The sequence below is a fragment of the Eubacterium sp. AF19-12LB genome (assembly GCF_003479125.1).
GTDB lineage: Bacteria > Bacillota > Clostridia > Lachnospirales > Lachnospiraceae > Eubacterium_U > Eubacterium_U album.
In genome coordinates this window covers 56,696-114,366 of sequence record NZ_QUGP01000004.1, presented here as the reverse complement: position 1 = coordinate 114,366, position 57,671 = coordinate 56,696, and the positions used below count along the sequence as shown (strand labels likewise).

Genomic DNA, 57,671 nt, shown 5'->3' with positions numbered 1-57,671 from the left:
AAATCAGGCAGAAAAACTTTTGAAATTATAAAAATTAATTGAAATTTTTTGAACAAAAAAATAAAAGTAAGTGTGTATCAAATAAAAAACATGAATTATAACTCAAAGTTAGGAGGAAACATGGGAAAGACGGCATTTATTTTTCCGGGACAAGGTGCTCAGTATTTTGGAATGGGAAAAGATTTTTTTGATAAATATGAAGACAGTAAAAAATATTTTGAAGAAGCATCGAAGATTCTTGGATTTGATATGGAAAAGATGTGCTTTGAAGAAAATGAAGATTTAAACAATACACAGTATACACAGGCAGCAATGTTTACAGTATGCGCAGCAATTTTACAACAGATTGAAAAAATAGGAGTAAAGCCTGACGTGTGTGCAGGATTAAGTCTTGGAGAATATGCAGCCCTTTATTCATGCGGAACAATTACATTTGAGGATGCGGTTTATCTCCTAAGAAAAAGAGGAATGTTTATGGATGAAGAAGTTCCGGATGGTAAAGGAACAATGGCAGCAGTGCTTGGAATGGATGCAGATAAAATTGATGATATTTGCAAAAATACAGAAGGAGAAGTGGCAGTTGCAAATTATAATTGTCCGGGTCAGATTGTTATAACAGGTGAAACTGACGCAGTAGAGAAAGCTTCAAAAACTTTAGCAGAAAATGGAGCAAAGAGAGTTTTGCCACTTAAGGTAAGCGGACCATTTCACTCTGCCATGCTAAAAGGGGCAGGAGATAAGCTGGAAAAAGAATTGAAAAATGTTGAGTTTAAAGAACTTAAAATGCCGTATGTGGCAAATTGTAATGCAAGTTACATATATGATAATTCACAAATAAAAGAACTTCTAAAAAAACAGATTTCATCACCTGTAAAATTTATGCAGAGTGTTGAAAAAATGATAGATGATGGAGTTGATACATTTGTTGAAATAGGACCGGGGAAAACACTTTCTAAATTTGTTAAAAAAATCAATAAAGATGTAACGGTAATAAATATTGAAAAAGTGGATGATTTAGAAAAACTGAAAGGATTAGAAATATGTTAAGTAATAAAGTAGCAATTGTTACAGGAGCTTCCAGAGGAATAGGCGCTAAGGTGGCAAAGACATTTGCTGAAAATAACGCAGTTGTAATAGTAAATTATGCAGGCTCTAAGGAAAAGGCAGAAAATGTTGTTGACGAAATTATTAAATCAGGGGGAAAAGCAGAAGCTTATAAATGCAATGTAGCCTCATTTGATGAAGTAAAAGAAATGATGGAATATGTTGTAAAAACTTATGGAAGAATAGACATTCTTGTAAACAATGCAGGGATTACAAAAGATAATCTTTTGCTCAGAATGTCAGAACAGGAATTTGACGATGTAATAGATGTTAATTTAAAAGGAACATTTAATTGTATGAAAAATGTAACAAGACAAATGATGCGACAAAAAAACGGAAGGATAATTAACATGTCTTCAGTAGTTGGAGTTCATGGAAATGCAGGACAATTAAATTACAGTGCTTCAAAAGCAGGAATAATAGGAATGACTAAATCGCTGGCAAAAGAAATGGCTTCCAGAAATATAACTGTAAATGCAATTGCACCCGGATTTATTGAAACTGATATGACGGGTCAGCTGGATGAAAATGTGAAGAAACAGATTTTATCAGGAATTCCGGCTAATTGTCTTGGAAATGTAAATGATATTGCACAGACGGCGCTGTTTTTGGCATCTGATGGAGCAAGATATATTACAGGACAGGTTATCGGAGTAGATGGAGGTATGGGAATTTGAAACGAAGAGTAGTAGTAACCGGATTAGGAATAATATCACCAATTGGTAATGACATAGATACATTTTGGGAAAATGTGAAAAAAGGAACAGTAGGAATCGGAGAGATAACAAAATTTGATACTACGGATTTTAAGGTAAAACTTGCAGCAGAAGTTAAAGATTTTGATGCTACAAAATATATGGATAAGCGCGAAGCAAGAAGAATGGAATTGTTTTCTCAGTATGCAGTAGCAGCGGCGAAACAGGCAGTTGAAGATTCAGGGCTTGATTTGGAAAAAACAGATAAAAACAGAATGGGTGTTTCTATAGGCTCAGGAGTTGGAAGCTTGCAGGCGATGGAAAGAGAACATAAAAAGTTACTTGAAAAAGGACCGGGAAGAATTAGCCCGATGTTAGTTCCGATGATGATTACAAATATGGCAGCAGGAAATGTGGCAATTCAGTTTGGCTGTAAAGGCAAGTGTTTAAACATCGTAACTGCATGTGCAACAGGAACACATTCGATAGGAGAAGCATTCAGATACATTCAGTATGGCGATGCAGATATTATGCTTGCAGGTGGAACGGAAGCATCAGTTTGCCCAATTGGAGTTGGCGGATTTGCAGCACTTACAGCACTTTCAACACAGGAAAATCCTTTAAGAGCTTCAATCCCATTTGACAAAGAAAGAAGTGGATTTGTTATGGGAGAGGGTGCAGGAGTTGTTGTATTAGAAGAATACGAGCATGCAATAAAGCGCGGAGCAAAGATATATGGTGAAGTTGCAGGATATGGAGCAACATGTGATGCATTTCACATTACATCACCTGCCGAAGATGGTGAAGGTGCAGCAAGGGCTATGATGCTTGCGATGGAAGATGGAAATGTAAAACCTGAGCAGGTTGAGTATATAAATGCACATGGAACAAGTACACATCATAATGATTTATTTGAAACAATGGCAATTAAAAAAGCATTTGGTGATAAAGCATATGATTTAAATGTAAATTCAACAAAGTCGATGGTAGGTCATATGTTAGGTGCAGCAGGGGCTGTGGAATTTATCGTATGTATCAAATCGGTTATGGAAGATTACATCCATAAAACAGCAGGCTTTAAAGTAAAAGATGAAGAATTGGATTTGAATTACACACCTGAGGCTGTTAATAGAAAAGTAAATTATGCCATAAGTAATTCATTAGGTTTTGGTGGACATAACGGCAGCATAATGGTTAAAAAATTTGAAGCATAATAGCTGAAAAAATAAATGATTATGATTATGAAAAGGAAATTAAAATGGATTATGAACAAATAGAAAAGCTGATAGATAAGGTTAATAAATCAAAAATAACAGAATTATCAGTTGAAGAAGGAAATTTTAAATTAAATATAAAGGCAGAACAGAGTGTGGCAATGGCAGCTTTAACAGTTCCAGGCAATTTGCCTGATGCAAATGTAGAAACTATTAGAACTGTGGGCGTGAATGAAAATGAAGGACAAAGTGATGATTTAGAAGAAATAAAAAGTCCTTTGGTTGGAACGTTTTATGCGGCAAGAGCTGAGGGGGAAGAACCGTTTATTAAGGTGGGAGACAAAATAAAAAAAGGTCAAACAATAGGAATCATTGAAGCCATGAAACTAATGAATGAAATTAGTGCAACATGTGATGGCGTAGTTGAAGAGATTCTGGTTGAAAATGAAGATTTAGTAGAGTATGGACAGGTAATCGTAAAAGTTAGCAAATAAGAAACTGTATTAATTAGAAGATTAGAAAAGTGAAGAATCGCTTTATAGAAATAATGAATCTTAAATGCTAAAAAGGTTGCACATTTGCAACAGAATGGAGATTAATATGTTAAACACAAAGGAAATAATGGATATAATTCCTCACAGACAGCCGTTTTTACTTGTAGACAGAATAGAAGAAATGGAAGTAGGAAAGAGAGCAGTAGGAATTAAATGTGTAAGCTATAATGAACCGTTTTTTGCAGGACATTTTCCGGATCAGCCTGTAATGCCGGGAGTGCTTATTATTGAAGCAATGGCACAGGTAGGAGCTGTCAGTTTATTATCAGACGATAAATATAAAGGAAAAACTCCTTTGTTTGGTGGAATTAAAAACGCTAAATTTAGAAGAAAAGTTGTTCCGGGAGATGTGCTTAGAATGGAAGTGGAAATGACTAGAGTGCGTGGACCACTTGGTATAGGTGAAGGAAAAGCGTATGTGGATGGAGAACTTTGCGCACAGGCAGAACTTGTATTTGCAATACAGTGAAAATGTTGTTAGTCGAAAAGGAGAAAGTAGATGTTTGAAAAAATTCTAGTAGCAAATCGAGGCGAAATCGCTGTTCGAATAATAAGAGCTTGTAGAGAAATGGGAATTCAAACAGTGGCAGTTTGCTCAGAAGTAGATAAAGATGCACTTCATGCACAACTTGCGGATGAATGTGTGTGTATTGGTTCTTATAAATCAAAAGATAGTTATTTAAATATAGAAAAAATATTAAGTGCAGCAATTGCTACAAAGGCAGATGCGATACATCCTGGATTTGGTTTTTTATCAGAAAACAGCAAATTTGCAAAAATATGTAATGAATGCAATATAGAATTTATCGGGCCTTCAGTAGAAAGTATGATAAATATGGGAAATAAATCTATAGCAAGACAAACTATGATTAAAGCAGGAGTACCTGTAGTTCCGGGAACAAATGAGCCTCTTACAGATGCTTATCAGGGAAAGAAAATAGCTGACGAAATAGGTTATCCGGTAATAGTAAAGGCAGTTTCCGGCGGTGGCGGAAAAGGTATGAGGGAAGTAAGAAAAAGCGAAGATTTTGTAAAATTATTTGAAACTGCAAAAAAAGAAACAGAAATTGCCTTTGGTGATGACCAGATGTATATAGAAAAATTTGTGGAAAATGCAAGACATATCGAATTTCAGATTATAGGGGACAAATTTGGAAATGTATTACAACTAGGAGAGCGAGATTGCAGTATTCAAAGAAGACATCAGAAGTTAGTTGAAGAAACTCCTTCGGTTGTTTTAAAAGAAGAAGTAAGAAAGAAAATGGGAGAAGCGGCAATTAAAGCCGCAAAGGCTGCAAAATATTACAGTGCAGGAACAATAGAATTTTTGCTTGATAAAGATGGTGAACATTTTTATTTCATGGAAATGAATACAAGAATTCAGGTAGAACATCCTGTGACAGAAATGGTGACAGGAGTTGATTTGATAAAAGAAATGATAATGGTAGCAGCAGGTGAAAAACTTACAATGACACAGAACGATGTAAAACATTCGGGATGTGCAATAGAGTGTCGAATAAATGCAGAAGACCCTGACAATCATTTTATCCCATGCCCGGGTACCGTAAATGAACTTCATTTCCCGGGAGGAAATGGAATAAGGGTAGATTCCGCATTGTTTCACGGGTACAAAATTCCTTCGTGTTACGACTCGATGGTGGCAAAAATAATAGTTCACGGCCACGACAGAAAAGAGGCTATTGAGAAAATGAGAAGTGCGCTAGGGGAAGTTGTAATTGATGGGATAAAAACGAATTTAGATTTACAGTATGAAATTATTAATTCAAATGAATTTGCCAAAGGAAATGCGCTGGAAATCAACAGACGTTTGGATGATAGAGGTTAAAAATCATTGCAATGAATAGTCATGTGCTAAAGACAATAAAAATTATGATGCCCGGGGATAGAGATAAAAATGGGTTGTAAAAATATGGACGCTTTGAAATCAGAGGTTAAAAAATGTTAAAAGAAATGTTGAAAAAAACTCCGAAAAGAATAGTAAAGAATGAAAGCAGCAAATCAAATGTTCCTGATGGAATGTTTATGCGCTGCCCTAAATGTAAAGAAATAATCTATTCTGAGGATTTAGTGGCAAATAAATATGTATGCCCTAAATGCGAACATTATTTCAGAATTAATGCAAAGCAAAGAATAGAAATGGTGTTAGACAGGGGTAGCTTTGTAGAATGGGATAAGGAAATTGTAACGGACAATCCATTACAGTTTCCAAATTATATTGAAAAAATAGAAAAAGCACAAAAGTTAACAGGGCTTGATGAAGCTGTAATTACAGGAAAAGGAACAATTAAAGGAAAAGAAGTTGCGATTGGAGTAATGTCTGCGGATTTCATAATGGGAAGTATGGGAAGCGTAGTAGGAGAAAGAATTACAAGATTATTTGAGAAAGCAACTGAAGAAAAATTACCGGTTGTTATGTTTTGCTGTTCAGGTGGTGCCCGTATGCAGGAAGGCACAGTGTCTCTTATGCAAATGGCAAAAACGAGCCAGGCAGTTAAAAGACATGATGAAGCAGGACTTTTATATGTTTCAGTATTAACTGACCCAACAACAGGAGGGGTTACGGCGAGTTTTGCAATGCTTGGAGATGTAATAATTGCTGAACCGGGAGCATTGATTGGTTTTGCCGGACAAAGAGTAATTGAGCAGACAATTCATCAGAAACTCCCTGAAGGATTTCAACGGGCAGAATTTTTATTGAAACACGGATTTATAGATAAAATTGTGACTAGAACAAGATTGAAGAAAACATTGGAATTTCTTATTTTATCTAATTAAGCAAAGCGAAAGGGCATAGAAATGGAACAAATACTTACGCCATGGGAGCGCGTTAAAATAGCCAGAGATAAAGACAGACCATATAGTTTTGATTATATAAATGAAATATTTGACAGATTTTTAGAATTACATGGTGACAGATTTTATGGAGATGACGGAGCAATTGTAGGTGGAATTGGTGAAATCAATGGCAGCTATTTTACGATAATAGCTCAGCAAAAAGGAAGAAATGTAAAACAGAATATTACCAGAAATTTTGGTATGCCATCGCCTGAAGGATACAGAAAAGGAATCAGACTTATGAAGCAGGCAGAAAAATTTAACCGCCCAATTATTTGCTTTGTAGACACGCCGGGAGCATATCCGGGAATTGAGGCAGAGGAAAGAGGACAGGGAGAAGCGATTGCAAAAAGTATATTTGAAATGTCGGGACTAAAAGTTCCGGTTCTTACAATAGTTATAGGCGAAGGAGGAAGCGGAGGAGCTTTGGCAAATGCAGTGGCAAATAAAGTTTTAATGCTTGAGAATGCAATGTATTCAATACTTTCTCCTGAAGGATTTGCAACAATTCTTTGGAAAGACGGTTCAAGAGCGGATGAAGCTGCAAGCGTGATGAAATGCACATCTCATAAATTGCTTGAACTAGGTATAATTGATGGGATTATTGAAGAAGAACAGCAGGCATCACTTGAAAATGTAGATATAATAGCTGAAGAAATAAAAAAAGAAATTTTAAAGTTTGCTGATGAGTACAAAGACAAAAATCCTGAATATATCAGAAATCAAAGATATGAAAGATTCAGGCAAATGTAATATATGAATTCAAAAACATAAATAGCAGAGTTGGAAAATAAAAAATCGAAAACATAAATAGTTGAGTTGAAAAAAACGGAAAAATGAAAACACTACACAAATTTAGGCAAACTAAATATGGAGATATAAATGAAATCATTAAAAATTGGAGAATTAGAGGCAAAAATTCCACTCATTCAAGGTGGAATGGGCGTTGGAATAAGTCTTTCAGGACTTGCCGGGGCAGTGGCGCTTGAGGGAGGAATAGGTGTAATAAGCACGGCACAAATAGGTTATAAAGAGCCTGACTGGGATAGAAATCCGATAGAAGCAAATTTGAGGGCAATAAAAAAAGAAGTAAAGAAAGCAAAAGAAATCAGTCATGGTGGAATAATTGCGACGAATATAATGGTTGCGACAAAATTTTATGATAAATATGTTAAAGCTGCAATCGATGCAGGCGTTGATATGATAATATCCGGAGCCGGACTTCCACTCAATTTGCCTGAACTTGCAAGGAAAAGTAAAGTGAAATTAGCACCGATAGTTTCATCTAAAAAAGCTGCGCAAATTATATTTAGAAGATGGGAGAGAAATTATAACACGACTCCTGATTGCGTAATAGTTGAAGGACCAAATGCCGGTGGGCATTTAGGATTTAAACCGGATGAAATTGAACAATATAATGTATGCCGAAATGACGAACCAGAAAATACAGACAAGTATAATAAAACAGAAACGAATAATATAAATAATATAAATGTATGCCAGAAAGCAAATTCTGTTAATTTAGAATTTGATAATAGGGCAAAAACAAAATTATACTCAGATGAAATAAAAGATATTATAGATTTTGTACACACATATGAAGAAAAATGTGAAAAAGATATTCCGGTTGTTGTTGCAGGAGGGATATATGATAAATCAGATGCAGATTGTATATTCGAATTAGGTGCATCAGGAATTCAGGTGGCAACTCCATTTGTCGCCACAAAAGAATGTGATGCCCATGAAAATTACAAGATGGCATATGTGAATTGTAAAAAAGATGATATTGAAATAATAAAAAGTCCGGTTGGAATGCCGGCAAGAGCAATAAACAACAAATTTCTTAAAAGGGTTAAGAAAGAGGGGAGAATTGCACCTATAAAATGTCATCAATGTGTATCTACATGCAACATGTTAGAGACACCTTATTGTATCACGGATGCTTTGATAAATGCCGTAAGTGGAAATGTTGATGAAGGCTTAATATTTTGTGGAGCATATGCATATAAAATTAACGATATATCAACAGTAAAAGATATTATAAAAAATTACTTTTAAATATGGTATAAGCAGTAAAAGATGTTAAAAAAAATGGCTTTATAGGCAGTTAAATAGGCAATTTTAACAAAATTATTTTTCAACAGAACATACGGTTGTATTTTCTCACTGTTAAGATATAATTATGATAAGATAGGTCTGTATAGTAAGAAAAGTATACAAACTTATATCATTTTTTTACTTGAATTCTAATATACTTATGAAAAGAATGTGGTGAGTGCGAATGGAGAACAACAAAAAAGACAGATACGAGAGTGTAAGTGGAAAAGGATACAAATCAAAGAAACCTGTAAAGAAGAGAAAAAGAAATAAGCCTGTTTTTTCTAATTTGAAAAATTACATAGGAATTGCTATAGGAATAGTATGCATAGCTTTGGTGGCAATATATGTAAATGGAACGGTTTATTATACAACTCATTTTTACAAGGGAACACATATTAACGGAATAGATGTATCTAAATTGACAGCAGATGAAGTTGAAAATGCTATAAAGGATTATGAACTTACAATTACTGAAAGAGGTAAAGAAAAGTCAGCTACATATATTGAAACTCTTGCAGGAAAAGATATTGATATGAAAGTAGTTTCAAGAGAGTCATTGGACAATCTTGTAAAAGAGCAGAATCAATTTGTTTGGTTTACTGCAACCGGTACAAATCATGAAGAGAAGCAGATGATAGAATATGATAGCGACAAACTTGCTGAATTTGTAAACAACTTAAAAGGTTTAGATTCTAAATATGCTGATAAGCCGACTAATGCATCTATATCTGATTATAATAACGGATATACAATAGTTGAAGCTAAGCAAGGGAACTTTCTTAATAAAAAGAAAACAATTGAGTGCCTTGAAAATACTATCTCTTCTTTAAAAGAAAAAGTTGATTTGGATAAAGAAGGATGTTATCGCGTGCCTAATATTGCATCTGACAGTGAACAGCTTACAACAGTTTTAAATCAGTTAAATAAATACACGGGAACAACAATTACATATAATTTTGGTGATACTCAGGAAGTCGTTGACGGAAGTGTTATTTCAGGTTGGCTTGTTGTTGATGGAAATAATGTTTCATTAAGTAAGGAAAAAGTTGATGAATTTGTTGACTCAATACGAAAGAAGTACGACACAATTTTTTCAAACAGAGAATTTAAAACAACATATGGAAAGACTGTAGAAGTTAAAGGCGGTGATTACGGTTGGTGGCTTAATACAGCTAAGGAATCTGAGGGCTTAATGCAGCAGATTGAAAATGGTGAAAGCGGTGAAAGAAAGCCTGTTTATTACCAGGAGGCTGCAAGTCATGACAAAAAGGATTATGGAGATTCATATGTAGAAATTAATCTGACTTCACAACATTTGTTTGTATACAAAGATGGTCAGAAAGTTTTAGATACTGATTTTGTTTCAGGAAATGTTTCTACAAAGCATGGAACACATACAGGTACTTATGGAATTACATACAAGGAAAGATATTCAGTGCTTGTAGGTGAAACATATGAGTCAACAGTATCATATTGGATGCCATTTGATGAAGATATAGGAATGCACGACGCAATATGGAAAAGTCAGTTTGGAAGCAATTTCTACAAAACAGATGGTTCTCATGGTTGTATAAATCTTCCATATCTTACTGCAAAAAAGATTTATGGATATGTTGAAAAAGGAACACCTGTAATTGTATATGAACTTCCGGGAACAGAATCCGGCTCAGTTACATACCAGAATTCTTCTGAAATTGCTCAGGCTGCAATTGAAGCAATTGATGCCATCGGCACTGTAACTAAGAATAGTGGCGATACAATAAAAGATGCAAGATATATGTACAACAAAATCAACTCAGATGCTAAAAAATATGTAACTAATTATGACAAGTTACAGGCAGCTGAGAAGAAATTTAAAGAATATAGTAATTAGAGTAGTATTATGGTAGTTGCTATTTTAATATAGGAGTTAAAGCAACATAATGGAAATTACTATTTGAATATAGGAATTTGAATGTAATTATAGAGAGCACTCCATTCTAAGAAACAAGTTATTATACATTGACTTGAATATCTTAGAATGGAGTGTTTTATTATGTTTCAAGTGATTGAAGTGTAACATATAAGTTGGAACACTTTCGCCATGAAACAATCCACAATATTCCAAAAAAACCAAAAGCTTTTAATTATTCAAATTAACATGAACTCTTCCTTATAAATGATATTTGTGGTAAAATACAAAAGATGTAAATATAAAAATACAATTGAGAAGAAATTACGGATGTGTTTAGATAAATAGAATAAATACGTAACAAACAAAAAGTCTATAAAATAAACACGTCAAAACAATACTTCACAAGTAATAACAATAGGAGATAAAAAGATGGCTGAGAGATACGAAGATATATTAACACTTGAAAATAATCAGTGGACTTACGGATGTCCTGTCCTAATAGAGGGAGGCGTATTGCAGTATGACACTGTAAGCGAAAGAAATCTTTTAACAATTAATTTTATGAATATCTGTGATGCTGTTTTGTCAGAAGTAGATTTGACAATTTATGCATCAGATGAAGCAGAAGAAAATATATTAGAAATTGAGCATCAGTATTTGAAACTCCATTTAGAGCCGGGAGCAAAATTTGGAAACAATGTACATTTGCCAATAGAAGATAAAGAGGCAAAGAAATTTAAATTAAAAATAACCAAAGTTGTATGCGAAGATGACGGAAGTGAATGGATAAAGGATGATATATTTGAAGCACATCCTGAGATAACTAATCCTGAAGAATTTGGACAAAAGATGGATCAGGAATACGAAGACAAATACAATCAATGCGAAGAGTTGATTGTATTAGAGGATTCCGAAAATCTTAAAAAAGTTGTAGAGATTCTTGAAACATTAAGATGGTACAAGAACTGTGAAGAAATGTACGATTACGCTAAGAGAAAATATGATATAACTCTTAGAACAGAGAAAAGAAAAAAACGTGAAGGCGAAAGAAAAGATGCACGCAAGAAGAAACAGAAAATGGCAGCAGCAATTGCAGCTTGTATTGCCAGCGTAGCAGTCATAATATTTGCAATAGTTTACCTTACAGTAATCGGGCCAAATCATCAGGTTAAAGTTGCTAAAGAATACAACAATCAGGGTGAATTCCAGAAAGCAATTGAAATTTGTGAAAACCTTCATGGATTTGGAAACAGTAAAGAAGTATTAAAGGAAGCAAATTATCAGATTGGATTTCTTGCATTTAACCAGCAGGATTTTGAAACTGCATTAAAGTATTTTGAAAAAACAACAGGCTACAAAGGAACAAATAATTTACTTTCACAGTCTTACTACAATTTAGGACAGCAGTCAGCACAGGGTGAACAGTATGAAGCAGCATTGGATTATTATACAAAAGGATATAATACAGCAACAGAAGATAAAGTAAAACTAAATTGTCAGACAGGAATAGCATTAGCACAGTATAAATTAGCTTATGTAACAGAAGCATGGTCAACAATCAATGCCGTTTATGAAGCAGATAAAAATGTAAAAGCAGCATACGATGAATACGGATACGCTTATGCAATGAAAGTTTTATCAGAAGGAAATGTAGACGAAGCAACTGCAGTATTTAAGTTAATAAAAGGATACGCAGATAGTGCAGCACAGTATGGCAAGATTATTTATGAAAAGGCTGTTCCGGTTGCAGAAGCAGGAGATTTGGCTTCAGCATTAAGCACATTAAAAGAAGTTAAAGATGATTATGAACCGGCTGGAAAACTTTATAAAGAAATGGATGAGTTTATAACAGCAAGTTCTAACTGGGTTGGAAACTGGAAAATGAAAGGTGACCAGGGTGATTACACAATGACAATAAGCACGTTATTGTATAAAGGAGAGTTGTGTCTTCATGTAACTGACACATATTTAGATTATGATAAAATCATAAGCACGAAAGAAAAGGTTAGAAAAATTTATGTTGCATCTGAAAGAGTTGAGTACAAATTAAAAGATGTTCATAATTATAAAATCATTCTTACAAGAGAAACTTCTAAGAAAATCAAGAGAGTTTTATCTTATGATGGAGCATCATATATAAGAAAATATAAGAAAACAAAATAATAAACATAATGAATGGGGCTGTTGTGCTAATTAAAGTTAGTGTAACAGCCCTATAATAAAATAAATAATTTGAGGGAAGAAATGAAGAAAAGAATATATTCAATAATTATAGCTGTGGTGCTTATGCTTTCGTCTATAGCAGCACCTACCAAAGTATCAGCGTTAGAAATTCCATACAGAGTAGATGTAACAAAATATACATCAGACGAAGCAAATGCCTCAGCGCAAATTAGAGAACAGGTAAAGGCACACGCAAATACAGTAACAGTATATGTAAGAACAAAAGACAAAGATTTGTATGCAGTATTTAATCGAATATGGAATAATGCATTTGCAGAAACTACAAATCCGGACGAAGGAGATTATTTATATTGGCAAATGTCAAGCATGGCAGCAAGCTACAACGCCCTTATGCGTAAAGAGAAGGGAAGCAATACATATTATACAAAATACACAATTAATGTAGATTACTTTATTTCTTTAGAACAGGAACAGATGTTGACACAAGAATTAAATATAATAAATGAGAGTTTTGGCTTCACGGAAACAACAACAGATTATGAAAAAGTAAAAACTATCTATGATTATATTTGCCACAATGTAACATATGATTACAGCGATAACAATATGAAATTTACGGCTTATGCAGCAGTGACTACAGGTAAATCAGTATGTCAGGGATATGCAACTTTGTTTTACAGATTGGCAAAAATGCAGGGGATTTCATCCAGAGTGATAGCAGGCCATGGAACAAATACAGATGTATATCACGGATGGAATATAGTTAAACTGGGAAATCTGTATTACAATGTGGATGCAACATGGGATGCGGCAAATTATAATCATGGGCATGCTTATGAATATTTTCTAAAGGGAGATGTATTTGAAGACCATACACGAAATGACGATTACAAGACCAAAAGTTTTTATGCTACATATCCTATGGCTGCAGATGATTATGTAGAAGGAGTTGAAGCTGTTGCATCGGCTGAAACAGTTAATTCAACATTTACAATGAATAAAACATCAATTAAGAAACTGACAAGAAAAAAAATCAGTTTTAATAAAATTGCAGAAGCGACAGGATATGAAATTCAATATTCGACAAATAAAAAATTTGCCTCAAAGAAAAAAATGACAACAACAAAGACAACATGCAAATTTAGAAAATTAAGTAAAAAGAAAACATATTATTTTAGAGTACGTGGTTACAGAGAAGCAGGTAGTGGCAAAATATACACTAAATGGTCGACAGTTAAAAAAATAAAGAAAATAAAGAAATAATTATATGGATGGAGATGACAATGGAAATATTAGATGTGGTTGATGAAAATGGAAATCCGACAGGAGAAACAGTTGAAAGAACTGTAGCACATAAGACGGGGGTAAGACATAGAACGTCTCATGTGTGGGTGGTTCGCAAAAACAATGGAAGTATGGAAATTCTCTTGCAGAAAAGAAGTAAAAACAAAGACTCGCATCCGGGGTGTCTTGACTGCTCGAGTGCAGGACACATTCCGGCGGGAGTGGATTTTATTCCGTCAGCGATTAGAGAACTGAAAGAAGAACTTGGCATAGATGCTAATGAAAATGAGTTTGTGTATTGTGGGCAAACGGTAGGAAAAAGAACAAATGTATTCTACGGCGAAGAATTTATAGATAATCAGGTAAGTAACATCTATTATATAGAAAGAAATATGGAGGCTGACAAATTCGATATTCAAAAAGAAGAACTTGAATCGGTTGTATGGATGAAATATGATGATGTAGTTTTTATGGTAGAGAATAATACAATACCAAATTGTATTAAAATGGAAGAGTTAGAGATGCTGGGAAAGAAAATTAAATAAATAATTATTGCGATAAAATAAACGCCGTTTAAGAAATTATTGAAATATTTGAATAATAATAAAAATGTTTCGGCAACTTTTTAAATGGCGTTTTATAATGTTTGCGATAACATTTAATACGCTTGCTTGTGCAAAATCACAAAAATAGTAAAAACATTTTTATGCTTGAAAAGATAAAAATGTTTTAAATTGTACATAATCAACAAAATATATGACTGTAAATTGTTAAATAATATGATAAAAAATAGTAAAATAGTGAGTAAAATGGAAAAAGTAAATAAAAAGTATACAACTATGACTATGGGTAATTGAAAAAACTGTTTTAATTTGGTAAAATTATCTAAGGAAATGGAAAATCAGTATATGATTTGACAGAATATTTTAACTGAAAGGGGAAAAAACATGAATGTTATTTCAAAGAAGAAACAAGGAATAATCGCAATAATATGTGCGATAGCAATGGTTGTAACATCACTTACGATTTACAATCCAAGAGAGGCAAAGGCTGATACAGATTATAGTCAACTTACTTATGATTATAAAAACAAAGGTGAATCCTATATGAAAGGGGCAGAGACAACAAAATCAAAGTGGAGAGTGGCTGTTGATACATCACAATCAACTGGAGATATTGTAAATTGGATGACAAAAGGTGATGGAAACTTAAATTTCTATGGTGAAATGTTTATGAATGTTACATGGCATGGAGTATATCCTGATGCAACATTAGAAATAAACGGCGTAAAAGTTGAAGAGGGAGCAGAAGGTGTTCAGGCATATGCATCTGCTGAAATTCATGTAAATGCAAAAACTTGGATTAATAATAATGCATATAATGTTGTTAAAGTAACAAGCAAAGATGAAACACAGTATGTTACTTTTATTGTTGCAACGGGTAATAAAGTTGATACTTCAACTGAAGAAAGCACAGAATTACAGAAACCAGTAGCACCAACAGGATTAGTTGCCAATGTTAATGATTTAAAGACAAATTATACAATTGCATTTGCTAATGTGGCAACAGCTACAAGTTATAAATTTTATTTAGATGGTGAATATAAAAAAGATATAACAAATGGTGGAATTGTTACAATTGAAGAGTTGGGGCTTAAAGCTGGACAAACATACAAATTTGGTGTTAGTGCAGTAAATAAAGCAGGCGAATCAGATATTTCAGAGATTAGTGTTACAGTACCTTCTAAAGAAACAGAAACAACAGGGTCAGAGGAAACAACAGAGACGCTTGACCCGTCAACAATTAAAGATTGGACTGAAGTTAAAGATTCAAAAAATACAATGTTATATTATATCGCAAATAAAGCATCAGATAAAGTGTCAGTTAAACCGGAAATGCACGGTGACAATCTTTATGCGGCATTTACGTTAGCTGCTAAGTTTAAATCAGTTGAATTGAATGGAGAAACAATTATACCTCGTGAAGGTGCTGATATAGAAATTCCAAAGACTTCATTTAGTAAAGAATACAATAAATTAGTAGTAACAAATCATTATGGAAGCGAAACTGTTACAATATATTTTAAAGTTGTTTCGGCAACTGAAAAAACAAAATACAAAGTAACAGTAGACGGAACTCCTACAGAAGTAGAAGAAGGAAGCACATATACATTTGGCGATAATGCACAGGGTTATTATGATAAAACAAATAGTGTAGCATATGCTTCAGGTGAAAAAATTACTGTTAATAGTGATATTACAGTTACAAGTATTAAATTAAATGTAGCAATGCAAAAAGGTGCAAGCGTTAGATTGGCAACTCCAACAGGTTTAAGATTCCAGACAGTTATTACATCAGGTAATGACATTGCTGCATCAGATATTTTAAATAAAGATTTTGTAACAACAGGAACTCTTATTACAACATTTGATTTATTTAGTGCAAATGGAAATGTACTTAATAAAGACAGCAAATATACTAATTTAGATATAGCAAACAGTGGATGGTACAATGATGAAGTAGGTAAGTTCTGTGGCTCAATCATTAAGATTAAAACAGGTAACTATGAAAAGAAGTTTGTTGGTGTAGGATATGCAACAATTACATATCATAACGGAGATAAATATTCAATATATGCAGATGTAAATGAAACAGATAATGCAAGATCAATTTATTATGTTGCAAATGCAGTAAAAGAAGCAGGATATAAGAATTGTGATGCTGCTCAGAAAGCTATAATTGATAAATATCTTGCAAAGGAGGCGTTCTAATGAAAAAGAAATATATAAGACCGGAAATGGATATAATAGAATTTGATACAAAAGACGTAATAACTACAAGTGGTATAGGTGGAGAAGCAGGAGATTCTACAGATACTTTAATCGATGTTAATAAAAATACAAACTGGTCAGACTTCTATTAAAATATAACCACTAAGCAAAAAGGTGCTTTCCTTTATCGGAAAGCACCTTTTTAATACAAAGATATAAAGAAATTTTAAGGATTGTTACATACTACGAACTCTTGCAATCCTAATAAATACATACAACAAAGGAGGAGGCGGATGAAAGGTAATTTAAAAAAATCAGTTGCAGTTTTACTTACAGCAACAATGGTAGCAACACCGATTACAGCACCTGAAAGTACGAAAAAAGTTCAGGCAGAGCAGTTAGGAAGTATTGCTAAGGAAGTAACAGGTACATGGTCTTATTGGGATGGAAATAAAGATGTTGTACAGACAAACAAAATGTTGTTAGATAAGTTGCCAACAAGGGCAAATCAGGGAACTTACAGATTTACAACAGACAATTATGATGCAAACACAAATGCAATAGATGTTGGTGGTTTTTCATCATCAATGTTATGGAATTACAGTACATCAGCATTTGGGGAATGTGCTTATGCAATACCTATGGCATATTGTGGTAATACAAATGGAATGTATGTATCAAAGCCATCTACTTTGATTATAAAAGATACATATACACAGACTGTTGTAATGTCGATGAACAGTATGGGAACAATGTCTGATTTTATTGTAGGCACAGACTATACATTTGCAAGTACAAAAGTTGACAAATCAGATGAGTGGTTAACAGACGTTGTAATGGAAAATGCAAATGATTCATCACAGTATTTGAAGACAACAATGGTACAGGGAAGCCCATTTGCATATTTCCAGGTTGAAGGTGGAAATACAATTACATTACAAAGACCTAGAACACTTCCTAGTGAAGTTGCATACTACAACGGAAATACATTAGAAGATTCAACACAGTTAATTATCAGAGTATATGATAATGCAGATTTAATATCAGGATATAGTGATTATGATTACTATGCAGTATATTTGCCTGAAGGTACAAAAGTATCACAGGCAGATGCAACAGCAAAATATGCTGATAACAAAATGGGTGATTTAACATTTACATTACCATCAGACAGAGCTTATATGTCTATGGCTTGGTTAATGGAATCAAATGGAAAGAAGGATGCAGATGCGCAGGAAGTTAAAGATGCATTTGCACCATATGCTTATAATTTTATAACAGGTACAAAAACATCATTTACACAGAATGGTGCTGAAATTAAGACAACATACAAATATACAGTTGATAAAAAGGCTGAAAGTACAGCAGATGGTACTGTAATGGGAATTTTGCCACATCAGTATAAGAATATGAGCGGATATGACTACATGGATTATACTGCAAGAACAATCAGAGGAACAATGAAGTATTTGATTGGTGATTCTTATCAGACTACATTACAATATACAGGAATTCTTCCAACATTACCGGGTATTGATGAGTCAGACAAAGCTACACTTCAGGGACATGTAAATGATTTTATGGATGTATATGGTCCTACAGATGATGGTGGACTTACAAAAGAGTCATATGAAGTAAACACATACGACACAGGTAAGAAATTGAATCGTGCAATTCAGGTTATGGAAGCAGCAGAAGCTTGTGGAGATACACAATCAGCTGATAAATTATTAAAAGGCATAGAAAATGAATTGGCTGATTGGTTTACAGCAGATGGTGAAGATGATGACAAATATTTTTATTATGATAAAGAAGTAGGAAGCTTATTTGGATTCCCTCAGGCTTACTATACAGTAGATGGTATGACGGATCATCATTTCCATTACGGATATTTTGTAAATGCAGCAGCTCAGGTAGCAATGCGTGACCCTGAATTTATTCAGAAATATCAAAATGTAATTAATGAAATAATTGGAGATTTTGCAACATATGAAGAAAATAATTCAAATTCAAGATATCCATTTTTAAGATATTTTTCAACATATGAAGGACATTCATGGGCATCAGGTCATGCAAACTTTGGTGATGGAAATAACCAGGAATCAAGTTCAGAAGCAATTAATGCATGGGCAGGACTTATTTTATATGGTCAGGCTACAGGTAATAAAGAATTGACATCACTTGGAATGTACTTATATGCAACAGAAGTATCTTCAGTAAATTGCTACTGGTTTGATACTGATGGCGATATTTTAGATGAACAGTATACAGAAGGAAAAGGCGAAAACGCTAAATATAGTCAGGCATCAATGGTATGGGGTGGAAAATACACTTATGCAGCATGGTGGACTGATGAACCTTTACAGATACAGGGAATTAACATTTTACCTATGACTCCTGCTTCATTTTATGCAGCAGCTAATAAGGACTTCATTTTAACAAACTGGAAAACAGCAGAAAGAAATGAAAAGAATTATAATGGTAAAAATGAAAAAAATCCAAAGCGTTGGAATGAAATTTGGAGTGAATATCTTGCAATGGCAGACCCTGACAAAGCATTGGAGTATTTTGATGAACAGTGTGACCCGGAAGCAGGTGAATCAAAAGCACATGCATTTAACTGGATTATGGCAATGCAGAAAAATGGTACACCTGATTTGACAGTTACAAGTGATAATCCGCTTGCGTGTGCATTTAAAAATGCAGACGGCGAAATGACATACACAGCTTATAACACAACAGATGAAGATGTTAAAGTTTCATTCTCAGATGGAACAGAAATAGTTGCAAAACCACATTCAATGACAACAACAGGCGATGGAGAAGTCACAACAAAATCAACATATAAGGTTGAACATTATTTGTCAGATGGAAATGGAAATTACAATCTTTTTAATACAGAAAAGAAGTCAGGAAAGATTGGAAATGAAGTAACAGCTGTAGCAATTACATATCAGGGATACAAATTTAATCCTGAAGTAGAGGGCACAGTTCAGAGTGGCGTAATTGCAGAAGATGGTTCACTTGTATTGAAACTTTACTATGATATTACAGAGATAGAAACAACTAAGGAGTATGAAGATGATAGTGAATATACGTCGCTTGGAGTATCTAACGGAGTTGAAATTTCATATAGAGTGCTAAGAAATGATTTCAATGCAGGTGTCAAATTATTGGATGCAAATGATACATTTTACATGGAATATCAGGGAATCTATACATCAGAAAATACGAATGCTTATTTGAATAAAAAGTCATTAAGTACGCTTAACGGAGTATTCAAATTTTCTGTTAAAAATACGTTGACTGAAAATACATATAACACAATTAAACTTGTTAGTGGCAATAAGCAGGTTTATATTCTTGTAAAATATGGAAAGCCTACTACAGCTCCTGATTTATCAGATTATGAAAGTGAACAGGAAGAAACAACAGTTGATGAAAATGCACCTACAGATGCAACAGGCCTTGTTTTAGGAACGCCTGCAGATAATGTGATTTCAGTTACATTTAGGGCAACACAGGAACAGAATGATAAAGGTCAGTTGTACAATGTATATGTTGATGGAACATTAAAATTATCATCAGTTGCAGCAGGAAATTATACAATTGATAAGATTTATGCCGGAACCCGTACTGTAGAAGTCAAAGCAGTATTAAATGGAAAAGAGTCAAAAGGTATTTCTTCAACAATAAAAGTTACAGGTGAAAAAGAACCAACAACTAAGCCGGAAACAACTACTAAAAATGAAGTGACAACAACTAAGTCAGATAATCCTGGTGAGACAACAGGAAAGGGTGAAACACCTGGTGAAGTGACAACAAACAATGGACAGGGCGAAACAACAAAAGCTCAGTCATCAGATACAACAACTAGGAAAGATGATTTTGCTAAGACAACAGTTACAAGTCAGGATACAATAAATGGCCAGAATCAGGCAAAGGCTGTAAAAGTTAGCAAAGCAAAGATTAAGAGTGCAAAAATTACAAAGAAAGCATCTGTAAAGAAGTTAATAATTACATTTAAGAAAATTAACAATATTTCAGGCTATCAGGTAAAACTTTCATCTTCAAAGAAATTTGCCAAAAAAGCTACAATGACAAAACTTGTTAAGAAAAATAAGAAATCTTATATCTTTAAGGTTTCAAGTAAAAACTTAGCAAAAGCAAAGAAACTTTACGTTAAAGCCAGAGCATATAGAATCGTTGATAATAAACGTATCTATGGCAAATGGACTAAGAAAAAAGTTGTTAAGAAATAAGAAGTTTAAGAATAAAAAATTTCTAGAAATAAAAGTTGTTTAGAAATTAAAAATGTAGTGTAAATAATTACATAATTACAAAAAAATATAGAATAGTGCCATGCTTCATTGCAAGATGGCACTATTTTATTTGCCAATTCTCGGATTATAAATAAAATGCTTGAAATATCTCATACAGTATGTATAATTGAAAGAAACACATACAATAAGCAACTAATACTACTTTGACGAGGAGGTATAAAGGTGGGAATAAACAGAAAGTATAAAGACAGGATTTTTTGCATGCTATTTGGATATCCGAACATGCCTCTAAGAGGAATTCTTTACAGCGCAAGACTATTTTCAAAATACATAAAGGCAAATAAGCTTAACATATACAGCGAAAAGCTTATAAAAATACCGACGCCGCAGTATTACGTGTTGTATAATGGAAAACGGAAAATAAAAGACAAAGTAATATTGAGGCTATCAGATGCATTTTCAGCATTACAGAACGAAGGTCAGTTTGAATGGACAGCAACAGTGCTTAACATAAACAAAGGACATAATGAAGAATTATTATCCAAGTGCCAAATTTTAAAGGAATATGTTATACTTATAGACAGAATAAATGAAAATCAAAAGAAGTATGACTCGGTGGAAGAAGCAGTTGAAAATGCAGTGTCCTACTGCATAAAAAATAACATATTACAAGACTTCCTAACAGAGCATAAGGCGGAGGTAATTATGAGTTTGTTAACGGAATATGATGAAGAAGAAACAATGGGCTATGTAAGGCGGGATGCGTACCGTGATGGAGAAAAGGCTGGAATAGAGCAAGGATTGAAGCAAGGATTGAAGCAAGGTGAAATGTTAATGTTAATATCTATGGTAAATAAAAAGATGCAAAAAGGAAAAAGCATTGAAGAAATCGCTGAAGATTTAGAAGAAGATAGGGAAACGATAGAAAAAATAGTTAAAGTAATAGAAGAAAACGGACATGACATCAATGCAGAAAAAGTGTATGAGATGATAAAAGGTAAATAAAAAAACAGAAATTTGAATAATGGTGTTATAATTATTAATGAAATAATAAATTTATTAATAAAACTTACAAGAAAGTATAATATTATTAATAAATAATTATCGATGCAAAGATAACATAATAATTGCTTTGAATTAATCGCAATTATAATTGTGGTATCATAATAAATATTTTACAAGGAGGCAGTTAATAATGAATGACGATAAGATGATTGATGACATCGTAGCAATGCTTGATGCAGGAGTGGCTAAAGGACAGGGACATATTAATGTAAAGGTTGAGGACAAGAATGCAACTGAAAAAGAAATTGTTAATGGAACAGCAGACTGCTCTATGAATTCAATGGCTTGTGCTGTGCCAACAATGATTTTGGATGATGACGATGAATTTGAACTATAAAAGAAGTGGTGAATAATTGAAAGTGGAAAATAAGGAAAAAGCAAAAAAAATAGCAAAATTCATATGCAGATATATAGTTATTACTTTTGCTGCCTGTATATATGCAGTAGGAATTTCTATGTTTTTAGACCCTAACAATTTGGCACCCGGAGGCTTGACAGGTGCGGCAGTAATTTTGACAAGAATTATACCAATAACATTAGGTACTTTAATTGTGATTATGAATATACCTATAATGATTTTAGGTGCATGGAAATTTGGAGCAAGATTTACGTTGTCAACATTATACACTCTTGTAGTTTCATCAGCATTTATGGAAATATTTGAGAGAATGGGATATGTTGTAACACACGATAAGATTTTAGCAGCATTAGTAGGTGGAACTTTAATGGGAGCAGGAATGGGACTTTGTCTTAGAATGGAAACCACGACAGGCGGTATCGATATAATAATTAAAGTTTTGCGTCAAAAATACAGGCAGGTTAAATCCGGTGAAATGTATTTGATAATTGATGGACTTATTTTAGCAGCGGCAGCATTATATTTTAAAGATATAGAAGTGTCAATGTATGCAGGAGTTGCGATTGTTATATCGACTTATATTTTGGACAAGGTTTTATATGGAAGCGATGAAGCAAAGTTAGTTTATATAGTAAGCAATAAGCGAAAAATAATAGCTACAAGAATGATGGTCGAACTTAATATGGGTGTCACATTGGTCGAAGGAAAGGGCGCATATAATATGGAAAATACAGAAGTTATTATGTGCGTTATGCATAAACAGAATCTTACAAAGGTAAGAAATCTTGTAAGTGAAGTTGATCCGGAAGCGTTTATGATAGTTTCTTCCGCTACAGAAGTGTTTGGTGAGGGATTTAAAGGACACACGGATGTGGAAATGTAAAGAAAAAACTTAATTTTGTAAGAAATTAAAATAAATTTAGTAAAATTTTGTTTACAAATAACAAAAGTATGCGATAAAATAAAAAAGTATTTTTTCTAATAAGAAAGAAATTATTTTTTATGATGGAGGAACAAAGCAAATGAAGAAACTATTAAGTTTAGTGCTTGTGTGCGCAATGACAATAGCCCTTGTTGGTTGTGGTCAGAAGGCAGAAAGAGTTGACAATGGTTCAGGTAGTGATAAGAGCTCAGCTAAGAAGATTGGCGCAATTCTTCTTGGAGATGAAACAGAAGGTTACACATTAGCTCATATTAACGGAATCAAGGAAGCAGCTAAAGAATTGGGAATATCTGACAGTGATATTGTATGGAAGTACAACATTTCTGAATCAGATGAAGTTAGTAAGGCAGCAGACCAGTTAGTAGCTCAGGGATGTAAATTAATTATTTCTAATTCATACGGACATCAGGATTATATGTATGCAGCAGCTCAGAAGTACACAGATGTTGATTTTGTAGCTATGACAGGTGATTATGCAGCAATTTCAGGATGTGACAATTTCTACAACTCATTTACAAAGGTATACGAATCACGTTATGTATCAGGTGTAGTTGCAGGTATGAAGATTGCAGAACTCGTTAAAGAAGATAAGATTCCGGCAACAGGATATGATGCAGATGGAAATGTAAAAGTTGGTTATGTTGGTGCATATCCATACGCAGAAGTTGTATCAGGTTATACAGCATTTTATTTAGGAATTAAATCAGTATATGATAAAGTAGCAATGGAAGTAAGTTATACTGATTCATGGTTTGATATTGAAGGTGAAGGTGCAGCAGCTGAATCATTAATGGCCGACGGATGTGTTATCATCGGACAGCATGCAGATTCGACAGGGGCTCCAAGTGCAGTTCAGGCAGCACAGGATAGCAGTAACACAGTAGCATTCTCAGTTGGATACAATGTAGACATGTTAGACGTAGCTAAGACAGCAGCTTTAACAAGTGCTACAAATAACTGGGCAGCATACTATACAACATTATTCAAGGCTTATGAAGATGGAAAAGAAATTCCTCAGAACTGGGCTGAAGGATATGATGCAGATGCAGTAGCAATCACTAAATTAGGTGATTCTTGTGCAGAAGGAACAGCAGATAAGGTTGCTGAAGTAGAAGCAGCGTTAAAGGATGGCTCATTACATGTATTTGATACATCTAAATTCACAGTAACAGGAAAGAATGTTAAGAAGAATGAGGACAATGGTTTAGACCTTGAAATTGATGATAACGGAGCTGTTACATCAAATAAGATTGATTTATCAATCATTGATTTTGCAACAGGAGATGTAACATACAAGGGAGATACAGTTGAAGCAATCGTAAAAGATGACAACGGTGCAACATACTTTGATGAATCATCATTCCGTTCAGCTCCATATTTCCAGATTAGAATTGATGGAATTACAGAATTGAATAAGTAATCAAATCAGACATAATTATATAAGACATAAAAGGGAACTGTCGCTTTAGCGGTTATTAAATATAAATCGTTGAAGCGACAGTCCCATTTTTACAAAGAAAATCTAATGATGCAAGGAGAAACAAAAGTGGAACAAAAATATGCTGTTCAGATGAAAAATATAACTAAAACTTTTGGTCATGCTATTGCAAATGATAATGTAAGTATTGACTTAGAGTACGGTGAAATTTTATCTCTATTAGGTGAAAACGGAAGTGGGAAAACAACTCTTATGAACATGCTTTCAGGTATTTATTTTCCTGACAGCGGAAAGATATTAATAGATGGAAAAGAAGCAACAATTCGTTCGCCACATGATGCAATGGAACTCGGAGTGGGAATGGTTCATCAGCATTTTAAATTAGTTGATGTATTTACAGCTGCCGAAAATATAATATTAGGTTTAAAAGAAAAAGAACCGCTTAAAAATGTAATAGATAAAATAAAAGAAATTTGTGATAAATATGGATTTGAAGTAGACCCAAATCAGAAAGTATATAATATGTCAGTTGCACAGAAACAGACATTAGAAATAGTAAAAGTATTGTATCGTGGTGCAAATGTTTTAATACTTGACGAACCTACAGCAGTATTAACTCCACAGGAAACAGAAAAGTTATTTAAAGTAATGCGTAATATGAAAGAAAATGGAAAATCAATTATTATCATTACGCATAAACTTAACGAAGTATTAGAGATTTCTGATAAAGTTGCCATTTTAAGAAAAGGCGATTATGTAGGAACAGTAGAAACAAAAGATGCTACAGAACTTTCACTTACAGAAATGATGGTGGGAGAAAAAGTAGAACTAAACATAGAAAGACCGGAAGTGGAAAATAAAGAGGTAAGACTTGAAGTTTCACATTTAAGTTGTAAAAGTCCGGATGGAATTAATATATTAGACGATGTATCATTTGAAGCTTACAGTGGTGAAATATTAGGAATTGCCGGAATTTCAGGATGTGGTCAGAAAGAATTACTGGAAGCAATTGCAGGATTACAAAAAACAGAAGATGGTAGCAAGATAACATATGTTAATCACCAGGGCGAAAAAGAAAGTCTTTTGGAAAAGTCACCAAGACAGATTAGAGAATGTGGCGTTGCTTTATCATTTGTTCCTGAAGACAGACTTGGAATGGGACTTGTAGGTTCAATGGGAATGCCTGAAAATATGCTTTTGAGAAGTTATGATGAAGGAAAGAAATTTTTCATATCAAATAAAGAACCTAAAAAACTTTCTGAAAGAATTAAACAGACTTTAAATGTTCAGACAACAAGCATAAATGCCCCTGTAAGAACAATGTCAGGTGGAAATGTTCAGAAAGTATTAGTAGGAAGAGAAATTGCAAATGCACCATCTGTTTTAATGACGGCATATGCAGTTCGTGGACTTGATATTAACACATCTTATACAATTTATGATTTATTGAATGAACAGAAAAAGAAAGGTGTAGCAGTAATCTACGTTGGAGAAGATTTAGATGTATTGCTTGCCTTATCAGATAGAATTCTTGTTTTGTGTGGCGGAAAAGAAAATGGAATTCTTGATGCAAGAAAAACAACAAAAGAAGAAGTAGGATTACTTATGACAAATTTGCAGAATGGAGGTGCCGACAATGAGTAATAAGCCAAATCAGGTAACGAAAGTAAAGGAACCTCTTGTAAGAGTAACAAAAAGAGACATAATACCAACATGGCAGAAGTGGGCAGTAAGACTTATAGCAATTTTATTATCCCTTGTAGTAGTTACAATATTTGTATTCAGCCTTACGGGAATTGGACCGGGAGAAACATTCGGTCTTATGTGGGAAGGTGTATTCAGCAATATGTACTATAGAAAAGGAACGATTTTCTTTACTGCAAAATTGCTTTGTATAGCAGTAGCGCTTGCACCTGCATTTAAAATGAAATTCTGGAATATCGGCGCTGAAGGTCAGGTGCTAATGGGTGCTTTATCAACAGCGATAGTAATGGTTAATTTTTCAACATTATCAACACCGTTATTATTTACAATTATGATTGTTTCATCAGTTGTAATGGGTGCAATCTGGGGATTGATACCTGCAATTTTTAAAGCAAAATGGAATGTAAATGAAACACTTTTTACTTTAATGATGAATTACGTTGCAATGCAGTTAGTTGATTATTATTACAACATATGGAAAGGCTCAAAGGCTTCTCTTGGAATGCTTAATTCTGGAACAAAAGCAGGATACCTTCCCGAATATAATGGAAGTTCAAATAGCATAATTGTAACAGTTGTATTGATAATAACCGTATTAATGTATATTTATTTAAAGAAGACAAAACATGGTTATGAAATAGCAGTAGTAGGTGAATCAGAAAATACAGCGAGATATGCAGGAATTGATGTTAAGAAAGTAATTATCAGAACAATGCTTATTTCAGGTGCAGTATGTGGTATCTGTGGATTTTTAACAGTATCGGGTCAGGACCATTCAATTGCATCTGATTCAACAGCAGGTGGTTATGGTTTTACGGCCATTATCGTAGCATGGCTTGCAAAATTTAACACAGCAATAATGATAGCAATTGCGTTACTTATAGTATTTCTTGAAAAAGGAACAGCTCATATCGCAGATACGTTTGTAGGATTTGATGCAAATGCTTCTAAGATTGTAATTGGTATTGTATTATTCTTCATAATTGGAAGTGAATTTTTCATTAATTATAAATTAAACTTCCCTAAAAAAGAAAGTAAGGAGGCGTAATCAGATGGCAAATTTAATATCATGGATTAATATTGCGGTAGTGTTTGGTTCAATAGTATTATTTGGCGCTGTTGGCGAAACCCTTACGGAAAAAGCAGGAAATCTTAATTTGGGAACACCGGGTATTATGTGTATGGGAGGAGCTTTCGGCTTTGTTGGAGCTTATCTTTATGAAACATCAGTTGGAAATCCAAATGCGTTTATGTGCATATTAGTTGCTTTAGGAACAGCATTTATAGTTTCAGCATTAGGTGGACTTATTTATAGTTTCCTGACAACAACTCTTCATGCAAATCAGAATGTAACAGGATTAACACTTACAATATTTGGTGTAGGCCTTGGAAAATTCTTTGGAACATATGTAATTCCAAAGGGGGCAGTATCAACAAAGGCAGATTTTGCTACAAAGATTTTTAGAGCAAGAATACCATTCTTAAGTAATAAATTAGGCGTAGTTGGTGATATATTATTTTCATATGGATTTATGATGTATCTTGCATTAATAGTTGCCATCTGTGCAACATTGTTTTTAACAAAAACAAGAACAGGATTAAATCTTAGAGCAGTAGGTGAAAATCCGGCAACAGCAGATGCAGCAGGAATTAACGTAACAAAATATAAATATCTTGCAACATGTATCGGCTCAGGAATTACGGGTCTTGGTGGTGTTTACTATATTTTAGATTACAGCAAAGGAACATGGGCTACGGCATCAGGAACAGCAATTGAAAGTCTTGCATGGTTATCTGTAGCATTGGTAATATTTATCAGATGGCGTCCGGTTCATGCAATATGGGGTTCATATTTATTTGGATTATGCTATTGGGCATATCAGTTCCTTCCAAAAATAATTGGTATAAAGGTAAATACAGACCTTGCAAAGATGATTCCGTATGTAATTACAATACTTGTTTTAATTGTTTCAAGTATGCGCAAGAGCAAAGATAATCAGGCACCTGCAAGTCTTGGATTATCATATTTTAGAGAAGAAAGATAGTAAAATACAAAGCATAAATTGTTTATAAAGTGATGTATACACATATTTTGAAATATATTTAGAAAATAGTATAAAATATTTAATATAAAGTTATACAAGAGCTATTGTGCAAAACTAGTAAAGTTGCACAATAGCTCTTTTTATGTAAGTAGAATCATGTCGAAAGTATATAAGTAGTTTTCTGAAGCAATATTGTTAAAAAAATAACAATAAAATGATTTTTAAAAAATGATTTTATATATATAAATTGCTTAAAGGCCATTAAATAAAGGCTTTTTTTAAAAATAAAATAACAATAAATTAATTAAAAAACTGATTTTTTGCACAAAAATAAAAGCAGTTTTATGCTGTATGTTGGTTGTTATTACCAAATTTGGGTGATAGAATATACATTATGTAATATAAAACATATAAAGGGACCAGAGGGGTCTAAGAAAAGAAGGGAGTTACAAAATGAAAAGGAACTTGAAAAAATTTATTTCTATGCTGTTAGTGTTAACAATGATTTTTACATCAATAACAGTAAGTAATACTACAGCAAAGGCAGATGAGGGATTGGTACAGTTGACAAGCTCTAAGACAAGTTTAAGTGGACAATCAACAAAAGGAACTGTTGCTTGGGTATCATCAGATATCATAGGAACGTTAATTAATAAACCGCATGAGTTTTGTGGGTTTTTAATAGCAGGAACTGACCATGATGGATGGGGAAGAATTGGAACAACACATCCGTTATATAAAAAAGGAGTTTTGGCTATTCCATCAAAATGGGGAAATACAGCAAGTATGTCTGTTAGTAAAATGGATGAAGAAGATACAAGTATTAATCTTGTTGATACAGGCGTATCTGCAAACATAAAAGATGAAACTGGTAATGCAATGTTTGGCGGAGATTGTATAGCTATTGATGAATCTATTTTTGATATTGGAGATTCAGAGCAGGGAACTTTTAAAATAAAAGCTACAAGTGTGGCAGGAAATGAAGTTTCTTTTAGTGTTATAGTAAAAAAATATGAACATATTGCTAATTATACTTTGAATTTACATCAGACAGAAGGACAAAATGCAGGACAAGCAAATTTTAGATTTGATTGGGACAAAATTGATGATGCTGCAAAATATAAATTGACATCACTTAATGCAGATGGTACAGAAGTGCATAGCGAAATAATAAGTACAAATTTATTTGAATATTATTCAGCAATTACAACAGAAACTGTAGGAGAAACATATACAGTTACAGTTACAGCGTTAGATAGTGATGGGAACGTATTAAAAAATCCACAAGGAGAAGACATTAAAGAAAGTATAACAGTCAATAAGAGATATGTGGCACCGTCTACTCCAGACAATACACAGGATTTGTCGGAAGAAGATAATGAAAAATTATCAGCTATTGTTCCGGAAGAAATTTCTGAGGATAAATGGATAGAATTAAAAGGACCTTCAAAGAATGGTTCTAAAGTATATGCTTCATCAGTAGATAATATGGGTAATGATGGTTTAAGGGGATTTCATAATGACGGAACTCCTGATTGGAATAGAGGAAACGCAGTTAATTTTAAAACCATGGCTGTTTTCGGATTTGTAACTACAGGAACGAATGCAACTTCTTTAATTTTTGACGATAAAGAATATATAAATCCAAACTATTATACAAATGAGAAAGTCTTTATTGGTAGTGATTGCGTATATATCAATCAGGAATTAGTTGAAGCAGGTGTAGGTGAGACTAAATATCATATTATATGGGCTAAAGGAAGTAATGTAGCTCCGTTTGCAATTAAAGTAGTTGGACCATCTAAGGCAATTGATCCTGATGCACCGGCTAAACCGGTTGGATTGGTAGTGAGTGAGACGAATCCATACTATTATTCTTGGGGCGCAGTTGAATGCGATTATTATAATATATATGTAAATAATAAATTAGTTGGTGAATCAACAAATGCTAATTATGATGTAGTAAACTATTTATCTGATAATAATTTCGCAGCAGGAGCATATAAATTTGGAGTTAGTGTTGTTAAAGATGGTCATGAGTCAGAAATTACAGAAGCTGACTTGATAGTTACAACAGTTAATGTAACAATAGGAGAAAAAGTAACACCAGCGGTTAAAGGTGGAACATTCACATTCCCAACTGACGCAACAGGTTATGATTTGGATGGAGATCTTTATGCACCAGGTTCAAAATATACAGTAACAAAAGATGTAACATTTGAAGCAGTTGATATCAAGGCTACAATGGCTACAGGAGCAGGAATCAGATTCTCAACAGAAAATCCGGGATTAAGATTCCACACTACAATAACAGCAACTAAAGCAGGAACTGCAATAAATGATTTTGAAAAGTATATTTCAGAAGAAGGCACATTAATTACAACAAGTGAATTAAATACAGAAAAAGGAAATCCAACTATTGAGTCAGATTCAGTTTATACAGTAGGAAAAGATTTAATACAGATTAAGAATAGTGGCTGGTATAAGGAACAGACAGGAGTATATTATGGCTCTGTTGTAGGCATCAAGAATTACACAACAAACTTTATTGCAAGATCTTATGTTGCTGTTAAATATGCAGATGGAACAGTAAAGAATATTTATTCAGATATGAGTGGAGTAAGAACTGTACAGCAGGTTGCTCAGGCAATAAAGAAAGATACAAAGTATTATGAATCTTTATCTGTAGCAAATAAAGAAATTGTAGATGCATTTGCAGGAACAGAAACATCTATAGAACAGTAATTAATGGGAGGCATTAAATGAGAAAATTATACACAAGTCCTGAAATGGAAATAATAGAATTTGATACAAAGGACGTAATAACAACAAGTGGAATAAATGGATTTGGTGATTCTGCTAATAGTGATGTAGATGCAGAAGGAAATCTTATTTGGTCAGATTTATATTAAAATTTAGAGTTAAAACTAAGTGGCAAAGTCTCAGAAGGAGGCTTTGCCATTTTTTTTAATATATAAAATAATAAAGAAAACCCCCTGAAATCTTCTATTTATCCCTAATTTGTGGTAAAATAAACAACATATGCAAAAAAATGAAGAAACATAAAACAATGGGAGAAGAGAAATGGCAACGTTAAAGGACGCAAAAAGAATTGTAATTAAAGTGGGAACATCAACATTAACTCATTCAACAGGTAAGACAAATATCAGAAGAATGAAAGCGTTAGTTGCGGTGATTTCGGATATTGTAAATTCTGGTATTGAGGTGGCACTTGTAACTTCAGGAGCGATTGGTGTAGGCGTAGGAAAATTAGGATTAAAGGACAGACCGACAGATACAGCAGGAAAGCAGGCAGCAGCTACTGTAGGACAATGTGAATTAATGTTTATGTATGACAAGATGTTTGGCGAATTTGGTCATGCAACAGGTCAGTTCCTTATTACAAAGAGAGACGTTGAGCATGAAGAATGTCATAACAATTTGATAAATGCATTTGAAAAGACATTTGAATATGGAGCAATTCCGATTATTAATGAAAACGATGCAGTAGCAGTAGAAGAAATTGTGTACGGTGATAATGACAGTCTTTCAGCCATTGTTGCTAAATTAGTTAAAGCAGATGCGTTATTAATATTAACAGATATAGATGGATTGTATGATGATAATCCTAATGAAAATGAAGATGCAAGAATTATTCCTGTGGTGGAAGAAATTACAGAAGGATTATTTGAAATAGCAGGAGGAAAAGGCTCTAAGTTTGGAACAGGTGGAATGATTACTAAACTTATTGCAGCACAGATTGCAACAGAAGCCGGCATTGATACAATTATAATTAACGGATTTGATGCAGATAACATTTATAAGGTATTAGAAGGACATCAGGTTGGAACTTTCTTCGTTGCTAAGAAAAAGAAATAAATTCCAGATGAAAAATAAATTTTAAATAAAAATGAATTACAAATAAATCATTAATGATACATAGTTTATGGAAAGCATTTGCCTTACATAAACTTATCAATAATATATGGAGGACTAAGGTATGTTGGAAGAATTGGGTGTAAAGGCAAAAGAAGCTGAGCGTAAACTTAGTGTTGCCACAACAGAAGAAAAAAATAAAATTCTTACTGCAATTGCTAAAGCTTTGATTGATAATACAGAAAAAATCGTAGAAGCTAATGCAATTGATTTGGAAAATGGAAAGAAAAACGGTTTGTCAGATGGAATTCTTGACAGACTTATGCTTAATGCCGACAGAATAAAAGGAATGGCAAAGGGCGTAGAAGATATAGTAAAACTTCCTGACCCGGTTGGTAAAATTTTAAATACGACAGTAAGACCTAATGGTCTTAAAATAGAAAAGGTTTCAGTTCCTTTAGGAGTAATAGCTGTAATATTTGAGGCAAGACCAAATGTAACAAGTGATGCTGCAGCTCTTTGCCTTAAGTCTGGAAATACAGTAATTCTTCGTGGAGGAAAAGAAGCCATCAATTCAAATAAGATGATTACATCAGCTATGCGTGATGCGGTTAAAAGCGTAGGCATGAATGAAGACGTAATTCAGTTAGTTGAAGATACAAGCAGAGAAAGTGCTACAGCGTTAATGACAATGAACAAATACGTTGATGTGCTAATCCCAAGAGGTGGTGCAGGTCTTATTCAGGCAGTAGTTAGAAATGCAACGGTTCCTGTAATAGAAACCGGAGTTGGTAACTGCCATATTTATGTTGATAAAGATGCAGATTTAGATAAGGCAGTAGATATAGTGTTTAATGCAAAAACTCAGCGACCATCGGTTTGCAATGCTGCAGAAAGTCTTTTGATACATAAGGATATTGCAAAGGAAGCTCTTACAAGAATTAAACAGAGACTTGATACAAAGGATGTTGTTTTGATAGGTGATAAAGATTCAAGAACAATTGCTCCTGATATAAAAGAAGCTACAGATGATGACTGGGGCACAGAATATCTTGATTATAAAATGTCAGTAAAGATTGTAAATAATGTAGATGAGGCAATTGACCATATTTACAAATACAGCACACATCATAGTGAATGTATCGTTACTGAGAATAAAGAAACAGCAGAGAAGTTCTTAAATGAAGTAGATTCAGCGGCTGTTTATGTAAATGCAAGTACAAGATTTACAGATGGTGGAGAATTTGGATTTGGAGCTGAAATTGGAATTTCAACTCAAAAGCTTCATGCAAGAGGACCTATAGGGCTGCCTGAACTGCAGTCATTTAAATATAAAATATACGGAAAAGGTCAAATTAGATAAAGTACAATAGTCAAAGTATAAAGGATTTGTATAAAGTTTATTAATGCCACAATTTAGTAAATCGAAATACAGCGTTGAAGAATTTTACTTAAATTTTACAAAATACGGTGGTTTTACAAAATATTCATAAATTGTTAAATTATTAATTTTATAATAATAGACATGGTGTTTATTATTGGAAATTATTAGATAGCAGATTTTTGTTATGAACAGATTAAGAAAATCAGATATGATTACAGCATGGCAAAAAATATATAGAATTTAGAAGTTTTTCAGGAGGATGGTTATGGATGATATAAAAGAAACGACTGTTACTGAAGAAAAGAAAGAAATTGTAGAACAATATAAGAAGTTATTATTTATAGTAAATCCTAAGGCAGGTCAGAAGAAGAGAGAAGATATACTGGTAGATGTTATTAATATTTTTAATGACTATGGTTATGAAGTGTTAATAAAATTTACAAGAAGAGAAAAGCATGCTACAGAGATTGTGAAAGCTCTCGGTAGTCAGGTTGATATGATTGCCTGCATGGGTGGAGATGGTACATTAAACGAAGTTATGGCGGGAATGCGTTCAGCCAGACTTAAAAAACCGTTAGGATATATACCGGCGGGTTCAACAAATGATTTTGCAAACAGTCTTAATTTGCCATCAGACCCTGTTGAGGCAGCAAAGCATATGATGACTCATAAAGCAAAATATATAGATATTGGAAAATTTAATGACAGATATTTTGTCTATACGGCATCGGCAGGAATATTTACAAAAGCCTCATATTCAGCACCACAGAATATTAAAAATCTGCTTGGACATTTTGCTTACGTTTTAGAGGGAGTTAAGGATTTAACTCAGGTTAAGCGAATGAAATTAAAGATTGAAAATGAAGATGAAGTAATCGAAGGCGAATACATATTTGTGGCTATTTGTAATGCCACATCAATTGGCGGTGTAATGACAATTGATGAAGGAAAAGTTGATTTTGCAGATGGATTATTTGAGTTATTGCTAATTAAATATCCGAAGGATTTAATCGAACTTGGAATAATTATAAATGAACTTACAAATCAGATATATGATAAACATATCAGATTATTAAAAGTTTCAAAACTTAAAATTTCAGACAGTAGTGATATTGACTGGTCACTGGATGGAGAAAAAGAGGATGGCAGAAAGAACATGAAATTCAGAGTCATCCACAATGCAGTTAAATTAGTATATTAAAGAATATATGAAAGGCGAGATTTGAAGTAGTTAGAAAGTTAGTAAGAAAAGGAGTGTACAATATATGACATTAAACAAAGAAGACATGAAAGCACTTACAGATAAGTACGCAAAAATGTGTGGGGAAAATGATACAGTTGAGCAGAATTTATTTGCAGAATACGGTGTAAAAAGAGGCCTTAGAGATATAAATGGAAAAGGTGTTCTTACAGGAATTACAAATATTTCACGTGTTGAATCTACACAGATAATTGATGGAAAATCAGTTCCATGCCCAGGTAGATTATTTTATAGAGGTTATAATATAAAGGACCTTGTAAACGGATTTATTTCAGAAGACAGATTCGGATTTGAAGAGACAGCTTATTTATTGCTTTTTGGTAAATTACCTAAAAAAGATGAAATAGAAGATTTTAGCAAAATGCTTTCAGCACAAAGAAAATTACCTACAAACTTTGTAAGGGATGTAATTATGAAAGCGCCAAGTGCTGATATTATGAATTCTTTGACAAAGAGTATACTTACATTAGCATCTTATGATAAGAATGCATCCGATACATCAGTGGAAAATGTAATTCAGCAGAGCGTCAAACTTATTAGTACATTTCCGATGATGGCTGTGTATGGATATCATGCATATAATCACTATCATTGTGGAAAGAGTATGTACATTCACAGACCGCTTCCGGGACTTTCTACAGCAGAAAATCTTTTAAGAATGCTTAGACCTGATAAGAAATATACACATTTAGAGGCTAAGGTTCTTGATTTAGCTTTAGTTTTACATATGGAACATGGCGGTGGAAATAACTCGACTTTCACAACGAGAGTTGTTACTTCATCAGGTTCAGATACATACGCAACAATTGCAGCAGCTCTTTGTTCTTTGAAGGGACCAAGACATGGTGGTGCAAATGTAAAGGTTGTTGATATGTTCCAGGATATTAAGCATAATTGCAAACATTATGATGACGAACATGAGATTAAAGAGTATTTAAGAAAAATATTAAATAAAGAAGCATTTGACAAAAAAGGTCTTATATATGGAATGGGTCATGCGGTTTATTCTGTTTCTGATCCTAGAGCAGAAGTGTTTAAAAGATTTGTTGAACAGCTTGCAGAAGAAAAGCATAGACAGAAAGACTTTAAGTTATATAGTATGATTGAAAGATTAGCACCTGAAGTAATTGGCGAGGAACGTCATATTTATAAGGGAGTTAGTGCAAATGTCGATTTCTACAGCGGACTTGTATATAGCATGTTGGATATTCCTAAAGAATTATATACACCAATATTTGCAATCGCAAGAATTGTAGGATGGAGTGCACATCGTATCGAAGAAATAATTAATGCTGATAAGATTATGAGACCTGCTTATGTAAGCAACTGTGCTTTTAATGATTATATAGAAGTTGAGGACAGATAGAAGGTAGAGTTATGCAGTTAACACAAAGTGATATTGAAAAAATAAAAGAAGAAATAGAACATAGAAAAATCGTAGTTCGAAAGGAAGCGCTTGAAGATGTTAAGGTTGCGAGGGCACAGGGAGATTTGAGCGAGAATTTTGAATATAAGGCAGCAAAACAATTTAAAAATAAAAATGAAAGCAGAATTCGATATTTAGAGAAACTTCTTAAAACTGCAACTATTATTTCAGATGATTCTAAAGAAGATGAAGTAGGTTTGAATAAAACTGTGGACATTTATTTTGAAGAAGATGATGAAGTCCTTACTTACAAAATAGTAAGTACAATGAGAGGTGATTCCATGAGTGGACGAATCAGTAATGAATCGCCTATTGGAAGAGCACTTATGGGACATAAAGTTGGAGACAGAGTGGAAGTGAAAGTTAATGACAATGTAAGTTATTTTGTTGTAATTAAGAAAATCGAAAATACCGGAGAAGAAGAAAAAGATAATATACGAAGCTTTTAATATGAAACTGTTACATTAAGACGTTGGAATATATATTTAGTTAAGTAAAATCATTTGAGTGTTAATGATATGACAAAACTACGATATTTTTATTTATTTCAAGGTCTTGGTGCGGCAGTTTTTTTTAATGATTGATAAATTTTGTGAAAGGGCAGGAGAATATGAGAAATAGCAAACAGAAGTTAAAACTGTTATATCTTATACAGATTTTTGATGAATATACGGATGAAGAACATGGAATAACCATGAGTGAGATAATAAAGAAGCTAGATGATAATGGCATCAAAGCTGAACGAAAATCAATATACGACGATATAGAACAACTTGGAACTGTAGGATATGAAATAGTAACTGAAAAATTAAATAGGGAAACAGTATATAAAACAGTAACAAGAAAATTTGATGTTTCTGAATTAAAAATGTTAGTAGATGTAGTGCAGGCGTCAAAATTCATATCAAAAAAAGATAGTGAAGAGCTTATTAAGAAATTAGAAGGATTTACAAGTAAATATGAAGCTAAGAAACTGCAACGTCAGGTTTATGTGGCAAATCGTGTGAAAGCTATTTCAAAAAGTGGTTACTACAATATAGACGCCATTCATGATGCAATATATGAAAATAAACAGATTGCATTTGATTATTATATGTGGAACACAAAAAAAGAACTTGTTATAAGAAATGACGGAAATAAAACGGATATAAGTCCGTGGGCTTTGTCTTGGGATGATGAAAATTACTATATGGTAGCATTTGATTCAGCAAAACAGAGTATAAGACATTATCGTGTGGACAAAATGAAGGATATTAAAATTTTAAATAAAGAAAGAGACGGCAAAAAAGAATTTGAAAAATTTGATGCTGCAAAATATACAAAGCAGACATTTGGAATGTTTACCGGAAATATTAAGAATGTACAGATGGAATTTGATAACAGTTTAGTAGGAGTAGTGGTAGACAGATTTGGTACAGATGTAATGATAATTCCAAAGAAAGATGATAAATTTACAATTAATGTGGATGTGTCTGTAAGTTCAATGTTTTACAGCTGGGTAGCGGGATTTGAAGATAAGGTTAAGATACTTGGACCGCAGGAAGTTGTAGATGGTATGAAAAATATGATAGAAAAACTTAGTAATCAGTATAAATACTGATGGATAGTAATAAGAAATGACTGAAAAATATTGGGAGGATTAAATGGAAGGAGCATTTGAAGTAATAAAAGATTTACTTGGTGGATTATCATGGGACAGAGAATCGGTTTATGCAAGATTGAGTCAATGTATTGATAGTGCTATAAGGAGTAGTCTGGTAATTGTGTTGTATAAAGAAGGGAAAGAAGAACTTATATTTGCAAATGATATGTTCTACGAAAATATAGGTGAGGACAGGGATGGATATGAATATAAAGAAGCTGATATTAAAAAGAGAATAAAGCCTGAAAATAAGGTGGTTAAATATGAAAAATGTGTTGAAAAATCGATGCTTACAGGTGAGACTCAGGAAATCATATATCAGTTTGAAAGGTATGATGGAAAGGTGATATGGGTAAGAAAAAGATTTGCAGCTATTTGCAATGAAGGAGAATATATAATCGTATCTGTAGCCACAAATATTACTAAAAGTATAGAGATAAGCCGGCAGATTGAGATTGAAAAAGATAGATTTCAGAAAGTAATTGAGCAGACGGATTTAGCAATAATAGAATGGGATTATTATAATAATACATTTTATTCGACAGAGTCATATAAGAAATATAAAATGAGTGAGGGCAATCAGGACCGTATTTTTAAGAAAAAATCGATTATTGGCTACACTCATCCGGATGATGTAGAAAAAATGAAAAAATTTGTATCAAATTGTATTTTAACACCAGGTAAAATGGAATGCATTGTAAGACTTAAACTTATTGATGGTACTTATAGCTGGAGCAAAATAACGGTTGTTTCAGAGTATGACATAGATGGAAATAAAATGAAGACATTAGCAATTATAGCTGATGTAAATGAGGATATGGAACGCCGGAAAAAAGTAAGAATCGCAGTAGATATAGTAAATACTTTGGCGGCAAATGAGTATGAGGAAATATTTACAATTAATGCATTTACAGGTGAACCTGTAGTTTATAAAGAAGGCATATCAAAAGTTATAGAGGAACAAAATAAAGTAGGATTTAAATTGGGTGTTGAAAACTATATGAAAACTTATTGTATGGATGAAAATCCTGAACAAACAGCTAAAGAATTGAATCTTGATTATGTAAAAGAACAACTTGAAAATAATAATACATATCAGAAAATTTATTCAATAATGGATGAAAATAATAATATAAAAATGAAAAGGGCGTTTTACACATATTTAAATAAACACAAAGATACTATTGTGTGCACAATAATGGAAGTAGGAAAATAATATGAGTGTAAATAGAGAATTGAATAGTATGGAGAAAAGACGTGATACTATTTTGGATGATGACAATGAAAATGCTATAAAATTAAATGATGAAGATCGAAATACAATCACAAAGAATAAATCTAAAGATAAATTACTCAAGAAAACATGGGTGGTATGTCTTCTTGCAATGGTGTGCTGTTTCCTTTGGGGCAGTGCATTTCCATGTATAAAAACAGGCTACAGAATGCTTGATATTAAATCAGGAGAATATGCCTCACAAATATTATTTGCGGGTATAAGATTTGCATTAGCCGGTATTTTAGTAATTGTAACTAACAGCATAATACGAAGAAAAGTAATTCTTCCAAAGAAACCAGGATACATTTTTACGCTCAGTATATTCCAGACATCAGGACAGTACCTGTTCTTTTATATAGGAATGGCGCATACGACAGGAGTACGTAGTTCTATTATTACAGGTTCAGGTGTATTTTTAGCAATTGTGGTAGCGGCTTTTATTTTTCATCAGGAAAAATTGAATGCAACTAAGATAATAGGTACGTTGATTGGATTTGCAGGAGTTTTAATTGTAAATATAACAGGAATAAACGGTGGCGGACAATGGTCATTTATGGGAGAAGGATTTATATTTCTTGCAGCGATTTCGTCCGCATTTTCATCTTCATTTATTAAGAAATTTTCAAATGACGCTGATGTTGTAATGCTTAGTGGATATCAGTTTTTTTCAGGTGGAGTAATTTTGGCTGTGATTGGCAAACTGCTTGGCGGAAATGTAGTTATTTCAACTCCTAATGTTGTTATAATGATTATTTACATGGCATTTATTTCGGCGACAGCATATACAATATGGAGTATATTATTAAAATTTAATACGGTATCAAAAGTTTCTGTATACAAATTTATGAATCCTGTTTTTGGAGTTATTCTTTCAGCTTTATTTTTACCGGGAGAAAGCAGCCAGATAGGTGGACAGGTTATTGTAGCACTGATGTTTGTATGTGTAGGAATTGTGATTGTAAATAACGTTCAAACACACCAATAAATTTGCAAAAAAAGTAACGAAATTATGCAGATTAACAAGTTTTACATTGTTATAGTCAATTGTTTTTAGTATAATAGAGTTTATCAGTTTAAAGTGTTAGCGTAAATACTGCTAAAATTTATTACATAAGGAGATAACATAATGAGCGTAAAGGAAATGATTTTAGACTCAAAGCATGAGTGTATGAGCCGGGACGAGATGGCAGCACTTCAGGGAGAGAGACTTGTTGATTTAGTAAACAGAGTTTATAACAATGTACCATTCTACACAAAGAAGATGAAAGAATTAGGTGTAGAACCCGGTGATATTAAAGGAATTGAAGATATTGTTAAACTTCCATTTACCACAAAGGAAGATTTGAGAAATAATTATCCATTCGGACTTAGAGCAGTACCGCAGTCAGAAATTGTACGTGTACAGGGAACTTCAGGAACAACAGGTAAGCTTACTATAGTGCCATATACACAGAAGGACATTGATGTATGGGCAGAATGTGTAGGAAGATGTATGACAATGGCAGGACTTACAAAGGAAGATGTAATTCATGTATGCTATGGTTATGGTTTGTTTACAGGTGGACTTGGAATGGATTTTGGTGCAAGAAGAATTGGCGCTATGACGGTTCCTATGTCTGCAGGAAATACACAGAGACAGATTATGTGTATGGAAGATTTTGGCGCAACAGCTCTTACATGTACACCATCATATGCTTTGCATCTTGCAGAAACAATTACAGAGATGGGCAAGGTTGATGATATGAAATTAAAAGTCGGAATTCATGGAGCAGAGCCTTGGACAGAAGAAATGAGAAAGAAAATTGAAGACATTTTACATATTGAATGTTTTGATATTTACGGATTATGTGAAATTACAGGACCGGGTGTTGCAATGGATTGTAAACAACACAATGGATTACATATTAACCATGACTTCTTCTATCCGGAAGTACTTGATCCTGTTACAAATGAATCGGTAGGAGACAATAATTTAGGTGAACTTGTATTTACTACTTTAGTAAAGGAAGGTATGCCGTTACTTAGATATAGAACTAAAGATTTAACAAGCATTGACCATTCTACATGTGAATGTGGAAGAACAACACCTAGAATTTCTAAATTCAAAGGACGTACAGATGACATGAAGGTTATTCGTGGTGTAAATGTATTCCCAACACAGGTTGAAACAGCACTTTTATCAATGGGTGGAGATATTTCTAACCATTATATGATGATTGTAGACCGTGAAAATAATACAGATAAACTAACAGTAATGGTTGAAGTAAATGAGAATCTCTTCTCAGATGAAATTAGCAAGTTAAATGATTTGAAGAAGAAGGTTGGAGCTAAATTAAAACAGGCTTTAGGTATATCTGCTGAAATTAAATTAGTAGAACCTAAGACAATCCAGAGAAGTGAAGGTAAAGCAGTACGGGTAATTGATAATCGTAATTTGTAATAGCAGGAGATAACGGATATTTATAATAATAAATAATAAGTTTTTATTATAAATAATCGTAATCTTAATCGAAATCGTAATTTATAGGAGGTAATTTTATGGCATTAAAACAGTTGACAGTGTTCCTTGAAAATAAAGAAGGACATTTAAATGATGTATTAAAGACTTTGGCAGACAATGATGTTAACATTATTGTAGCAGCCTTAGCGGAATCAGCTGATTTCGGAATATTAAGAATGATTGTTCCAGAACCTGAAAAGGCTAGAGAAATTTTAAAGAATGCAGATTTTTCTGCAAAATTAACAGAGGTACTTTGTGTAAGCGTTCCTCATAAAGCAGGTTCACTTGCAAAGACTTTAAAGGTTCTTGCAGATGCTAATGTAAATGTAGAATATATGTATGCATTTTCAAGTGGAATCAACGCAGCAGCAGTTATTAAGACAAAAAATGTAAATGTAGCTACAAAGGTTCTTGAATCTGAAGGATTTGAATTCTGGGATGAAGAAAAAATTAAAGATATTAGTGAACAGTAGGATAGTTTAACAAATTAAAAAGCATTGTTAAATTGTTAAATGGAAAGCAATAATGTGCATAAAAGTATAAAGAAACTAAAAAAGTTTTAATAATTGAGAGAACGATAGTACATAAAAAGAAACTAAAAAAGTTTTATTAATTCAAAGAATTAAAGTATGTATAAAAGAGACTTAAAAAAATACGGATGACTTGCAAAAGACAAATTTGCCGGATATTTTAAGTCTCTTTTTAATGCTCTTAATGATTCTTTATTCTGTATTTTGTTATTAAAAGTGTTTATATAAGTAATATTTGCAATAGTGTTTGAGTGGAGTTTTAACTCCGAAGTTAGTTTAGATTGTTCCGTAAATTTTTCAAATAAAAGTGTACCATATAAGTAAGGACACATCTGCCATGGCACAAAACTAATTCAATGAAAATAATTATATTTTTTACGGAATATATCTAAAAAATAATATATATCCGTAAATTGGTTTACATAATGAAAAAGTAACTTATTTATATTATGGTTTATCCAATAAAAAATATTGAATTTCCATATTATATTATAGTTTTTTTATATAAATATTAAATTCCTAAAATTTAGTTTCCATAATAAAAAATAATAATCATATATTAATTGCTCTATATAATGAAAAAATAGTGATTATACATAATTTGATTAGCATAACAAAAAAAGAAATTTTTGCCTTGAAATAAACGAAAAGTTAGCTTTCACTATATATAGTGCAAAATAAAATTTAACATTATATAGAATTGTAAAATAAATGATTGTATAATTTTCTTATGATATTTGACACTGTATAACAATACAGTTAGTAACAACGGAGATGTCATATTTTGAAAAAGATATGTTAAGTAGTACAAAATGTACAGAAGGGTGAGGTGTAAATATGAATATTTGGCATGATATTAATCCAAAAAGAATTCAGCCATCAGATTTTATTGCAACTATTGAAATTAGCAAAGGAAGCAAGAAAAAATATGAATTAGATAAGGAAACAGGTTTGATTATATTAGACCGTATCCTGTATTCATCAGTTCATTATCCTGCTAATTATGGATTTATTCCACGAACACTTGGAGATGATAAAGATCCGCTTGATGTGTTGGTATTATGTTCAGAAGAAATAGAACCAATGTCACTTGTAAGATGTTATCCGATAGGTGTTATGTATATGACTGATAATGGGGATAATGACGAAAAGATAATTGCAATTCCATATGGCGACCCAACATATAACGGATATGTGGATATACAACAGTTACCAGAACATATATTTGCGGAAATAAAGCACTTCTTTAATGTATATAAGGATTTAGAGGGAAAACAGACTGCTGTTAAGGAGTTTGGCGGACCTGTTGAGGCTGCTAAAATAATATATCAATGTTTAGATAATTATAATGAAAAATATGGGAAAAAAGATGAATAGTCTGCTATGAAACAGATTCAACTTGCTTTGAAAATAATTAAATTGATTTGAAAAATAGAGATTCATTTTGTTTTACAAATAACATATTTTAAAGGTGGTAAGATTATGATTAATGAAAGAATTTCAGCCCTTAGAAATTTAATGGAACAAAATAAAATTAATGCTTATGTAATTCCGACAAGTGATGAGCATGGTTCAGAATACTTGAGTGACCATTTTAAAACGAGAGAATATATGTCAGGATTTACAGGCTCAGCAGGAACATTGGTAGTTACAATGTATGAGGCACTATTATGGACTGATGGAAGATACTTTATTCAGGCAGCAGAACAACTTCAAGATAGTGAAATTAAACTTATGAAAGCCGGAGAAGAAGGGGTGCCTTCTGTAGAAGAATATTTAAAGAAGAACCTTATTGAGGGCAGTGTAATAGGATTTGACGGACAGACAACTAATGCAAGACAGGCAGAAAAATTAGCTGAAATTTCAGAAATGAAAATAAAGAGTGACGTGGATTTGGTTGGAGAAATATGGAGTGACAGACCTGCTATAGAATTTAAACCTATATGGAGATTAATGGATAGATATGCAGGAGTTTCTTATCCTGAAAAAGTAGCTAATATAAGAAAAAGAATGGAAGAGGAAAAAGCGGACACATTACTTTTGACATCGTTAGATGAAATTGCATGGGTTACAAATATCAGAGGTGATGATATTGAGTATAATCCGGTATGCTTTTCGTATATGGTAATTACAAAATATGATAGTCTGTTATTTGCAAATACAAAATCATTTGATGAAAAAACAATATACCGTCTTTCGGAAGAAGGGGTTAAAATTAAAGAATATGATGAAATATATGATTATGTAAAAGTTATTCCTGAATATACAACATTATGGTTAGATAAAACAACAACAAATTATAGTATTTTACGTTCCATAAAACCAGAAGTAAAGATTATAGATAAATTTTCACCTGCATTGCATTTGAAAGCAATCAAAAATAATGTGGAAATTGAAAATATGATTAATGCTCATATAATGGATGGCGTTGCAGTGACCAGATTTATTTATTGGTTAAAACATAATGTAAGCAAAGAAAAAATGACAGAAATATCTATTGCAAATAAATTAGAAGAATTTAGAAAATCATGGAAAACATATTTGGCACCAAGTTTTGAAACTATAGTAGGATATGCAGACCATGGCGCAATAGTTCATTACAGCGCAACTAAAGAAACAGATTATGAAGTTAAAGCAGATAATTTTGTTTTAATTGATTCAGGCGGACATTATGTAGAAGGAACTACAGATATAACAAGAACAATAGCCCTCGGAAATATATCTACAGAGCAGAAGAAGATGTATACAGCTGTTCTTAGAGGAAATTTGAAGCTTGCAAATGCAAAATTCTTATCAGGATGTACAGGAGTATCACTTGATTATGTTGCAAGACAACCACTGTGGGAAATCGGATATGATTATAGACACGGTACAGGTCACGGTGTCGGTTATCTTCTTAATGTTCATGAGCAGCCGAATGCATTTAGATATATGTTAAGAGAAAATGTTGAAGAAAATGCAGAATTTAAACCGGGAATGATTACTTCAGATGAACCCGGCGTTTATTTGGAAGGACAATATGGAATAAGGCTCGAAAATCTTTTGCTTTGTGTTGAAAAACAGGTGACTGAATACGGGCAGTTTTTGGGATTTGATACACTTACATTAGTTCCATTTGATGTAGACGCTATAGATGTAAATATAATGTCTGACTATGAAATACGCCTTTTAAGACAGTATCATAAACTTGTTTATAAAAAGATTTCTCCATATCTTAATATTGAGGAACAGGAATGGTTATACGAAGTATGTATGGAAATTTAAATATATTTTTGTATAATAATGACTAAATTATGTGCGAAATAGATGAATTACAAAAAATACTTGTCTAAATTGTATGTTTTATGATAGACTACTCGCAATTAATGGTAGTTGTATATGTTAGTGAAGAAAAGCACGGTACAGTAGAACGAAAGTTTACTGTGCCGTGCTTTTTTGTGCGTTAGCAATGAGGCCACGTACCATAAAAAACAAATATTTCTGTGAAAGCTTGCTTTCAAAAAGAAATATTTGTTTTTTATGTGATGCGGCGAATGCCGCATCAGTGAAATGAAGCGAGTATACAATGAAAGTTAAAAAGAGACAAAAGGAGGTTCTTATGCCAAAGAACAGAAAAGAAGAAACGATTTACACAATAATGATGGTCATAGTAATGGTTTATGCAATGGTATGTTATAACATAGCAATGGATGTAGGTGGAATGAAGAATTTTGTATTTTTAGCAGCACTTAGTGAACTGCCGATAATGTGTATAGCAGCATTTTTACTTGATACATTTATAGCCGGACCAATAGCAAAAAAAGTAGCTTTCAGACTGGTAAATCCAAAAGAAGATAAGCCAATATTTGTTATTTTGGCAATATCAGTATTATCAATCTGGCTTATGTGTCCGATGATGAGTTTTGTGGCTGTAGTTTTGTTTAAAAATGCTTTTGGTCCACAACTTATAGCAGTGTGGATTCAGACAACTATAATAAATTTTCCTATGGCATTTTTCTGGCAATTATTTGCTGCCGGCCCGCTGGTAAGAACGATATTTGGAAAAATATTTAAATAATCGTAAATTTGAAAAAATATATTATGAAAAATCGCAGAGTCGATTTTGAAAAAAGTAAAACAAGAAAATATATTTGAAAATTACAAATTTATTCGATTGATAAAAATTCAACATATTAATTTCGCCTTTTGCATAAATTATAAAAAAGAAAAATGCAAAAGGCGAGAAGTGAAAGAATATATTGAAGAAAGAACGATTGAAATAGCAAATTACATTATTGAATGCAATGCTACTGTAAGACAGGCAGCAAAGACATTTGGTGTAAGTAAAAGCACGGTACATAAAGACTGTACAGAACGGTTAGGCAGGTTAAATCCAGGATTGGCAAAGCAGGTTAGGAAAGTTCTTGATGTAAATAAGTCGGAACGTCATATTAGAGGTGGACTTGCAACAAAAGAAAAATACGCACATAATCATGCATGAAGAAATAAAATCCATTTAGTTATGGCTTTTATTTAATTATGACAATAAAAAACCACATCTTACGATGTGGTGTTAATTTCGGGGGACCTGGCGGGAATTTCACCCACCAGGTTGAGTATGAAAAACTTAAAAATACGTCATTATAGGGTATGACGTATACAAACTATGCTGCACTACCTAAGTAGTACTCTATTATGTTACGGTACATATGTGAACGAAATATGAACACGATGTAAATAATTTTTTAAATGCAAAAAAAATAAAACATACTTTAATTTTTATATAAAATTGTATATAATATTTGTGCGGGAAATCGTGATTAATACGGGATTGAAAGATGTATAACGTGTTTATTTTTTATAACAACTTTTAATCTGTCATAAATATCCAATTTTAAAAGGAGAAAGATATGTTTGATACAGACATTGGAATAGATTTAGGTACAGCAAGTATTTTAGTATATATAAAAGGAAAAGGTGTGGTTTTAAAAGAACCATCAGTTGTTGCTATAGATAGAGATACGGATACTATAAGAGCAATTGGAGAAGAAGCAAGATTAATGATAGGAAGAACACCTGGAAATATTGTTGCGGTAAGACCTCTTAGACAGGGAGTGATTTCTAATTATTCAGTTACTGAACAGATGATAAAGTATTTTATTCAGAAAGCTGTAGGAAAACGTTCTTATAAGAAACCAAGAATTAGCATTTGCGTTCCTAGTGGAGCAACAGAAGTTGAAACTAAAGCTGTAGAGGATGCATCATTCCAGGCAGGGGCAAGAGAAGTATTTATAGTGGAAGAACCGTTAGCAGCTGCTATTGGTGCAGGAATAGATATTTCAAAACCATGTGGAAATATGGTGGTTGACATAGGTGGTGGAACAACAGATATAGCAGTTATTTCTTTAGGTGCTACTGTTGAAAGTACTTCTGTAAAGGTTGCGGGAGATGATTTTGATGATGCGATAGTCAGATATATGAGAAAAAAACACAATCTTTTAGTAGGAGAAAGAACTGCTGAAGAAATTAAAATCGGAATAGGTACATGTTTTAAGAAAACGGAAGTTAAGAAGATGGAAGTAAGAGGTAGAAACCTTGTTACAGGCCTTCCTAAGATTATAGAAGTTACATCAGAAGAAGTTGAAGAAGCTTTAAGAGAAGCGACAACACAGATTGTTGAAGCTATTCATGGAGTGCTTGAAAATACACCTCCTGAACTCTCAGCAGATATTGCGGTAAGAGGAATTGTTCTTACAGGTGGTGGTTGTCTGTTAGACGGATTAGAAGAATTGATTGAATCTAAGACGGGAATCAATACAATGACAGCTGAAGATCCGATGACTGCGGTCGCTATTGGTACAGGAAGATACTTAGAAGTTATGGATGAAATGAACCAGGAAAAATAATAGATAATAAGGCTGTCTGGAAAAGGCAGCCTTTTAAATTAAAAGGAAAAGATATGTCGATGAAAACTATTACCGGATATGTAGAAATAATTACATTTAGAAATGAAGAAAATGGCTATACTGTTTTAACTATGTCTGTGGGAAAAAAAGATGTAAAAGTAACCGGAGTATTTGGATATATTGGTGAAGGGGAATATATCGAAGTAGAAGGCGAGGAAGTATTTCATCCTGTTTTTGGTGAACAGATAAAAATGAAATCGTATAAAACAATTCCGGCAAATGACGAATATTCAATTAGAAAATATTTAGGGTCAGGAGCAATTAAGGGGTTAGGTCTTGCTCTTGCGGACAGAATCGTAGACAAGTTTAAAGAAGATACATTTAGAATAGTTGATGAAGAGCCTGAAAGATTAGAAGAAGTCAGAGGAATAAGTTATAAGAAAGCCATGGATATTGCAAGCCAGATTCAGGCAAAAAAAGATATAAGAGACGCAATGATATTTTTACAAAAATACGGTATTTCGTCGGCGATGAGTCTTAAAATTTATAATTATTATGGCGAAGAAATTTATCAGATTATAAAGAAAAATCCATACCGAATTGCTGATGAAATACGAGGAATAGGATTTACAACAGCTGATGAAATAGCTAAGAGGGCAGGAGTGGAAGTTAATGCTTCTATTCGAGTTAAAAGTGGAATGGTATATGCACTTTCTAAAGCATCAGAGTCAGGGCATACATATTTGCCAAAAGAAAATCTTATTCAGGCAACTATTAGTTTGCTTGGGTTAAGAGACCAGTATCAGAATGCCGATGGTACATATAATATGGACTTGTTGGACAACTATTTTATTGACCTTGTAATGGAAAAGAAACTTATTGTTAAAGAAATCAATGAAGTACAGGCTGTATTTTTGTCTACATATTATTACACGGAAATGAATGTAGCAGGAATGCTTCTTGATTTGGATTTATCAATGCCGGCGGATGAATTTGTGGAAAGTGTAAAATTAGATACCATCCAGAGAAAAAATAATATTGTACTTGATGATTTGCAAAAAGAAGCGGTTATGGCTACGCAAAGCAATGGAGTGGTAATTTTAACAGGTGGACCGGGAACGGGAAAAACTACTACAATTAATGCGATTATTCAAATGTTTGAAAGTGATAATTTGGAAATCAGCCTTGCGGCGCCTACAGGAAGAGCAGCAAAACGAATGACTGAAACTACAGGTTGCCAGGCGCAGACAATACACAGGCTGCTTGAAATAAACGGAAGTACCGGAACGGATGATTCATTGGATATGGACGCTAAGTTTGAAAGAAATGAAACAAATCCAATAGAAGCAGATGTAATTATAATAGATGAAATGTCGATGGTTGATATTTTCCTTATGCATTCTTTGCTTAAGGCTGTAGCTCATGGAACAAGACTTGTTCTTGTAGGGGATATTAACCAGCTTGCAAGTGTCGGACCGGGAAATGTATTAAAAGATATCATTGATTCCGGAAAATTTAAAGTGGTAACGCTTAATAAGATTTTCAGACAGGCGGGTGAAAGCGGAATAGTAACAAATGCCCATAAAATAAATGAAGGAAAAGCAGTTGAACTAGACAATAGCACGAAAGATTTCCTTTATATAAGAAGAAATACACCTCAGGAGGCTTTGAATGCAACAATAGGTCTTATAATGACAAAACTTCCTGACTATGTAAAATCAACACCGCAGGAAATACAGGTTCTTACACCTATGAAGAGTGGAATTCTTGGTGTTGAGAATATGAATGTTGAATTGCAAAAATATATTAATAAGCCGGACAAATATAAAAAAGAACATGAATTTGGCAAATATATATTTAGAGAAGGCGACAAGGTAATGCAGATAAAAAACAATTATCAAATTGAATGGGAAGTTAGATTGCCTAATGGAGCCTGTATCGATTCAGGAAAAGGTGTATTTAATGGAGATTTGGGAATTATAAAAAATATGAATAACGATTCACAGATTTTAGAAGTCGAATTTGATGAAAATAAAATGGTGACATATACATTTAGGGAAGCGGAAGAATTAGAACTTGCATATGCAATAACTATTCATAAATCTCAGGGTAGTGAATATCCGGCAGTTATCATGCCTCTTGTTACAGGGTATCAGCAACTTATGACGAGAAATCTATTGTACACCGGAATAACAAGAGCGAAAAGTTGTGTATGTATTGTTGGAAGAGAAGATACATTTCAAGGTATGATTAAAAATGAAGACCAGCATAAAAGGTATTCAGGATTACAATGGCAGTTGCAGACATTTGAAACAGATAAAGAACCTGTAGAGAATGACAAATAGAACGGCATAAGTGCTGTGTCGATTTTTGGTGATTATACATTCGGCAATTGTAGAAAATGACAAATAGAACAGTATGAGTTAATGGAATAATGTTGTAAATATGCAAATAATAAACAAAATAGAAATATTAAGAAAGGAAAATAAATATAAATTTTAATTAATTTTATAATGCTTTGCTAGAGTTTATTTTATAAAACCTGGTTTATTATTGAAAATTTATTGAGTTAAATACATAAATACATAATATAAGATTATTTGAATTAATTAAAAAAGATTTACGTAGGAAATGAAGGAGAAGATTTTAAATGTATTTTTCCCTAGAACCTGTCCGGTATGTGGGGAAGTGGTCAAAGGACAGGACAAATTTGTATGTGACAAATGCAAGGGTAAAGTGTTTTACATGAAAGAGCCTAAATGTGCAAAATGTGGAAAAAGTCTTAAAGAAGACGACACATTGTGCAAAGACTGCAGAGAGCATAAGCATGCATATGAAAAAGGCGTGTGTCTTTTTCAATATGCAGGTGGAATAAAAGAATCCATGTATAGATTTAAATATAAAAATGCAAGAGAATATGGAGCGTATTATGGATGGGAGACTGCAAAGCGTTATGGAAAATTATTTGAACAATGGGGAATTGACTGCATAATGGCAGTACCGGTTTCTAAAAAGAAGGAAATAAAGAGAGGATATAATCAGGCGTATGTATATGCCAAAGAAATTTCCCGATATACGAAAATACCTATTGATAAAAAATGCCTTGTGCGAGTTGAGGATACAAAGCCGCAAAAGGAATTTGTAGGAATTGCAAGAAAGAAGAACGTTGAAAATGCATTTGCTATATATGAGGAAAAGGCAAAAGAATATAATAAGGTATTATTGGTGGATGATATTTATACGACAGGTAGTACTATAGATGCGTGTACACGGGTCCTTAAGGCGGCAGGCGTTAAAGAAGTATATTTTGTATGCATAAGTGCCGGAGTGTTGTAACCTTAAAAAACAGCCACCTTAAAAATAGCCTTAAAAAATATCTTGACGCTATATACAGATTATGTTATATTAATCAAGCGAGGACTAGGTCTTTTTTTTTTGCAGAAAAAATGACTTAAAACAAGATACAAAAAATGATTATAAATAAAGTGGAGGTTAAGCCATGAGAACAAGAATTACATTAGAATGTACAGAATGCAAACAGCGTAATTACAATACTACAAAGGATAAGAAGAGTCATCCGGACAGAGTAGAAACAAAGAAGTATTGCAAGTTCTGTCAGAGACACACAATGCATAAAGAAACAAAATAGTCAGTTTTATATAATGGAGGGATTAAGATGGGAGAAGCATCTAACAAGTCAAAGGGCTCTGTAAAAAAATGGTTTGCAGGCTTGAAGGCTGAATTCAAAAGAATAATCTGGCCAACAAAAGCATCCGTTATAAGACAGACTGTTGTTGTAACAGTGATCACAGTTATTTTAGGTGTTCTTATTAGCTTAATTGATCAGCTCATTCAGTTTGGGTTGGATCATATTATAGGATAAGAATAAAATAATGAAGAGGTGATTATATGTCAGAAGCAAATTGGTACGTAGTTCATACTTATTCAGGTTATGAAAACAAAGTAAAGACTAATATTGAACAGACAATTGAGAATAGAAAATTGCAGGATCAGATATTAGAAGTATCAGTTCCGATTCAGGAAGCAGTTGAAATTAAGAATGGTGTAAAAAAAGTTACACAGAAGAAGATGTTTCCGGGATATGTACTCATTAATATGGTTATGAATGATGATACATGGTACGTTGTTCGTAATACGAGAGGAGTTACAGGATTTGTAGGACCAGGATCAAAACCTGTTCCACTTACTGATGCAGAAATGCTCTCACTTGGAATTAACAAGGGTCCGGTTACTCTTGAATTCTCAGAGGGAGATACAGTTGCAGTAATCAAGGGCGTATGGGAAGGCACAGCAGGTGTCATTAAGCGCATTGATGAAAACAGACAGACAGTCACAATTAATGTGGACATGTTTGGTAGAGAAACTCCGGTAGAATTAGATTTTACTGAAGTTAAAAAGATGGATTAGAACCATTTGGTTTTAATAGATTGCTTTACATATTTGTAGAGCAGTGGGAGGGATTCCCGATAATACCACAAATTTTAGGAGGTGCCGAAAGATGGCAAAGAAAGTAGAAGGATACATTAAATTGCAAATCGAAGCTGGCAAAGCAACACCAGCACCACCAGTTGGACCAGCACTTGGTCAGCATGGTGTAAACATCGTTCAATTCACAAAGGAATTCAACGCAAGAACTGCAGATCAGCCGGGAATGATTATTCCAGTTGTAATCACAGTATACCAGGATAAGAGTTTTAGTTTTGTGACAAAGACTCCACCTGCAGCAGTTTTATTAAAGAAAGCATGTAACATCCAGAGCGGAGCTGGTAACTCACTTAAAGAAACAGTTGCTACTATTTCTAAAGCAGATATCCAGAAAATCGCTGAAACAAAGATGCCGGATTTAAATGCAGCTAGCATTGAAGCAGCAATGAGCATGATTGCCGGAACAGCTAGAAGTATGGGAATCAAAGTTGAAGACTAATTTTCGTAGATAAATAATATCGCGAACAACAAAAAGTTATTAAACGACTTATGTTGTAATTTAAAATGAATTGAGAAATGTGGGAGGTTTATCCGTTATTACCACAAGGAGGTTTAAATGAAAAGAGGAAAGAAGTATTTAGACGCAGCTAAGTCAATTGACAGAGCAGCTCAATATGACACAGAAGAAGCAATTGCATTAGTTAAGAAATCAGCTACTGCAAAATTTGATGAAACAATAGAATGTCACATCAGAACAGGATGTGATGGACGTCACGCTGACCAGCAGGTTCGTGGTGCTGTTGTATTACCACACGGAACAGGTAAGACTGTTAAGGTTTTAGTTTTCGCTAAGGGAGACAAGGTAGACGAAGCATTGGCAGCTGGTGCAGATTTCGTAGGCGGAGATGAATTAATTCCAAAGATTCAGAATGAAGGATGGTTCGACTTTGACGTAGTTGTTGCTACTCCTGACATGATGGGTGTTGTTGGTCGTTTAGGACGTGTACTCGGACCTAAGGGATTAATGCCAAACCCTAAGGCTGGAACAGTAACTATGGACGTAACAAAGGCTGTTAACGACATCAAGGCTGGTAAAATTGAATACAGACTTGACAAGACAAACATCATCCACGTTCCAGTTGGAAAAGCTTCATTTACAGAAGAACAGTTAACAGATAACTTCAACGCATTAGTTGATGCTTTAAACAAAGCTAAACCAAGCGCATTAAAGGGACAGTACTTCAAGAGCGTAACTCTTACATCTACAATGGGTCCTGGAGTTAAGTTAAACGTTGCTAAGTTAAGCAATTAATTAACAAATATAGATTAATACAATCTGATTGTTATTAATTAATAAAATTATTGACAATTCAATAATTGTGTGCTAGTATGCACAAAGTGGTTAATACCAATTGCCGAAGACAGTAGGTGACATTAGTCGTAAATCATAAGATGCCTACCGAGGGATAAGAATTTTTAATGACTTATACACCTCTCTGTCTAGGCAGAGAGGTTTTTATATTGAAAATCTATTCGGCTTAATGTTTGGTTGAACCTAATTTTAATAAGGAGGCAAAACATTCATGGCAAAAGTAGAAGTAAAGAAACCTATAGTAGACGAAATTGCTGAATTACTTAACGGTGCTGCAACAGCAGTTGTAGTTGATTACCGTGGTCTTACTGTTGAACAGGACACAAAGCTTCGTAAACAGTTAAGAGAAGCTGGTGTTGTATACAAAGTATACAAGAACACAATGATTAATTTCGCTATTAAGGGAACAGAATTCGAAGGTCTTGCTGAATACTTAGAAGGACCAACAGCTATCGCTATTTGTAAAGAAGATGCTACAGCAGCAGCTAGAGAATTAGCTAAATTCGCTAAAGACGCTGAAGCTCTTGAAATCAAAGCAGGTGTAGTTGAAGGTGTATGCTACGATGCAGCAGGAATTGCTCAGATTGCAAACATCCCATCAAGAGAAGTACTTATTTCAAAGTTACTTGGATCTATGCAGTCACCAATTACAAACTTCGCTCGTGTTATTAAGCAGATTGCTGAAAAGAACGAAGAAGTTGCATAAATCTGAATTATCAGGTTTTTATTGACTGAACGAAAGTTCAAAGAATTAATTAATTTATTATATGGAGGATTAAACAATGACAACAGCAGAAATCATTGAAGTAATTAAAGGTTTATCAGTTTTAGAATTAAACGATTTAGTAAAAGCATGTGAAGAAGAATTTGGCGTATCTGCAGCAGCAGGTGTTGTAGTTGCAGCAGCAGGAGATGCTGGAGCAGCAGCTGAAGAAAAGACAGAATTTGATGTTGAATTAACAGAAGTTGGAGCTAACAAGGTTAAAGTTATCAAGGCTGTTAAGGATGCAACAGGATTAGGACTTAAGGAAGCTAAAGAAGTAGTTGATGGAGCACCTAAGGTAGTTAAAGAAGGAGTTTCTAAGGAAGAAGCTGAAGCTCTTAAGGCAGCTCTTGAAGAAGTTGGAGCAGTTGCTACAATTAAATAATTATCGCGAAGCTTTGAGCAAAGCGACGTAACACAAAAAGAGATAGGTTCTATTATGCTTGCATAAATAAGAACCTATCTCTTTTTGTGTTACGCGGCATTCTGCGAATGCCGCGTGCTAATTGATTTACGAAGAAAATCAATTAGAGGAACGAGCTTTTAGAAAAAACAGCGAATGCCGTGTGCTAATTGATTTACGAAGGAAATCAATTAGAGGAACGAGCTTTAAAAAAAACAGCGAATGCCGTGTGCTAATTGATTTGCGAAGAAAATCAATTAGAGGAACGAGCTTTTAGAAAAAACAGCGAATGCCGTGTGCTAATTGATTTACGAAGGAAATCAATTAGAGGAACGGCTCTTTGTCTAGCATTGGGGTAATCTCTTATATATATCGTGTGTAATTCTGCAATAAAATTAAAAAATGGTAAAAACATCAAAAAAGTCGTTGACATATAGATGAGTTTATGCTAAAGTGTAGAGTGCTTTATTGTGAAAATAGGGGTAATTTGCGCCCTATTGAATGAACAAAAAGACAAATTATAGACAAGGGGTGAAATGTCGATGGAGAAAAAGAGAATCCGTCCTGTGAAATCAGGTAGAAGCCTTCGTATGAGTTATTCTAGACAAAAAGAAGTTTTGGATATGCCAAATCTTATTGAGGTACAGAGAAATTCTTATGAATGGTTCCTTAGTGATGGACTAAAAGAAGCGTTAGATGATATCTCTCCTATTGAAGACTACAGCCAGAACTTAAGCCTTGAGTTCGTTGACTTCAAGTTATGTGTTGAAGATAAGAAGTATACGATTGAGGAATGTAAAGAAAGAGATGCAACATATGCAGCTCCTTTAAAAGTAAAGGTTAGACTTCATAACAAGGAAACAGGTGAATTTACTGAACATGATATATTTATGGGTGATTTGCCTTTAATGACAGAAACCGGTACATTCGTAATTAACGGTGCAGAACGTGTAATTGTCAGTCAGTTAGTACGTTCTCCTGGAATTTATTATGGTGTAAGTCATGATAAAGTTGGTAAAGAAATCTTTACATCAACTGTAATTCCTAACAGAGGTGCATGGTTAGAATACGAAACAGATTCAAATGATATATTTAGCGTTCGTGTGGACAGAACAAGAAAAGTGCCTGTAACAGTTCTTATTAGAGCTTTAGGAATAGGTACAAATGCAGAAATTATTGACTTGTTTGGCGAAGAACCTAAACTTCTCGCAAGTTTTGAAAAAGATCCATCAGAAGGATATCAGGATGGTCTTTTAGAACTCTATAAGAAGATTCGCCCAGGTGAACCTTTAAGTGTAGATAGCGCAGAATCATTAATTACAGGTATGTTCTTTGATTCAAGAAGATATGATTTGGCTAAAGTTGGACGTTATAAATTCAACAAGAAGCTTGCATTAAAGAACAGAATCAAAGGTCATGTACTCGCTGAAGATGTAGTAGATGCTACAACAGGTGAAGTACTTGCAAGCGCAGGTGACCGAGTAACAGAAGAAATGGCAATTAAGATTCAGAACGCAGCAGTACCAGCAGTTTGGATTCAGACTGAAATTAGAAATGAAAAAGTTCTTTCTAATATGATGGTAGATATTAATAGCTACGTTGATTTTGATTGCACTGATTTAGGCGTTAATGAAGCAGTATTTTATCCGGTTCTTGAAGAAATACTTCAGGAAAATGATACAGAAGAAGATCTTAAGGATGCAATTTCAAGAAGAATACATGAATTGATTCCTAAGCATATTACAAAGGAAGATATTTTAGCATCTATCAATTACTGCATGAATATCGAATGCGGTATTGGTACAGCTGATGATATTGACCATTTAGGAAACAGACGTATCAGAGCCGTAGGCGAATTGCTTCAGAACCAGTACAGAATAGGTCTTTCAAGAATGGAAAGAGTTGTTCGTGAAAGAATGACAACACAGGATCTTGAAGGAATTTCACCTCAGACTTTAATTAATATAAAACCAGTAACAGCAGCTGTGAAGGAATTCTTCGGAAGTTCTCAGTTATCACAGTTTATGGATCAGAATAACCCACTGGGTGAGTTGACACATAAGAGACGTCTTTCAGCGTTAGGACCTGGTGGTCTTTCAAGAGACCGTGCCGGATTCGAAGTTCGAGACGTACATTATACTCATTATGGTAGAATGTGTCCTATTGAAACACCTGAAGGTCCTAACATCGGTTTGATTAACTCATTTGCAACTTATGCAAGAATTAATGAATATGGATTTGTAGAAGCTCCTTATAGAAGAGTTGATAAGTCAGATCCATCAAACCCAAGAGTAACAGATGAAGTTGTATATCTTACAGCTGATGAAGAGGATAATTATACAGTAGCACAGGCTAATGAACCACTTGATGAAAATGGATACTTTATCCATAACAACGTATCAGGTCGTTACAGAG

General features: G+C 33.4%; 51 protein-coding genes and 1 other annotated feature (2 of these 52 running past the window's edge). All 51 genes read left to right on the top strand.

The annotated features are described in order from the left end of the window. On the top strand, positions 1–31 hold the end of the coding sequence (gene fabK / locus DWX29_RS05260) for an enoyl-[acyl-carrier-protein] reductase FabK (protein ID WP_117908798.1). It extends 893 nt beyond the left edge of the window; 31 of the gene's 924 nt are visible here — the last part of the coding sequence; its start codon lies beyond the left edge, outside the window; it ends in the stop codon at positions 29–31. An 89-nt stretch (positions 32–120) separates the two neighbouring features. Beyond that, complete coding sequence (fabD, locus tag DWX29_RS05255; protein ID WP_118565323.1) at positions 121–1,047, top strand: ACP S-malonyltransferase; 927 nt, start codon at positions 121–123, stop codon at positions 1,045–1,047. Then, positions 1,041–1,781, top strand: a complete 741-nt coding sequence (gene fabG / locus DWX29_RS05250; RefSeq protein WP_117908802.1) for a 3-oxoacyl-[acyl-carrier-protein] reductase — start codon at positions 1,041–1,043, stop codon at positions 1,779–1,781. The genes fabD and fabG overlap by 7 nt, the downstream gene beginning before the upstream one ends. After that, the gene (fabF, locus tag DWX29_RS05245) at positions 1,778–3,013 is read left to right on the top strand and encodes a beta-ketoacyl-ACP synthase II (RefSeq protein WP_118565322.1); all 1,236 of its coding nucleotides are present in this window, start codon (positions 1,778–1,780) and stop codon (positions 3,011–3,013) included. Before fabG ends, fabF begins: the two co-directional genes overlap by 4 nt. 44 nt (positions 3,014–3,057) lie before the next feature. Further along, positions 3,058–3,507, top strand: coding sequence for an acetyl-CoA carboxylase biotin carboxyl carrier protein (gene accB / locus DWX29_RS05240; RefSeq protein WP_118565321.1), 450 nt, complete (start codon positions 3,058–3,060; stop codon positions 3,505–3,507). Positions 3,508–3,613: 106 nt separating this feature from the next. Further along, positions 3,614–4,036 (top strand): 3-hydroxyacyl-ACP dehydratase FabZ, encoded by a 423-nt coding sequence (fabZ, locus tag DWX29_RS05235; RefSeq protein ID WP_022089913.1) that lies wholly within the window; start codon positions 3,614–3,616, stop codon positions 4,034–4,036. Between the two features lie 30 nt (positions 4,037–4,066). Continuing rightward, positions 4,067–5,413: an acetyl-CoA carboxylase biotin carboxylase subunit gene (locus DWX29_RS05230; protein ID WP_118565320.1), complete on the top strand. Its 1,347-nt coding sequence runs from the start codon at positions 4,067–4,069 to the stop codon at positions 5,411–5,413. A gap of 113 nt (positions 5,414–5,526) precedes the next feature. Further along, positions 5,527–6,363, top strand: coding sequence for an acetyl-CoA carboxylase, carboxyltransferase subunit beta (gene accD / locus DWX29_RS13105; RefSeq protein WP_336306597.1), 837 nt, complete (start codon positions 5,527–5,529; stop codon positions 6,361–6,363). Positions 6,364–6,378: 15 nt separating this feature from the next. Further along, positions 6,379–7,176 carry an acetyl-CoA carboxylase carboxyltransferase subunit alpha gene (locus tag DWX29_RS13100; RefSeq protein ID WP_336306685.1) on the top strand — a complete coding sequence of 266 codons (798 nt, stop codon included), beginning with the start codon at positions 6,379–6,381 and terminating at the stop codon, positions 7,174–7,176. Positions 7,177–7,305: 129 nt separating this feature from the next. Continuing rightward, positions 7,306–8,481: a nitronate monooxygenase family protein gene (locus DWX29_RS05220; RefSeq protein ID WP_118565319.1), complete on the top strand. Its 1,176-nt coding sequence runs from the start codon at positions 7,306–7,308 to the stop codon at positions 8,479–8,481. A gap of 223 nt (positions 8,482–8,704) precedes the next feature. Beyond that, entirely contained in the window at positions 8,705–10,396 is a 1,692-nt protein-coding gene (locus DWX29_RS05215; RefSeq protein ID WP_118565318.1) for a L,D-transpeptidase family protein, read from the top strand. A gap of 450 nt (positions 10,397–10,846) precedes the next feature. Next, entirely contained in the window at positions 10,847–12,580 is a 1,734-nt protein-coding gene (locus DWX29_RS05210; RefSeq protein WP_118565317.1) for a tetratricopeptide repeat protein, read from the top strand. 81 nt (positions 12,581–12,661) lie between these two features. After that, positions 12,662–13,864 (top strand): transglutaminase domain-containing protein, encoded by a 1,203-nt coding sequence (locus tag DWX29_RS05205; protein ID WP_118565316.1) that lies wholly within the window; start codon positions 12,662–12,664, stop codon positions 13,862–13,864. A 20-nt stretch (positions 13,865–13,884) separates the two neighbouring features. Next, a complete protein-coding gene (locus DWX29_RS05200) occupies positions 13,885–14,430 on the top strand; it encodes an NUDIX domain-containing protein (protein WP_118565315.1) in 546 nt (181 codons plus the stop codon). A 402-nt stretch (positions 14,431–14,832) separates the two neighbouring features. Next, on the top strand, positions 14,833–16,656 hold the full coding sequence (locus DWX29_RS05195) for a hypothetical protein (protein ID WP_118565314.1): 1,824 nt from the start codon (positions 14,833–14,835) through the stop codon (positions 16,654–16,656). Next, entirely contained in the window at positions 16,656–16,808 is a 153-nt protein-coding gene (locus tag DWX29_RS12660; RefSeq protein ID WP_158574506.1) for a hypothetical protein, read from the top strand. The genes DWX29_RS05195 and DWX29_RS12660 overlap by 1 nt, the downstream gene beginning before the upstream one ends. A gap of 141 nt (positions 16,809–16,949) precedes the next feature. Further along, positions 16,950–20,918, top strand: a complete 3,969-nt coding sequence (locus DWX29_RS05190) for a glycosyl hydrolase (RefSeq protein ID WP_118565313.1) — start codon at positions 16,950–16,952, stop codon at positions 20,916–20,918. 243 nt (positions 20,919–21,161) lie between these two features. Next, a complete protein-coding gene (locus DWX29_RS05185) occupies positions 21,162–21,944 on the top strand; it encodes a hypothetical protein (RefSeq protein WP_118565312.1) in 783 nt (260 codons plus the stop codon). A gap of 190 nt (positions 21,945–22,134) precedes the next feature. After that, on the top strand, positions 22,135–22,341 hold the full coding sequence (locus tag DWX29_RS05180; protein WP_117908826.1) for a hypothetical protein: 207 nt from the start codon (positions 22,135–22,137) through the stop codon (positions 22,339–22,341). Positions 22,342–22,363: 22 nt separating this feature from the next. Beyond that, positions 22,364–23,245 (top strand): YitT family protein, encoded by an 882-nt coding sequence (locus DWX29_RS05175; RefSeq protein WP_243003005.1) that lies wholly within the window; start codon positions 22,364–22,366, stop codon positions 23,243–23,245. 139 nt (positions 23,246–23,384) lie between these two features. Beyond that, a complete protein-coding gene (locus DWX29_RS05170; protein ID WP_118565311.1) occupies positions 23,385–24,725 on the top strand; it encodes a BMP family ABC transporter substrate-binding protein in 1,341 nt (446 codons plus the stop codon). Positions 24,726–24,851: 126 nt separating this feature from the next. Further along, entirely contained in the window at positions 24,852–26,387 is a 1,536-nt protein-coding gene (locus DWX29_RS05165; protein ID WP_117908829.1) for an ABC transporter ATP-binding protein, read from the top strand. Then, positions 26,380–27,495 carry an ABC transporter permease gene (locus tag DWX29_RS05160; RefSeq protein ID WP_118565310.1) on the top strand — a complete coding sequence of 372 codons (1,116 nt, stop codon included), beginning with the start codon at positions 26,380–26,382 and terminating at the stop codon, positions 27,493–27,495. Before DWX29_RS05165 ends, DWX29_RS05160 begins: the two co-directional genes overlap by 8 nt. 4 nt (positions 27,496–27,499) lie before the next feature. Next, positions 27,500–28,492, top strand: coding sequence for an ABC transporter permease (locus DWX29_RS05155; protein WP_118565309.1), 993 nt, complete (start codon positions 27,500–27,502; stop codon positions 28,490–28,492). 453 nt (positions 28,493–28,945) lie between these two features. Then, positions 28,946–31,237 carry a hypothetical protein gene (locus DWX29_RS05150; RefSeq protein ID WP_118565308.1) on the top strand — a complete coding sequence of 764 codons (2,292 nt, stop codon included), beginning with the start codon at positions 28,946–28,948 and terminating at the stop codon, positions 31,235–31,237. A 17-nt stretch (positions 31,238–31,254) separates the two neighbouring features. After that, on the top strand, positions 31,255–31,404 hold the full coding sequence (locus DWX29_RS12655; protein ID WP_158562628.1) for a hypothetical protein: 150 nt from the start codon (positions 31,255–31,257) through the stop codon (positions 31,402–31,404). Between the two features lie 172 nt (positions 31,405–31,576). Then, on the top strand, positions 31,577–32,371 hold the full coding sequence (gene proB / locus DWX29_RS05145) for a glutamate 5-kinase (RefSeq protein ID WP_117908837.1): 795 nt from the start codon (positions 31,577–31,579) through the stop codon (positions 32,369–32,371). A gap of 121 nt (positions 32,372–32,492) precedes the next feature. Beyond that, a complete protein-coding gene (locus DWX29_RS05140) occupies positions 32,493–33,731 on the top strand; it encodes a glutamate-5-semialdehyde dehydrogenase (RefSeq protein WP_118565307.1) in 1,239 nt (412 codons plus the stop codon). A gap of 286 nt (positions 33,732–34,017) precedes the next feature. Continuing rightward, positions 34,018–34,953, top strand: a complete 936-nt coding sequence (locus DWX29_RS05135; RefSeq protein ID WP_158574505.1) for a YegS/Rv2252/BmrU family lipid kinase — start codon at positions 34,018–34,020, stop codon at positions 34,951–34,953. Positions 34,954–35,017: 64 nt separating this feature from the next. Beyond that, a complete protein-coding gene (locus DWX29_RS05130) occupies positions 35,018–36,379 on the top strand; it encodes a citrate/2-methylcitrate synthase (protein ID WP_117908844.1) in 1,362 nt (453 codons plus the stop codon). Positions 36,380–36,390: 11 nt separating this feature from the next. Continuing rightward, on the top strand, positions 36,391–36,888 hold the full coding sequence (gene greA, locus DWX29_RS05125; RefSeq protein WP_117908846.1) for a transcription elongation factor GreA: 498 nt from the start codon (positions 36,391–36,393) through the stop codon (positions 36,886–36,888). A 161-nt stretch (positions 36,889–37,049) separates the two neighbouring features. Next, positions 37,050–38,039, top strand: coding sequence for a WYL domain-containing protein (locus DWX29_RS05120; protein ID WP_022089888.1), 990 nt, complete (start codon positions 37,050–37,052; stop codon positions 38,037–38,039). 43 nt (positions 38,040–38,082) lie between these two features. Then, a complete protein-coding gene (locus DWX29_RS05115) occupies positions 38,083–39,297 on the top strand; it encodes a PAS domain-containing protein (RefSeq protein ID WP_117908848.1) in 1,215 nt (404 codons plus the stop codon). Between the two features lies 1 nt (position 39,298). Then, a complete protein-coding gene (locus DWX29_RS05110) occupies positions 39,299–40,342 on the top strand; it encodes a DMT family transporter (RefSeq protein ID WP_022089886.1) in 1,044 nt (347 codons plus the stop codon). A gap of 141 nt (positions 40,343–40,483) precedes the next feature. After that, the gene (locus tag DWX29_RS05105; RefSeq protein WP_118565305.1) at positions 40,484–41,797 is read left to right on the top strand and encodes a phenylacetate--CoA ligase; all 1,314 of its coding nucleotides are present in this window, start codon (positions 40,484–40,486) and stop codon (positions 41,795–41,797) included. A gap of 98 nt (positions 41,798–41,895) precedes the next feature. Beyond that, positions 41,896–42,330: a hypothetical protein gene (locus DWX29_RS05100; RefSeq protein ID WP_117908852.1), complete on the top strand. Its 435-nt coding sequence runs from the start codon at positions 41,896–41,898 to the stop codon at positions 42,328–42,330. Positions 42,331–43,224: 894 nt separating this feature from the next. Continuing rightward, entirely contained in the window at positions 43,225–43,764 is a 540-nt protein-coding gene (locus tag DWX29_RS05095) for an inorganic diphosphatase (RefSeq protein ID WP_022089883.1), read from the top strand. A gap of 105 nt (positions 43,765–43,869) precedes the next feature. Then, the gene (locus DWX29_RS05090; RefSeq protein WP_118565304.1) at positions 43,870–45,651 is read left to right on the top strand and encodes an aminopeptidase P family protein; all 1,782 of its coding nucleotides are present in this window, start codon (positions 43,870–43,872) and stop codon (positions 45,649–45,651) included. Positions 45,652–45,985: 334 nt separating this feature from the next. Next, entirely contained in the window at positions 45,986–46,444 is a 459-nt protein-coding gene (locus tag DWX29_RS05085) for a DUF2798 domain-containing protein (protein ID WP_117908858.1), read from the top strand. A gap of 168 nt (positions 46,445–46,612) precedes the next feature. After that, positions 46,613–46,867, top strand: a complete 255-nt coding sequence (gene spoIIID, locus DWX29_RS05080; protein WP_022089878.1) for a sporulation transcriptional regulator SpoIIID — start codon at positions 46,613–46,615, stop codon at positions 46,865–46,867. A 409-nt stretch (positions 46,868–47,276) separates the two neighbouring features. Then, positions 47,277–48,272: a rod shape-determining protein gene (locus DWX29_RS05075; RefSeq protein ID WP_117908860.1), complete on the top strand. Its 996-nt coding sequence runs from the start codon at positions 47,277–47,279 to the stop codon at positions 48,270–48,272. A 59-nt stretch (positions 48,273–48,331) separates the two neighbouring features. After that, positions 48,332–50,617 (top strand): ATP-dependent RecD-like DNA helicase, encoded by a 2,286-nt coding sequence (locus DWX29_RS05070; RefSeq protein WP_118565303.1) that lies wholly within the window; start codon positions 48,332–48,334, stop codon positions 50,615–50,617. Positions 50,618–50,903: 286 nt separating this feature from the next. Further along, a complete protein-coding gene (locus DWX29_RS05065) occupies positions 50,904–51,608 on the top strand; it encodes a ComF family protein (RefSeq protein WP_118565302.1) in 705 nt (234 codons plus the stop codon). A gap of 163 nt (positions 51,609–51,771) precedes the next feature. After that, positions 51,772–51,921, top strand: coding sequence for a 50S ribosomal protein L33 (gene rpmG / locus DWX29_RS05060; protein WP_022089874.1), 150 nt, complete (start codon positions 51,772–51,774; stop codon positions 51,919–51,921). 27 nt (positions 51,922–51,948) lie between these two features. Further along, entirely contained in the window at positions 51,949–52,155 is a 207-nt protein-coding gene (gene secE / locus DWX29_RS05055) for a preprotein translocase subunit SecE (RefSeq protein ID WP_022089873.1), read from the top strand. Between the two features lie 26 nt (positions 52,156–52,181). Continuing rightward, complete coding sequence (gene nusG, locus DWX29_RS05050) at positions 52,182–52,700, top strand: transcription termination/antitermination protein NusG (RefSeq protein WP_022089872.1); 519 nt, start codon at positions 52,182–52,184, stop codon at positions 52,698–52,700. A gap of 91 nt (positions 52,701–52,791) precedes the next feature. Then, the gene (rplK, locus tag DWX29_RS05045; protein WP_022089871.1) at positions 52,792–53,217 is read left to right on the top strand and encodes a 50S ribosomal protein L11; all 426 of its coding nucleotides are present in this window, start codon (positions 52,792–52,794) and stop codon (positions 53,215–53,217) included. Positions 53,218–53,334: 117 nt separating this feature from the next. Continuing rightward, the gene (gene rplA, locus DWX29_RS05040) at positions 53,335–54,030 is read left to right on the top strand and encodes a 50S ribosomal protein L1 (RefSeq protein WP_022089870.1); all 696 of its coding nucleotides are present in this window, start codon (positions 53,335–53,337) and stop codon (positions 54,028–54,030) included. Between the two features lie 85 nt (positions 54,031–54,115). After that, positions 54,116–54,246 (top strand) — a sequence feature (ribosomal protein L10 leader region). Between the two features lie 55 nt (positions 54,247–54,301). Further along, positions 54,302–54,796: a 50S ribosomal protein L10 gene (gene rplJ / locus DWX29_RS05035; protein WP_022089869.1), complete on the top strand. Its 495-nt coding sequence runs from the start codon at positions 54,302–54,304 to the stop codon at positions 54,794–54,796. Positions 54,797–54,872: 76 nt separating this feature from the next. Further along, positions 54,873–55,238: a 50S ribosomal protein L7/L12 gene (rplL, locus tag DWX29_RS05030; protein ID WP_022089868.1), complete on the top strand. Its 366-nt coding sequence runs from the start codon at positions 54,873–54,875 to the stop codon at positions 55,236–55,238. Positions 55,239–55,798: 560 nt separating this feature from the next. Beyond that, a protein-coding gene (locus DWX29_RS05025) for a DNA-directed RNA polymerase subunit beta (protein ID WP_117908864.1) crosses the window boundary here: on the top strand, positions 55,799–57,671 show its 5' portion. It continues 1,955 nt past the right edge of the window; only the first 1,873 of its 3,828 coding nucleotides appear in the window; the start codon lies at positions 55,799–55,801; its stop codon lies beyond the right edge, outside the window.

What these genes read in the sequence shown, in the direction of transcription:
- rplA (WP_022089870.1), top strand. Translation starts at nt 53,335, where the DNA reads ATGAAAAGAGGAAAGAAGTATTTAGACGCAGCTAAGTCAATTGACAGA.
- greA (WP_117908846.1), top strand. Translation starts at nt 36,391, where the DNA reads ATGCAGTTAACACAAAGTGATATTGAAAAAATAAAAGAAGAAATAGAA.
- DWX29_RS05130 (WP_117908844.1), top strand. Translation starts at nt 35,018, where the DNA reads ATGACATTAAACAAAGAAGACATGAAAGCACTTACAGATAAGTACGCA.
- DWX29_RS05195 (WP_118565314.1), top strand. Translation starts at nt 14,833, where the DNA reads ATGAATGTTATTTCAAAGAAGAAACAAGGAATAATCGCAATAATATGT.
- DWX29_RS05155 (WP_118565309.1), top strand. Translation starts at nt 27,500, where the DNA reads ATGGCAAATTTAATATCATGGATTAATATTGCGGTAGTGTTTGGTTCA.
- secE (WP_022089873.1), top strand. Translation starts at nt 51,949, where the DNA reads ATGGGAGAAGCATCTAACAAGTCAAAGGGCTCTGTAAAAAAATGGTTT.
- DWX29_RS05075 (WP_117908860.1), top strand. Translation starts at nt 47,277, where the DNA reads ATGTTTGATACAGACATTGGAATAGATTTAGGTACAGCAAGTATTTTA.
- proB (WP_117908837.1), top strand. Translation starts at nt 31,577, where the DNA reads ATGGCAACGTTAAAGGACGCAAAAAGAATTGTAATTAAAGTGGGAACA.
- accD (WP_336306597.1), top strand. Translation starts at nt 5,527, where the DNA reads ATGTTAAAAGAAATGTTGAAAAAAACTCCGAAAAGAATAGTAAAGAAT.
- fabD (WP_118565323.1), top strand. Translation starts at nt 121, where the DNA reads ATGGGAAAGACGGCATTTATTTTTCCGGGACAAGGTGCTCAGTATTTT.
- DWX29_RS05150 (WP_118565308.1), top strand. Translation starts at nt 28,946, where the DNA reads ATGAAAAGGAACTTGAAAAAATTTATTTCTATGCTGTTAGTGTTAACA.
- DWX29_RS05115 (WP_117908848.1), top strand. Translation starts at nt 38,083, where the DNA reads ATGGAAGGAGCATTTGAAGTAATAAAAGATTTACTTGGTGGATTATCA.
- fabG (WP_117908802.1), top strand. Translation starts at nt 1,041, where the DNA reads ATGTTAAGTAATAAAGTAGCAATTGTTACAGGAGCTTCCAGAGGAATA.
- DWX29_RS12660 (WP_158574506.1), top strand. Translation starts at nt 16,656, where the DNA reads ATGAAAAAGAAATATATAAGACCGGAAATGGATATAATAGAATTTGAT.
- DWX29_RS05085 (WP_117908858.1), top strand. Translation starts at nt 45,986, where the DNA reads ATGCCAAAGAACAGAAAAGAAGAAACGATTTACACAATAATGATGGTC.
- DWX29_RS05215 (WP_118565318.1), top strand. Translation starts at nt 8,705, where the DNA reads ATGGAGAACAACAAAAAAGACAGATACGAGAGTGTAAGTGGAAAAGGA.
- DWX29_RS12655 (WP_158562628.1), top strand. Translation starts at nt 31,255, where the DNA reads ATGAGAAAATTATACACAAGTCCTGAAATGGAAATAATAGAATTTGAT.
- DWX29_RS05190 (WP_118565313.1), top strand. Translation starts at nt 16,950, where the DNA reads ATGAAAGGTAATTTAAAAAAATCAGTTGCAGTTTTACTTACAGCAACA.
- DWX29_RS05095 (WP_022089883.1), top strand. Translation starts at nt 43,225, where the DNA reads ATGAATATTTGGCATGATATTAATCCAAAAAGAATTCAGCCATCAGAT.
- DWX29_RS05065 (WP_118565302.1), top strand. Translation starts at nt 50,904, where the DNA reads ATGAAGGAGAAGATTTTAAATGTATTTTTCCCTAGAACCTGTCCGGTA.
- DWX29_RS05160 (WP_118565310.1), top strand. Translation starts at nt 26,380, where the DNA reads ATGAGTAATAAGCCAAATCAGGTAACGAAAGTAAAGGAACCTCTTGTA.
- DWX29_RS05100 (WP_117908852.1), top strand. Translation starts at nt 41,896, where the DNA reads ATGGCATTAAAACAGTTGACAGTGTTCCTTGAAAATAAAGAAGGACAT.
- DWX29_RS05110 (WP_022089886.1), top strand. Translation starts at nt 39,299, where the DNA reads ATGAGTGTAAATAGAGAATTGAATAGTATGGAGAAAAGACGTGATACT.
- DWX29_RS05120 (WP_022089888.1), top strand. Translation starts at nt 37,050, where the DNA reads ATGAGAAATAGCAAACAGAAGTTAAAACTGTTATATCTTATACAGATT.
- nusG (WP_022089872.1), top strand. Translation starts at nt 52,182, where the DNA reads ATGTCAGAAGCAAATTGGTACGTAGTTCATACTTATTCAGGTTATGAA.
- DWX29_RS05205 (WP_118565316.1), top strand. Translation starts at nt 12,662, where the DNA reads ATGAAGAAAAGAATATATTCAATAATTATAGCTGTGGTGCTTATGCTT.
- DWX29_RS05180 (WP_117908826.1), top strand. Translation starts at nt 22,135, where the DNA reads ATGAATGACGATAAGATGATTGATGACATCGTAGCAATGCTTGATGCA.
- DWX29_RS05210 (WP_118565317.1), top strand. Translation starts at nt 10,847, where the DNA reads ATGGCTGAGAGATACGAAGATATATTAACACTTGAAAATAATCAGTGG.
- rplJ (WP_022089869.1), top strand. Translation starts at nt 54,302, where the DNA reads ATGGCAAAAGTAGAAGTAAAGAAACCTATAGTAGACGAAATTGCTGAA.
- DWX29_RS05105 (WP_118565305.1), top strand. Translation starts at nt 40,484, where the DNA reads ATGAGCGTAAAGGAAATGATTTTAGACTCAAAGCATGAGTGTATGAGC.
- rplL (WP_022089868.1), top strand. Translation starts at nt 54,873, where the DNA reads ATGACAACAGCAGAAATCATTGAAGTAATTAAAGGTTTATCAGTTTTA.
- accB (WP_118565321.1), top strand. Translation starts at nt 3,058, where the DNA reads ATGGATTATGAACAAATAGAAAAGCTGATAGATAAGGTTAATAAATCA.
- DWX29_RS05135 (WP_158574505.1), top strand. Translation starts at nt 34,018, where the DNA reads ATGGATGATATAAAAGAAACGACTGTTACTGAAGAAAAGAAAGAAATT.
- DWX29_RS05140 (WP_118565307.1), top strand. Translation starts at nt 32,493, where the DNA reads ATGTTGGAAGAATTGGGTGTAAAGGCAAAAGAAGCTGAGCGTAAACTT.
- fabZ (WP_022089913.1), top strand. Translation starts at nt 3,614, where the DNA reads ATGTTAAACACAAAGGAAATAATGGATATAATTCCTCACAGACAGCCG.
- DWX29_RS05220 (WP_118565319.1), top strand. Translation starts at nt 7,306, where the DNA reads ATGAAATCATTAAAAATTGGAGAATTAGAGGCAAAAATTCCACTCATT.
- rpmG (WP_022089874.1), top strand. Translation starts at nt 51,772, where the DNA reads ATGAGAACAAGAATTACATTAGAATGTACAGAATGCAAACAGCGTAAT.
- rplK (WP_022089871.1), top strand. Translation starts at nt 52,792, where the DNA reads ATGGCAAAGAAAGTAGAAGGATACATTAAATTGCAAATCGAAGCTGGC.
- DWX29_RS05170 (WP_118565311.1), top strand. Translation starts at nt 23,385, where the DNA reads ATGAAGAAACTATTAAGTTTAGTGCTTGTGTGCGCAATGACAATAGCC.
- DWX29_RS05090 (WP_118565304.1), top strand. Translation starts at nt 43,870, where the DNA reads ATGATTAATGAAAGAATTTCAGCCCTTAGAAATTTAATGGAACAAAAT.
- DWX29_RS05070 (WP_118565303.1), top strand. Translation starts at nt 48,332, where the DNA reads ATGAAAACTATTACCGGATATGTAGAAATAATTACATTTAGAAATGAA.
- DWX29_RS05230 (WP_118565320.1), top strand. Translation starts at nt 4,067, where the DNA reads ATGTTTGAAAAAATTCTAGTAGCAAATCGAGGCGAAATCGCTGTTCGA.
- DWX29_RS05200 (WP_118565315.1), top strand. Translation starts at nt 13,885, where the DNA reads ATGGAAATATTAGATGTGGTTGATGAAAATGGAAATCCGACAGGAGAA.